Annotated in this window: 50 protein-coding genes (2 of these 50 running past the window's edge); 35 read left to right on the top strand and 15 right to left on the bottom strand. The window is 52.6% G+C overall.

The window, feature by feature from the left end; translation table 11 throughout:
• The 18 genes from H7F20_RS13400 to H7F20_RS13315 form a co-directional block, all read left to right on the top strand.
• A protein-coding gene (locus H7F20_RS13400) for a glycosyltransferase family 4 protein (RefSeq protein ID WP_185786677.1) crosses the window boundary here: on the top strand, positions 1 to 69 show its end. Its footprint begins 1038 nt before the window's first position; the window shows 69 of its 1107 coding nt (coding positions 1039-1107); its start codon lies off the left edge, out of view; it ends in the stop codon at positions 67 to 69.
• A gap of 21 nt (positions 70 to 90) precedes the next feature.
• Complete coding sequence (murJ, locus tag H7F20_RS13395) at positions 91 to 1428, top strand: murein biosynthesis integral membrane protein MurJ (protein ID WP_185786676.1); 1338 nt, start codon at positions 91 to 93, stop codon at positions 1426 to 1428.
• 11 nt (positions 1429 to 1439) lie between these two features.
• On the top strand, positions 1440 to 2594 hold the full coding sequence (locus H7F20_RS13390) for an O-antigen ligase (protein WP_185786675.1): 1155 nt from the start codon (positions 1440 to 1442) through the stop codon (positions 2592 to 2594).
• Positions 2569 to 3510 carry an ATP-grasp fold amidoligase family protein gene (locus H7F20_RS13385; protein ID WP_185786674.1) on the top strand — a complete coding sequence of 314 codons (942 nt, stop codon included), beginning with the start codon at positions 2569 to 2571 and terminating at the stop codon, positions 3508 to 3510. Before H7F20_RS13390 ends, H7F20_RS13385 begins: the two co-directional genes overlap by 26 nt.
• Positions 3511 to 3529: 19 nt before the next feature.
• Positions 3530 to 4612: a glycosyltransferase family 4 protein gene (locus H7F20_RS13380; protein WP_185786673.1), complete on the top strand. Its 1083-nt coding sequence runs from the start codon at positions 3530 to 3532 to the stop codon at positions 4610 to 4612.
• 90 nt (positions 4613 to 4702) lie between these two features.
• Entirely contained in the window at positions 4703 to 5791 is a 1089-nt protein-coding gene (locus H7F20_RS13375; RefSeq protein WP_185786672.1) for a glycosyltransferase, read from the top strand.
• Positions 5784 to 6908 (top strand): glycosyltransferase family 4 protein, encoded by a 1125-nt coding sequence (locus H7F20_RS13370; RefSeq protein ID WP_185786671.1) that lies wholly within the window; start codon positions 5784 to 5786, stop codon positions 6906 to 6908. The genes H7F20_RS13375 and H7F20_RS13370 overlap by 8 nt, the downstream gene beginning before the upstream one ends.
• 150 nt (positions 6909 to 7058) lie before the next feature.
• Positions 7059 to 7670 carry a sugar transferase gene (locus H7F20_RS13365; RefSeq protein WP_185786670.1) on the top strand — a complete coding sequence of 204 codons (612 nt, stop codon included), beginning with the start codon at positions 7059 to 7061 and terminating at the stop codon, positions 7668 to 7670.
• 165 nt (positions 7671 to 7835) lie between these two features.
• Positions 7836 to 8582, top strand: coding sequence for an SDR family NAD(P)-dependent oxidoreductase (locus H7F20_RS13360; RefSeq protein WP_185786669.1), 747 nt, complete (start codon positions 7836 to 7838; stop codon positions 8580 to 8582).
• A gap of 74 nt (positions 8583 to 8656) precedes the next feature.
• Entirely contained in the window at positions 8657 to 9889 is a 1233-nt protein-coding gene (locus H7F20_RS13355; protein WP_185786668.1) for a glycosyltransferase family 2 protein, read from the top strand.
• A 78-nt stretch (positions 9890 to 9967) separates the two neighbouring features.
• On the top strand, positions 9968 to 11242 hold the full coding sequence (locus H7F20_RS13350) for a carbamoyl-phosphate-synthetase (RefSeq protein WP_185786667.1): 1275 nt from the start codon (positions 9968 to 9970) through the stop codon (positions 11240 to 11242).
• A 9-nt stretch (positions 11243 to 11251) separates the two neighbouring features.
• A complete protein-coding gene (locus H7F20_RS13345) occupies positions 11252 to 12268 on the top strand; it encodes a glycosyltransferase (RefSeq protein WP_185786666.1) in 1017 nt (338 codons plus the stop codon).
• Between the two features lie 29 nt (positions 12269 to 12297).
• Positions 12298 to 13353: a peptidoglycan bridge formation glycyltransferase FemA/FemB family protein gene (locus H7F20_RS13340; RefSeq protein WP_185786665.1), complete on the top strand. Its 1056-nt coding sequence runs from the start codon at positions 12298 to 12300 to the stop codon at positions 13351 to 13353.
• 11 nt (positions 13354 to 13364) lie between these two features.
• Entirely contained in the window at positions 13365 to 14606 is a 1242-nt protein-coding gene (locus H7F20_RS13335) for a GNAT family N-acetyltransferase (protein WP_185786664.1), read from the top strand.
• Positions 14607 to 14725: 119 nt separating this feature from the next.
• Positions 14726 to 15802 carry a GNAT family N-acetyltransferase gene (locus tag H7F20_RS13330; protein WP_221898779.1) on the top strand — a complete coding sequence of 359 codons (1077 nt, stop codon included), beginning with the start codon at positions 14726 to 14728 and terminating at the stop codon, positions 15800 to 15802.
• A gap of 11 nt (positions 15803 to 15813) precedes the next feature.
• On the top strand, positions 15814 to 16992 hold the full coding sequence (locus tag H7F20_RS13325; protein WP_185786662.1) for a GNAT family N-acetyltransferase: 1179 nt from the start codon (positions 15814 to 15816) through the stop codon (positions 16990 to 16992).
• Positions 16993 to 17158: 166 nt separating this feature from the next.
• Positions 17159 to 18184, top strand: a complete 1026-nt coding sequence (locus H7F20_RS13320) for a GNAT family N-acetyltransferase (RefSeq protein ID WP_185786661.1) — start codon at positions 17159 to 17161, stop codon at positions 18182 to 18184.
• A 70-nt stretch (positions 18185 to 18254) separates the two neighbouring features.
• Positions 18255 to 18572, top strand: coding sequence for a hypothetical protein (locus H7F20_RS13315; RefSeq protein WP_185786660.1), 318 nt, complete (start codon positions 18255 to 18257; stop codon positions 18570 to 18572).
• Here H7F20_RS13315 and H7F20_RS13310 read toward each other — a convergent pair.
• Complete coding sequence (locus tag H7F20_RS13310; RefSeq protein WP_185786659.1) at positions 18559 to 19728, bottom strand: OmpA family protein; 1170 nt, start codon at positions 19726 to 19728, stop codon at positions 18559 to 18561. The two genes, H7F20_RS13315 and H7F20_RS13310, sit on opposite strands and share 14 nt — an antisense overlap.
• A 269-nt stretch (positions 19729 to 19997) precedes the next feature.
• On the opposite strand from H7F20_RS13310, the gene cysQ reads away from it, so the two are divergent.
• From cysQ to H7F20_RS13285, 5 genes are read left to right on the top strand one after another with little or no spacing between them, the layout of a single operon-like run.
• Complete coding sequence (gene cysQ, locus H7F20_RS13305) at positions 19998 to 20804, top strand: 3'(2'),5'-bisphosphate nucleotidase CysQ (protein WP_185786658.1); 807 nt, start codon at positions 19998 to 20000, stop codon at positions 20802 to 20804.
• On the top strand, positions 20804 to 21226 hold the full coding sequence (locus H7F20_RS13300) for a DUF2061 domain-containing protein (RefSeq protein WP_185786657.1): 423 nt from the start codon (positions 20804 to 20806) through the stop codon (positions 21224 to 21226). Before cysQ ends, H7F20_RS13300 begins: the two co-directional genes overlap by 1 nt.
• Positions 21223 to 21819, top strand: coding sequence for an adenylyl-sulfate kinase (gene cysC / locus H7F20_RS13295; RefSeq protein WP_185786656.1), 597 nt, complete (start codon positions 21223 to 21225; stop codon positions 21817 to 21819). The genes H7F20_RS13300 and cysC overlap by 4 nt, the downstream gene beginning before the upstream one ends.
• Positions 21816 to 22721, top strand: a complete 906-nt coding sequence (gene cysD / locus H7F20_RS13290) for a sulfate adenylyltransferase subunit CysD (protein ID WP_185786655.1) — start codon at positions 21816 to 21818, stop codon at positions 22719 to 22721. The genes cysC and cysD overlap by 4 nt, the downstream gene beginning before the upstream one ends.
• Positions 22722 to 22739: 18 nt before the next feature.
• Entirely contained in the window at positions 22740 to 23996 is a 1257-nt protein-coding gene (locus tag H7F20_RS13285; protein WP_185786654.1) for a sulfate adenylyltransferase subunit 1, read from the top strand.
• Between the two features lies 1 nt (position 23997).
• On the opposite strand, the gene bshA is transcribed toward H7F20_RS13285, so the two are convergent.
• The 7 genes from bshA to H7F20_RS13250 form a co-directional block, all read right to left on the bottom strand.
• Positions 23998 to 25137: an N-acetyl-alpha-D-glucosaminyl L-malate synthase BshA gene (gene bshA / locus H7F20_RS13280; protein ID WP_185786653.1), complete on the bottom strand. Its 1140-nt coding sequence runs from the start codon at positions 25135 to 25137 to the stop codon at positions 23998 to 24000.
• Between the two features lie 29 nt (positions 25138 to 25166).
• Positions 25167 to 28079, bottom strand: coding sequence for a glycoside hydrolase family 3 N-terminal domain-containing protein (locus H7F20_RS13275; RefSeq protein ID WP_185786652.1), 2913 nt, complete (start codon positions 28077 to 28079; stop codon positions 25167 to 25169).
• A gap of 90 nt (positions 28080 to 28169) precedes the next feature.
• Entirely contained in the window at positions 28170 to 28652 is a 483-nt protein-coding gene (locus H7F20_RS13270) for an ABC transporter ATPase (protein ID WP_185786651.1), read from the bottom strand.
• 166 nt (positions 28653 to 28818) lie between these two features.
• Positions 28819 to 29610, bottom strand: coding sequence for a (Fe-S)-binding protein (locus H7F20_RS13265; RefSeq protein ID WP_185786650.1), 792 nt, complete (start codon positions 29608 to 29610; stop codon positions 28819 to 28821).
• Between the two features lie 12 nt (positions 29611 to 29622).
• Complete coding sequence (locus H7F20_RS13260; RefSeq protein ID WP_185786649.1) at positions 29623 to 30948, bottom strand: (Fe-S)-binding protein; 1326 nt, start codon at positions 30946 to 30948, stop codon at positions 29623 to 29625.
• On the bottom strand, positions 30948 to 31916 hold the full coding sequence (locus H7F20_RS13255; protein ID WP_185786648.1) for an MlaD family protein: 969 nt from the start codon (positions 31914 to 31916) through the stop codon (positions 30948 to 30950). The genes H7F20_RS13260 and H7F20_RS13255 overlap by 1 nt, the downstream gene beginning before the upstream one ends.
• 54 nt (positions 31917 to 31970) lie before the next feature.
• Complete coding sequence (locus tag H7F20_RS13250; protein ID WP_255444154.1) at positions 31971 to 33245, bottom strand: N-acetylmuramoyl-L-alanine amidase; 1275 nt, start codon at positions 33243 to 33245, stop codon at positions 31971 to 31973.
• Between the two features lie 224 nt (positions 33246 to 33469).
• Between H7F20_RS13250 and H7F20_RS13245 the strand changes: the two genes are divergently transcribed.
• A complete protein-coding gene (locus H7F20_RS13245; protein WP_185786646.1) occupies positions 33470 to 36136 on the top strand; it encodes a putative LPS assembly protein LptD in 2667 nt (888 codons plus the stop codon).
• Positions 36137 to 36149: 13 nt separating this feature from the next.
• Positions 36150 to 36533 (top strand): RidA family protein, encoded by a 384-nt coding sequence (locus H7F20_RS13240; protein WP_185786645.1) that lies wholly within the window; start codon positions 36150 to 36152, stop codon positions 36531 to 36533.
• Positions 36534 to 36590: 57 nt separating this feature from the next.
• On the opposite strand, the gene H7F20_RS13235 is transcribed toward H7F20_RS13240, so the two are convergent.
• The 4 genes from H7F20_RS13235 to H7F20_RS13220 form a co-directional block, all read right to left on the bottom strand.
• Entirely contained in the window at positions 36591 to 37442 is an 852-nt protein-coding gene (locus tag H7F20_RS13235; RefSeq protein ID WP_185786644.1) for an N-acetylglucosamine kinase, read from the bottom strand.
• An 80-nt stretch (positions 37443 to 37522) separates the two neighbouring features.
• Positions 37523 to 38524 carry a type I glyceraldehyde-3-phosphate dehydrogenase gene (gap, locus tag H7F20_RS13230; RefSeq protein WP_185786643.1) on the bottom strand — a complete coding sequence of 334 codons (1002 nt, stop codon included), beginning with the start codon at positions 38522 to 38524 and terminating at the stop codon, positions 37523 to 37525.
• A gap of 19 nt (positions 38525 to 38543) precedes the next feature.
• Positions 38544 to 39530 carry a 6-phosphofructokinase gene (gene pfkA / locus H7F20_RS13225; protein WP_185786642.1) on the bottom strand — a complete coding sequence of 329 codons (987 nt, stop codon included), beginning with the start codon at positions 39528 to 39530 and terminating at the stop codon, positions 38544 to 38546.
• 144 nt (positions 39531 to 39674) lie between these two features.
• Positions 39675 to 44063, bottom strand: a complete 4389-nt coding sequence (locus H7F20_RS13220; protein WP_255444153.1) for a translocation/assembly module TamB domain-containing protein — start codon at positions 44061 to 44063, stop codon at positions 39675 to 39677.
• 161 nt (positions 44064 to 44224) lie between these two features.
• Between H7F20_RS13220 and tsaD the strand changes: the two genes are divergently transcribed.
• From tsaD to H7F20_RS13185, 7 genes are all read left to right on the top strand, one after another.
• Positions 44225 to 45253, top strand: coding sequence for a tRNA (adenosine(37)-N6)-threonylcarbamoyltransferase complex transferase subunit TsaD (gene tsaD / locus H7F20_RS13215; RefSeq protein WP_185786641.1), 1029 nt, complete (start codon positions 44225 to 44227; stop codon positions 45251 to 45253).
• Between the two features lie 39 nt (positions 45254 to 45292).
• Positions 45293 to 45640 (top strand): TfoX/Sxy family protein, encoded by a 348-nt coding sequence (locus H7F20_RS13210; protein WP_185786640.1) that lies wholly within the window; start codon positions 45293 to 45295, stop codon positions 45638 to 45640.
• On the top strand, positions 45637 to 46344 hold the full coding sequence (locus H7F20_RS13205) for a 16S rRNA (uracil(1498)-N(3))-methyltransferase (protein WP_185786639.1): 708 nt from the start codon (positions 45637 to 45639) through the stop codon (positions 46342 to 46344). The genes H7F20_RS13210 and H7F20_RS13205 overlap by 4 nt, the downstream gene beginning before the upstream one ends.
• Positions 46345 to 46357: 13 nt before the next feature.
• Positions 46358 to 46999 carry a DUF4159 domain-containing protein gene (locus H7F20_RS13200; protein WP_185786638.1) on the top strand — a complete coding sequence of 214 codons (642 nt, stop codon included), beginning with the start codon at positions 46358 to 46360 and terminating at the stop codon, positions 46997 to 46999.
• A 5-nt stretch (positions 47000 to 47004) separates the two neighbouring features.
• Positions 47005 to 48105 (top strand): AI-2E family transporter, encoded by a 1101-nt coding sequence (locus H7F20_RS13195; RefSeq protein ID WP_185786637.1) that lies wholly within the window; start codon positions 47005 to 47007, stop codon positions 48103 to 48105.
• Positions 48106 to 48178: 73 nt separating this feature from the next.
• The gene (locus H7F20_RS13190; protein ID WP_255444097.1) at positions 48179 to 49288 is read left to right on the top strand and encodes a class I SAM-dependent methyltransferase; all 1110 of its coding nucleotides are present in this window, start codon (positions 48179 to 48181) and stop codon (positions 49286 to 49288) included.
• An 82-nt stretch (positions 49289 to 49370) separates the two neighbouring features.
• Entirely contained in the window at positions 49371 to 50738 is a 1368-nt protein-coding gene (locus H7F20_RS13185) for a Gfo/Idh/MocA family protein (RefSeq protein ID WP_185786635.1), read from the top strand.
• 8 nt (positions 50739 to 50746) lie between these two features.
• Here H7F20_RS13185 and H7F20_RS13180 read toward each other — a convergent pair whose 3' ends face one another.
• Both H7F20_RS13180 and H7F20_RS13175 read right to left on the bottom strand, forming a co-directional pair.
• The gene (locus H7F20_RS13180) at positions 50747 to 51667 is read right to left on the bottom strand and encodes an alpha/beta hydrolase (RefSeq protein WP_185786634.1); all 921 of its coding nucleotides are present in this window, start codon (positions 51665 to 51667) and stop codon (positions 50747 to 50749) included.
• Between the two features lie 22 nt (positions 51668 to 51689).
• Positions 51690 to 52556: a M15 family metallopeptidase gene (locus tag H7F20_RS13175; protein ID WP_185786633.1), complete on the bottom strand. Its 867-nt coding sequence runs from the start codon at positions 52554 to 52556 to the stop codon at positions 51690 to 51692.
• Positions 52557 to 52658: 102 nt separating this feature from the next.
• On the opposite strand from H7F20_RS13175, the gene H7F20_RS13170 reads away from it, so the two are divergent.
• Together H7F20_RS13170 and H7F20_RS13165 are read left to right on the top strand one after the other, a co-directional pair.
• Positions 52659 to 53774, top strand: a complete 1116-nt coding sequence (locus H7F20_RS13170) for a glycoside hydrolase family 130 protein (RefSeq protein WP_185786632.1) — start codon at positions 52659 to 52661, stop codon at positions 53772 to 53774.
• A gap of 11 nt (positions 53775 to 53785) precedes the next feature.
• On the top strand, positions 53786 to 55561 hold the full coding sequence (locus H7F20_RS13165) for an arylsulfatase (protein ID WP_185786631.1): 1776 nt from the start codon (positions 53786 to 53788) through the stop codon (positions 55559 to 55561).
• On the opposite strand, the gene H7F20_RS13160 is transcribed toward H7F20_RS13165, so the two are convergent.
• The gene (locus H7F20_RS13160) at positions 55558 to 56397 is read right to left on the bottom strand and encodes a sugar phosphate isomerase/epimerase (protein WP_185786630.1); all 840 of its coding nucleotides are present in this window, start codon (positions 56395 to 56397) and stop codon (positions 55558 to 55560) included. The genes H7F20_RS13165 and H7F20_RS13160 overlap by 4 nt on opposite strands.
• Positions 56398 to 56778: 381 nt before the next feature.
• On the opposite strand from H7F20_RS13160, the gene H7F20_RS13155 reads away from it, so the two are divergent.
• Positions 56779 to 57671: the start of a SusC/RagA family TonB-linked outer membrane protein gene (locus tag H7F20_RS13155; protein WP_370588509.1), read on the top strand. 2353 nt of this gene lie beyond the right edge of the window; only the first 893 of its 3246 coding nucleotides appear in the window; its start codon is at positions 56779 to 56781; its stop codon lies off the right edge, out of view.

The following is a 57671-nucleotide window of genomic DNA, read 5'->3' as shown; positions in this document are numbered from 1 at the left end:
GAGCTGCGAAAAATTATTCAAAACTGGAATAGCCTCATTAATGATTGCCTTGTTAAAAATTACATTTAAAAAATCTTAAGTGTTTTATTCTTGAAAAAATTCATTACAGACCTTTATGCCTCATTTTCCAAAAACGCGGTTATTGGGAATGTTTTGGTGGTTGGAAGCATCACCATATTAGTGAAAGCTATTGGATTTTATAAAGAAACACTTGTTGCTTCAAATTTTGGACTATCAATAATACTAGATACATATTTCATTGCTTTTTTGATCCCCGGTTTAATTCAAAGCATTTTTATACAATCCTTCAATAGCGTCTTTATACCAAACTATATAGCAGAAATTAGAACCGGGAATAACATAGGTCCTTTTCAGACAACAGGCTTTTTGATTACGGGACTAATTTCAATTTTCTTCATGATAATTGCGGTAATCTTTTCGGACATTTATGTTGAATTCTTCTTTCCGGGTCATGATGCTTCCTATTATCAGTTGATTAAACGACAGTTTTATTGGCTAGCTCCTTGTGTGCTCTTTTGGGGGTTTTCAGCACTACTCGCAGGACTGTTGAATATCAAATCAGAATTCAAGCTTTCTACATTCCAAGGTATATTTATGCCTATTTCAATTATTATATGCATACTTTTTTTTAGAAATATCCTGGGTGAATTAACATTGGCGATAAGCAGCCTTATCGGATCCTTTCTCGCGTTTATTTATTTGGTTATCGTCTGTAAACGACTTGGTGTTTTCCAACTTACACCGCAAATATCTCGTAATGCAAATGCCGTGATTATGCTGAAGCAAGTTCCGATTAAAATGACTTCGAGCATCTTTGCAGGTCTTCACAGAATTGTAGATCAATATTTTGCCGCACAATTATTTATTGGATCAATAGCTGCGATTAATTATGCCGAAAAAATCCCCGCATTTGTTCTTGGTATTGTGGCAATTGCCTTGGGAAACGTTTTTCTGCCACGTTTTTCAAAAATGGTTCTACACAATAGAACAAAGGCATTCAGTGAACTGTTCAGACTTTTAAAAATAGGATTTGTTGGAGGTGCCATTATTGCCATTATTGGAATAATTTCGTCTAATTTCGTTATACGTCTTTTATTCGAGCGTGGAGAATTCACTGGACAAGACACATTGGTCGTATCTAAAATTCAACAAATTTTTCTCATATACATTCCATTTAGAATAATAGGAGTCTTTCTAGTGAATTTTCTTACTAGTATCAACAAAAACAGTTACATGGCGATTGTGAGCTTTCTAAGTATTGTCATAAACCTTATTTTGAATTTCATGTTAATTGACTCATATGGTGTGATTGGTATCGCCATATCTTCGACAGTAGCCGTGATCTTTCGAAATGTAATTCTATTCTTTTTTACTTTAAAACAGTATAGAGCCCCACTACCTTCTTAGACCTTCGAAGAATGTTTCAAATTTTAAAATATGCTATTCTATTTTTATTGCTCTGCAATATTCCATCTTATTCTTTGGCATATTTCGGAAGCGGTCTTGGCTCATTAACCAGCTATTTATCTACTCTCCTCTTATTAGCCTACTTCATATTAGCAAAAGAAAAGCACCGCCCACTATTGCCTTTTATTTTGCTGGGGTTAACCTATTTCATTTTGAGTGGCTTGAACTTTCAACTAGTGGATCCTAAAAACTATTTTTTGAAAGAGTTTCTCCGATTTATGGTCCTTGTGATTTGCGGAACTGAGGTTTTTTACCGTTCAGGCACACGGGATATTTATTTGATTTTACTTTTAGGTGCTCTTAGTATCGTTCTTAATGCGATTTTCTTCCCTTATGCGAATGCAAATTTCAATGCTTCATATGGAAGGTTTTCTGGATTTTACCTGAATCCAAATACTGCTGGAGTTATTTGTCTAATCGGTTACGCTCTCTCCTACAGATTTGCCGGGTACTGGAAATATTTAGGTATACTAATATTTACATTGGCTGGGATTCTCACATTTTCAAGGACATTCATCGTAATATGGCTTTTAATTACCGCTTTTTCCATTATTAAGAATAAAAGAAACGTTATTCTTCCTGGTATTGGCGTTCTTTTGATTCTATTGGTTATCAGCTTTTCAGATAAGCTAGTTTTGAATACAGAACGGTTTAATGCCTTAGAAGGAATATTCACCCAATCAAATGTCAGTGCTGATGTTATACGCGAAGATTCCAGAACGGATACTTGGTCGATCTATTATGATCAAATTTTTGAAAAGCCGTTTTTAGGTCACGGGTTCCTTAGTTTCCAGTTGAAAGGCCCTGGTTTACCGGGGGTACATAATTCCTATTTGATGATTATTGGAGAGTCAGGAATTATTCCCTTTCTTATAATGGTTGGAATATATGCTTTTCTAATAATCAGAAGTGTGAAGATCTTTAATTTGAGGCAAGAGTATTTCTTTTTATCAATGGTTCTTATCCTCGCATTGATGGCAAGTCACACATATTTTAGCAATTTTTATATCGTATCCATTTCAATGTTCGTTTACATTAAGGTGAATGAAATTTATGCTAAAGCAAACCAAATCGACATGCATGAAAAATCTAAAAATTTCCTTTAGGGGATATTATACAAACACATTATTGGGCAGGAAATTGGATGCCTTATATAAGTTTTATAGATGGAGGCTTTTACCAGAGGTTTATTATGTCCGCCAAAAGTATAAACGGATTTTTGGGGTATACCCAGACTTAAAATGTCCTAAGTCATTAAATGAAAAAATCTTATGGTTAAAACTAAACGATAGAACACCCTTACATACCCTTTGCGCAGATAAATTTGCTGTAAGAGAATATGTTAGAGATACTATTGGGGAAAAATATCTAATCCCTCTACTCTATACCACACATGATCCCAGGGATATAGTACCCGAAAATATTCCAAATGAACCTTCGGTTATAAAAACAAATCACGATAGTAGCGGTGTGATTTTTGTTCGGGACAAAAAGGAAGTAGACTGGAAAGAAATTCAAAAAAAATTAAATCGACGCATTAAGTCGAATTATTATTGGCGTTCAAAGGAATGGCAATACAAAAATATCATTCCCCGAATATTAGTAGAAAAATTACTGGAGGATGAAAATAAAAATAACCCGTTTGATTACAAATTCCATTGTTTCAATGGAACTTTGAGAATGATTCAAGTTGATATGAACCGAGGAACAAGTTCGCACAGAAGAAATTGGTATTCTCCAAAATGGAAGCGGGAACCTTATAAATGGACCTCTCCGCTTGGAAACAACAATTTTACAGATCCTTCCAAGGAGGATATCGAACCACCAAAGAATTTTGATCAAATGGTAGCGTTATCCCAAAATCTGGCTAAGCCATTTAAATATGTCCGGGTTGACTGGTATAATTTAAATGGTCGTCTTTATTTTGGAGAGTTAACTTTTCATCATGATGGCGGTTATCGACCAATCGAACCATATGAATGGGATTTAAAATTAGGCGCTGAATTAAATCTCGGCCTATAGTTTTAGTTAAACCTTAAATATGAGTAAACCCCTTAAAATCGATTTTTTAGTTGGACGAATGAACTCAGGAGGGGCCCAGCGGGTGATCGCCAACCTTTCAAATTACCTGGTCGAAACAGGCTATGAGGTCCGAATTATCACGTTTATGGGTGAAGATGCCTATAATTTAGATGAGCGTGTACAAAGACTGCGTTTTCATTCCAGAAAATATTATCGAACTGTTATTCTAACTTGTTTTGCGACGCTACTTAGATTTTATTCGAAGAAAAAAAACAGACCGGATATAATAAGCGCCCATATAGGTGATATGGGGTTACCTAGTATACCCATTGCAAAACTATATGGCATTAAGATTATTGTTTCAGAACATTCCAATCACTTATTCCAAAAGAGTTTTCTCATAAGAAAGGTGTTATGGAACCATTTGTATAAGAAAGCAGATGCTATAACCGTACTGACAAATTATGATCTTCCCTACTTCTCAAAAAGGAGCAATAGAGTTGTGGTAATGGAAAACCCTTTGTCTTTCTCGATTTCAGAACGACCTAATATTCAGCGTGATCCAGTTATTTTGGCAGTTGGCAGTTTGAACAGGTATATAGATAAAGGGTTTGATAGTCTTTTACGAATAGCTTCTGAAGTATTACCCAAATTTCCAACTTGGAAGTTAAAGTTTATAGGTGAAGGTAAATATGGGGAAGAAAAACTCCAGGCCCTTGCTAAAGAATTGGGTATCGATCAACAAGTTGAATTTTTGGGATTCCGTTCAGATGTACAAGTTTTAATGAGAAGTTCTGAAATATTTATACTTACATCAAAATATGAAGGCCTTCCCATGGTTCTTTTGGAAGCTCTATCCCAAAGAATGGCATGTATTTCATATGACTGTATAACAGGACCCTCAGAGATCATTGATAATAACACTAATGGATTTCTAATTGAGGACCAGAATATGGACGAAATGGCTAATAAGCTAAAAAAGCTAATTGAAAACGAATCCCTTAGATCAAAATTTCAAAAAAATGCCCCTGAAGTGCTGGAAAAATATAAGCTTGCTTCTGTTGGAAATAAGTGGATTCAATTGATAAACGACGTTGTGTGATAACCAACTGAATTTGTTATTTCTCAACTTTCTAAGTTCTCACGTTGAATAATTTTGGTTGACACCTCCTTTTTGAAATAAAAATATTTAATGCCCAAAGTCCTACAAGTCATAAATACGCTAACTGCCGGAGGCGCAGAAAAGTTGTTGGTAGATATGGTAATGGAAATGCACCAACAGGGGTTATCCGTAGACATAGTCATTTTGCACAGTGCTAAATCTCCTTTCCTAGATAAAATTGAGAAAATACCGGAAATCAATATCATTGAGCCAAAGAAAAAATGGAGTCTGTACAACCCCAGGCATATCCTCAGTCTATCCAAATTATTCAGGAACTACAATGTGATACACGTCCATCTCTTTCCAAGCCTTTACTTTGCATCGATCGCCAAACAATTTGGAGGTAAAACAAAAAAATTCATATTCACTGAGCACAACGTCAGCAATCGTCGACGGAATAACCTGATTTTCAAATTTCTTGACCGATTAATTTACAAATCCTACGATCGGATTATAACTATCTCAGAATCATCACATGCGGCACTAGTTGAACATCTTGGAAACGGGTTCGAGAACATAGAAACCATTCTAAACGGAATCCGCCTAAGGGATATTCATGAGGCTTTGCCCGCAGACCGATCTAAACTTGGTGTATCGGATAGTTCCTTTCTATTAATTCAAGTAGCTAGCTTTACAACTCAAAAAGACCAGGCGACTTTAATTCGAGCCATGGCTGAGCTGGATAAATCTTTTGAGGTGGTTTTTGTGGGTGATGGCCCAACTAGGAAAGAACAAGAAAATCTTGCAACTAAATTGGGGCTGGCAGATCGAATTCATTTTCTCGGTATTCGAAAAGATGTACCCGGACTTCTAAAGGCTGCAGATGCGGTGGTCCTTTCTTCACATTATGAAGGACTCTCATTATCTAGTGTCGAAGGTCTGGCATCAGGCAAGCCTTTTCTGGCTTCGGACGTTCCAGGACTCACCGAAGTTGTGAAAGGATATGGAATCCTTTTTCAAGATGGCAATTTTAACGAATTGGCTTCAGAACTCAGAAAACTTAGATCTGACACCATTTATTACAACGAAGTTGCTGCAGAATGCCTGAAACGGGCTGAAAATTACAATGTCTCGGATATGGCTAGAAATTATATAAAACTTTACAGGAACAATGCCTAAAATCCTCATCCTAGCCTCTGCAGCCCGCTCCCTGCTCAACTTCAGGGGCGATTTTATCCGGAGCCTGATCGATAACGGTTACCAGGTCTTTGCGGCTGCCCCGGAAATGGTCCCGGAGACTGCCGAACTCCTTCAGAAATTAGGGGCGACTCCTCTACCCCTGAAACTTGCACGAACCGGGATAAACCCCTTCAGGGACCTGGGCACCATCTGGCATATCCGGCGGATTATCCGCAAATACGAGATCGACATGCTGTTCCCTTATACCATCAAACCCGTGATCTACGGCTCCATGGCCGCCCGGACACTTAATATCCCGGTGGTTTCCATGATTACCGGCCTGGGCTTTACCTTTGGCGAGAGCAATTCCAGGGCCCGGATGCTGCAACAGGTCACCCAGGTGCTCTATAAATGGGGGTTGAGTCGGAACCGCGTAGTGATTTTCCAAAACCGGGACGACCGCGACCTTTTCCTTCAAAAGGGTCTTATAGGCCCGGGACGGAAAACCGCGCTGGTCAATGGTTCCGGTGTGAACCTCGATGGATATCCCTTCCGGAAGCGGGAATCGGACGGAAGCCGCGTTGTCTTTGTTTTAGTGGCAAGGCTGATCCGCGAGAAAGGCGTGGATATCTTTATGGAGGCTGCCGAATCCTTAAAACAGAATTACCCCGGGGCCGAATTCCACATCATCGGGCAACCTGATGGATCAATGTCTTCCATTAGCGCAACTGTTTTACAGGACTACCACGACCGGGGGATCATCGTCTATCATGGCTTCCAGCGCAACGTGCCGGAATTGCTCTATGATTCCGACGTATTTGTGCTTCCCACCTTTTACCGGGAAGGCGTCCCGCGCTCAATCCTGGAGGCCCTTTCCATCGGCATGCCCATCATAACAACGGATACCCCTGGGTGTCGGGAAACTATTGTCCCAAACAAGAATGGCATATTGATTCCACCCAAAGACCAGGAGGCGCTTTATGAGGCCATGAAATCCATTCTGGACCATCCGGAAAGGATCGGGCCAATGGGGCTGGCCAGCCGGAAACTTGCCGAGGAAAAGTTCGACGTCCGCCTGATCAATAAGGAACTCATCCGGCTTATTGGTGAGGCTTGAATTCCGGGGTTTAACCGGAATTTATGGGGATGCCGCCCCGTTATCCGGTATCGCAAACGAATTTTTACCTCGTTCATCTAATATTGTACCGAATCATCCAGGAACCGGTTACTTTTGAAAGGGTTTTCCAGGAAACTCTAAACCAAAGCCATGTATCGATTGTTTGTCAAACGTTTATTGGATTTTATCGCCGCCCTGCTGGGATTTGTGGTCCTGTTGCCCCTCATACTGGCCCTTGTCATCATCCTATATTTTGCGAATGACGGGAAGCCGTTTTTCTATCAGACCCGACCCGGGAAGGACGAAAAGCTCTTTAAGATCATTAAGTTCAAGACGATGAACGACCGGAGGGATGCGGAAGGCAACCTCCTGCCAGATATGCAGCGCATCACGAACGTCGGCCGGTTTGTTCGCAAAGCCTCCCTGGATGAGCTGCTGCAATTGATCAACGTTATCAAAGGGGATATGTCGGTAGTAGGCCCGCGCCCCCTGCTGGTAGAGTACCTGCCACTATACAACGCGGAACAGGCCAGGCGGCATCAGGTGAAGCCGGGCATTACGGGATGGGCACAGGTCAATGGTCGGAATGCCATCAGTTGGGAGGAGAAATTTGCCCTGGACGTTTGGTATGTGGACAATTTAAGTTTTGCAACCGACCTGAAGATTCTGGGACTAACTATTAAAAAGGTCTTCCGGCAGGAAGGCATCTCCGCCAGCGAGAAAGATACGATGCAGCGGTTTACGGGAAGCCCCAGGGCTTGATTACCTTTTCAACCCACCATCCAGCATACCAGCAAGGCCTATCAGGCATGCCCGGAGCTCCTTTGATCGATTTTAGTTTCATTATATAGCGAAAAATATTACCTCCTGAATTAAATATGTAGCTTTGAAGGGTCCGGTATTTCGGACCAGTCATCTTGGGTAACCATGAAAACAGTAATGATATTAGGCGGAGCCAGGGGTGTCGGAAAAGCGATACTCCATTCCTGTATTCAAAAAGGGTACAATGTCTCCTTTTGTGGCAGGAGTCCCGACGTGGGGAACGAAATTATCCGATCCTACGGATTGAAGGATACCCTCTATTATCATCCGATCGACCTGAACAATACCGGGGAGGTCCGGAATTTTTACGCGGAAACGATCAAGCGTTTTCAAAAGGTCGACGCCCTGGTGCTCTATGCAGGGATCACACCGGTTGCCTCCATCCTGGATACAGATGAGGAGACGTATGACCAGGTGTTCAATATCAACCTCAAGGCACCGTTTTTCCTGTTGAAACACGTTTTGAAATCCATGATGGAGGCCCGGTCCGGGTCCATCGTGTTTTTCGGATCGGCCCACATGGATTACGGCGAGGTAAACAGGGCACCTTATGCGCTGACCAAAAGCACCCTTTATACCCTTTCCAACCATATTGCACATCACTATGCCAAATACGGTATCAGATCCAATTATGTGGTAATGGGCTGGACAAATACGGAGGGAGAACTCGCGCTGAGGGCCGGCGAAGGAATGAGCGAGGAGGAATTGGCTGAGAAGGCCGGAGCCATCATCCCCATGGGTCGGATGCTGAATAGCCAGGACCCTGTCCCGGCGGTAATGTACTTAATTGCTGACGAGTCCCGGATGACGACCGGATCGCTGATCAGAATAACCGGCGGGGAATATATTTGAAGCTGTTTCCCTTCCCACCATCCTGATTTGCCGGCTATTAGTGGATAAACAAAATATTATTAAAACTGAATCTGTTGAGTACTGTCAAAATAAGTGTGATCGTCCCCATTTATCAGATTGAAAAGTATTTGCCAAAATGCATCGATAGCCTTTTGAGCCAGTCCTTTAAAGACTTTGAGTTACTACTTGTCAATGACGGCAGCCGGGATAGCTGCCCCCGGATTTGCGATGATTACGCAAAAAGGGACGCTCGGGTCCGCGTTGTCCACAAAGAGAATGGCGGACTGGTGAGTGCCCGGAAAGAAGGCCTGAGGCAGGCAAGCGGCAAGTATATTTCATTCGTCGACGGCGATGATTGGGTGGATAACTATTACCTCGATATTTTATATAAACTCGCGGAGTCCAATGCCGCCGACCTGGTGGTAACCGGGCATTTCCGGGAATTCAACGGCAAAATTGAAACAATCAAACCGAAAGCCGCGGGAGTTTATGAGAAGGGGGACATCGAGGCTTCAATCCTTCCCAAAGCTATATACGACGGGCGGTTTTGCGAGCATGGGATCTCTACCTACGTATGGAATAAGCTTTTTAAGCGGGAATTGCTCATTAGAACGCTATTTGATGTTCCCAATGACATTGTCATGGGAGAAGATGCGGCGATTACCTATTCGTACCTGGCCCTTACCAAAAAACTCGTGGTAAGCCGCATACCCCTCTATTATTACAGGCAAAGACACGATTCAATTGTTAAATCGATCGAGAACCCCCAAACCGAATACTACCGGTTGGGCCTGTTGATGCATTTTTTGAAATCAAAGCTCCAAGGGGCGCTCAATGAGGATAACCTGAACGAGCAAATCAGGTATTACCTCTACTCCCAGATTTTGGTGCGTTCGGGTGGGTTAATTTACGATAATGAGGATAACCTGGTTTTCAACCCCTTTTTAAATACAGGGGCCCATTCCAAGGTAATCGTATATAGTTCGGGGTCCTTCGGACAGCACATATTATCTACCAACAATAAGAATCACTTTTTTGAGATTATCAAATGGATAGATCTTGATTTCCACCATTTGAATGTAGGTGGGATTTACGTCCAACCCATCAGTTCTGTGAGGAATGACCAATTTGATCAATTGATAATTGCTACCATCAACCCTTCTAATTACGAGGCGATCCGGACGGAATTAAGCATGATGGGAATCGACCGGGAAAAGATTGTGAAAATTACCACAGACGAAAAGGAAATTACCGGACTGCTTCATAGGTTGGGCTTTGATGAAGAATTTAAATTCAGGGCTGATTAACCCGAAAGAATAACACAGCCAAAGGTTTTGGAAATTATACCTGCGACAGGTCCATTACCTTAAACTAAAAAAACCTACATGAAAAAAATTATGATCCTTGGCGGAAATCCGGAAACAGCGGTCCTTGTGAATACTTCGTTGTCCATGGGTTTACATACGATCGTTGTGGATATGGGCCATGGCTCGCCGGCAAAGAAACACGCATCGGAAAGCTATGACATCAATGTCTTCAATGTCGATGAAATTGTGGCTTTGGCGAAAAAGCTTCGCGTGGATGCGGTGCTGGTCGGGGTTGCCGACATACTGGTCAAGCCCTACCGCGAAATCTGCCAACGCCTGGACCTGCCCTGCTATGTTACCGAAAAGGCCGTTGAGGCCTTCTGCAGCAAGGATGGGTTTAAAAAATACTGCAGTGAATACGACATACAGGATATCCCGGGAATCTACCTCGGAAGGGATTCGGAAATTATCAAACCTTCCGATGTTGATTATCCCCTTATGATCAAACCGGTGGACAGCGGAGGCGGTGTGGGAATGAAAATTTGCTGGGACGACCAGGACTACCGGGAATCCGTGAAAACGGCCCTGAAGTTTTCCAAAAAAGGAGTGGTCCTCGTTGAAAAATACATGGATTGCGATGACATGGCCGCCTATTATACGTTCAGGAAGGGGGTTCCCTATATTTCCGCCCTTTCGGACAGGTTCACCACTAAAAAGCAGGGGGACTCCAGCCCGGTATGCATCGGGGCCGTTTATCCCTCCAAATACACGGATTTGTTTGTCCGGACCGTACATCCGAAATTATGCGAACTCTTTAAGGGTCTGAATATCCGTGACGGCGTCCTGAATATTCAGTTTTTTGTAGAAGACGACGTTATCTATGCCTACGACCCGGGATTCAGGTTGCAGGGGGAAGCGCCGGATTTCCATATGGCCCGCATCAATGGGTTTGACCATCGTAAAATGCTGCTGGACTATGCCTTTACTGGCGAATTGGGAGACGAGGATTTTGCTGAAAAAAACGATTACCTCTTCGAGGGTAAAAAGGCTTGTACGATCTGGGTCCTGCTCAAAAGCGGGGAGATTGGCTCTATCCGGGGCCTGGATGCCATTGAGGGGCACGAAAACGTCCATTTTGTACTGCAGCGGTTCGAAGTTGGCGATAGCGTCGAGGAGGATTGGCTGGGGACAGAAAAACAAGTATTCGCAAGGATCTACCTGGTAGCCGACTCCATTGGGGAAGTAAACCAACTTATCGGTTCTTTCGGAAACCTGCTTAAAATTGAGGATAATGAAGGGGAAGACATGATACTTGAATGGCTCCAACCCCTCGATGAAAGAGATTACAAATAATAACCTGACATGAAATTAAGTATTGTAATTCCCTTATATAACAAGGAAAAATATATTGGGCGTTGCCTGAAAAGCCTTATGGCCCAGGACCTGCCAGCCAACGAGTACGAAGTGGTTGTCGTGGATGACGGATCGAAGGATGCCGGTGCTTCCATCGCCAGGGAATTTGCAGAAACACACCAGAATATAAGGTTCTTCACCCAGAAAAATGCAGGCCCCAGTGCGGCCCGGAACAAAGGCCTGGATGCTGCGACAGGCGACTATGTCTATTTCCTGGACGCCGATGATTTTCTCGCCCCGGATGTTTTAAAGGGCCTGCTTCAGGTAGCAGAACAAAACAAACTGGAAATCCTCGAATTCAATACCTGCGAAATAAGGGAGGGCGAACAGGCCGATTCCTTGAAATCCACAAAGCAGGATCCCCACGTACAGGTTGTGGACGGGATCTCCTACATTGCAGAATACGGTTTCCGGAATGAAGCCTGGCGATACATTATACACCATGGATTCCTGAAAGAAAACGGGATCCGTTTCATCGAAGGCACCTTATATGAAGATGTTATATTCACCGCCAGCCTATTCCTGAAGGCCAGAAGGATTGCCAAAGCAGAAATGGATATCCACAGGTATGTCACCGTGGCCGATTCCATTGTGACCAGCAGGGATGCAGCCCATAACCTGAGATTCATCCACGGGATGGTCTATGCCATTGAAAGGATCCATGAACTGATCAAAAACATGGACCCCTCGCATGGCAAGTATCAAAAAGCAGTGGAAAAACTCAAAGCAAGGCAGCAGGCCTTTGTTTTTGCCCTATTAATTAGGACCCTTAAGTATCGCCTCCTCAACAGGGAAGAACTGAAATCCATATTGGGCAAAATGAATGAATTGAAATCCTATCCCATAGATCCCGAGATAGGAATCGGACACGGCAGTGCCATCCACAACAAACTATTTGTGCCCATGTTCAACAACAAGACTGTCCTGTATACGGGCTTAAGTCTGAGAAGGTTATTACCCTCATAGTACGATGAAGAAAAACTGGAATCGATTGAATGATTGAAATCATCGAGCATAGAGAAAAATGGAACAAGCTCATTGAAGCCTGTAGCTGTGCTGATTTTTATCACACCTATGACTACCATGAATTGGATATAAAAGAGGGCGAAAAGGCCGTTCTACTGCACTTCCGGGAGGGGGAGCTATCGGTACTTCTTCCCCTAATCCTCCGGAAAATTTCAGGGACCCCCTACTCTGACGCCACCTCGGTATACGGATATCCGGGTCCGCTGACAATCAATTGCAAAGAGGGTTCCAATCTGAATTCCTTTCAAGAGGCACTCAATACATATTTCAACGATCAGAAATTGGTCAGTGTCTTTTCAAGGTTGAACCCGTTTATTCCTTACCAGGAATTGTTGCTTCAGGGGTTTGGAGAAATAATATCACCGGGAGCAGTGGTAAATATCGATTTAACGAGGACAGAGGAAAAGCAGGTCAAGGCCTATCACCGGCGGCTCAGGACCTACATCAATTCACTCCGAAAGGCCTACACCATCAACAAGACACCCCGACCTAAGAGAATTGACCATTTCATTGATATTTACTACGAAAACATGCGTCGCGTAGGGGCCATGGACAGATATTTTTTCGAGCGGGATTACTTTTACAGGCTCATGGAAAGCCCATCCTTCGATTCCACCCTGCTTTCGGCCGAGGACCCGGAAACCGGAGAAATGGTGGCAGGTGCCCTTTTTATACAGAAAAATGAAATCGTCCAGTACCATTTATCAGGGGTCCAGGAAGGCCACCTGAAATTGAATCCCGTAAAATTGCTGATCGATGAGATGCGGATAAAAGCCCACGCCGAAGGATACCGCTATTTTAACCTGGGAGGGGGCGTAGCCAACAGGAAGGATTCGCTTTTGGAATTTAAAAAGGGATACTCGGATGACATCCGTCCTTTCAAAGTGTGGAGGCATATAGTCGATAAGGAGGTCTATGCCAAACTAGTGCAGGAAAAACACGGGGGTTCCTGCATTCACCTGCCCGGGAGCTGCCAGAATTTCTTTCCGTGTTACCGCTGCGAGACCTCAAAGCTTGGACGCTAGTTCAGATGCTCATGGAGGAAAATCCTTTTACATCCGGCTGTTTTACCGAAACCTGGCTAAGGCATTTTGCACCTGCCAGACCAGTACGCTCCCCCCAGTGGATCAGCCCGCTGCATTTCACCCGGCATCGTTTCCTGCCTGTATTCGAAAATCTGGGGAGGACCCTTACCAAGGGACTGGTTTACAGCACACACCCACGGGAAAAAGAAGACAGCGACGTCTATATTGTCTACGATGTTCTCCCAAACAGGGAGATCCCGAAGGATTTCCTGTCGGAAGGCCTGCATCGGTTTCGCGTTCCCCAGTACCCCGGCTACCTCATCAACCTGGAGGGATTCATCTCCCTGGAGGATTTCCTGCAAAAGCAATTCAGCAAAAGCAGCCGCTACAAGCTGAAGAAGTACCGCAAACGACTGGAATCGAGCTTCCAAATCAGATACAAGATGTTTCGGGGGCGTACCGAACGGGCCACCTACGATGAAATCTTCCGGCATTTTTACCGCCTGCTGGAAAGGCGGTTTGAAGACAAGCGAATCAGCAACAACAACCTGCAGGCCCGGGAATGGACCTTTTACCAGGATGTTGCCTTCCCGATGCTGCAGGATGGATCAGCCGGTTTATTCGTGGTCTATGCCCACGATGAACCCATCGCCATAACCCTTAATTATTTCGGGGATTCCGTGGTGTTCGACGCCATCACTGTTTTTGATATTGACTATGCCAAATTCCACCCCGGGTCCGTTTCCATCATGGGGTTGATTGATTGGTGCCTGGCAAACGGGATGGAGACCCTGGATTTTTCGAAGGGTGAATTTGAGTACAAAAAACACTGGGCTACTCAGGAATACCGGTTTTATTACGACATATTTTACAACCCGCGCTCCCTATGGAGCAGGATCCGGGCCCAGGTGGCCAGAGACTATTTTGATATGAAACAGCGCCTGAGGGATAAGCGCCTGAATGAAACGCTCCACCGGTGGACCTATAGGCTGAAGGCCCGCAAAACGAGTGACCAAAAACCCGCGGGTTTTGATTTGCTTCTGGTTGCCGAGCATGTCATTCCTGATAAAGAGAGACGGGTTGAACCCGGCTCCGCATTGTATTCGCAGTTGCGGACGGGCGTCTTCGAGTTCCTGTACCTGAACAATGAGGCGCTGGCGGATGTGGACATTCACATATTGGATGGAGCAGCAGGCGAATACCTACTATCCGGAAAGCAAAGCCAGGCCCGGCTGATCATAACACCTTCCTGATGATACCCAAGGTCCGGACATACCCATTTGTATTCAATTTTATCCAAACCCGGAAAATTTACCCATTCTACGATCGCGTTGTGAACCCTTCATCCGGGGAGTCTTTTGGTCGCGAATCCATGGAAGCTGAACCCAAAATGGAAAATGCCATCCACCTTGTGCGTTACATCCCCCCCTTTCTGAAGCCGGAATGTACGCCGGAATCAGGCAGGTGTTTGAACCATGTTTCCTTCAGGCAATTCCGTGGTTACCTCGCAAATCTCGGGGCATACGCATCCCTGGATGCATATCTGAAGGCGCAGCTGTCCTCCAAAAGGAGGAATAATATCCGGCGGTACATACGCAGGCTTGAGGGGTGTTTCCAGGTTACCTACGTCACCTACCGGGGTCAGATGGACCGGGAACTTTACGACCGGTTGATAAACAGGATGAAAGAATTCCTGTACAGAAGGTTTCGCCAGCGCGGGGACGACAACGAGATGCTCAGGAACTGGGAATTCATAGAGCGCACCTCTTACGACCTGATAAAAAGGGATCAGGCCAGCCTGTTTGTCGTGTACCGGGATCAGGAACCCATCGGAATATCGCTGAACTACCTCGTCGGAAGGATATTTCTCAATGCAATCGGATCCTTTGACATCGATTTTAATATCTTCCGGCTTGGACAAGTACAAATATACAAGCAGATTGAATGGTGTTTTGAAGAAGGTATGCAGATGTTCGATTTAGGCGTAGGCGACCTCGATTACAAACTGCAATGGTGCGATGTAACCTACCCTTTTGAACACCGGGTGCATTATCGGGGAAACAACTTCTTACAGGTCCTAATGGCACGCGTCCTCGTCGGATTTCTTCGATTCAAGGAATACCTAAAGCGTAAAAACCTGCACCGGCTTTACCACTTACTTCGTAAAGGCAGGCCAGGTGCAACACCGGATGCTGGAAGTACTGCGGAGACCCTGTACGAAACCCTGGCCCTACCTAAGTCCGGTAATGTTACAGGCAGCCCACTTAAATTAGGTGAAGAAACGAATCGATTCCTGCGAAAACCGGTTTACGACTTCCTGTATTTGAACCAGGTGCCGGCGGGATCCGTTTCTGTTTTCAGGATGCATGGTCCTGAGGAATACCTGATCCGCGGAAAAGCCAAGGCTCAGGCTATTCGGATCACCCAAAAATCAAATACCTCCCGATGAAACCCGTACTCATGCGAACCCGTAACCTGATAACGGACCTGTATAGACAGAGGCGGATACCATCCGGTGTAGGGAAAATCAGTTTACGGGGCCAGAACAGCCGGCAGTTGGAACCGCTTTGGTCGAGTGGAAGTATCGATGACGAAAAAACAAAAGGTGTATTTTCTATTTGCCTCATCCCTGCCTACCTGGACCTGCAGCCCCACCAGGACATGGGCCTGTCCATCCGGACTGGAAAACAAACCAACTTCGGTTATGCTATTGAACTGGGGGACAAATTTAATCCCGAAACCTACCTCAGGGAACAATTGAGGGGAAACTACCGGAATCTCCGGAAAAGGATTTCGCGACTGGAAAGTTGTTTTGATATCCGGTATGAATTGTTTTACGGGGACATCGGGCAGCAGGAATACGATCAACTCATGGAGCAATTATATAAAATGATTTCCATTCGCTTCGGAGAACGCAGACAAAGGCATGATATGATCGCCGATTGGGAGCAGATTCTTTCTGAATCCCTGGAGAAGATCCGGAAGGGCCATGCATCGCTCTTTGTGATCCGGGCCGGCGGCAAACCCATCGACATATCGCTCAATTACCACTTTGGTCGCATCCTCTACGGTGGGCTCTCTTCCTATGACACAAACTTTTCCAAATTTGGCCTGGGGGCCATTGAAAAAACAAAGCTGCTGGAGTGGTGTGCGGATAACGGGTACCGGTTCATGGATTTCGGGTACGGCGACCTCCCCTATAAAAAGGAATGGGGCAATTTGGTGTACCGTTTCAAGTATCTGGTGGGTTTTGATGCGGGGAACCCATTTGTATCCCTTGTTGGACATGCAGAATACAGCCGGCTTCGTTTTCGGGAATTTCTCAAATCACTCGGGGTCAACCGGGTCCTGCGCAACCTGAAAAACCGGGTGCGCCCGGGGCTTCCGGTTGACTCATCCTACAGCGAAATGGCCGCCTATTCGCGGGAGTCGGTTGAGGTACCGGTAGTGCTTTCCGGCCTTCGGGAGATCAATCCCGAGGATTATCCCGGGTTTCCCCTGGAACGTGCGGTTAATGACTTTGTTTATACCACTACGGAACACCGCTCGGGTATCCGGTTATTTGAATTTTCGGGGGAACCGAATACCTTTTTAACTTTAGGGCAACGGCATGCCGAAAAGGTGCGCTTTGACCCCTAATTTTCTACCTTGTGGTAACTAAAGCTCCGATGAGCCCATGCACCAGACCAATTTTTATTATAACTTGTTCGTGCGCAGGACCCTACCCCGCGTATGCAGCTCTTTGGAGCTTCCGCGGTGCAGCAGGGAAATCCCGGACTTCTGTACCCTTCCCCAAACCGATCCAATGCATTCCCTCGCCTTGCAATATGTACCTGACTATTTCCGGGTGGAAATAACGGATGACCCCGACTATCTCCGGGATCAGGTATTCCGCACCAAAGGATACTGCCTGGAACTCGGCGATCTGGGATCGGCAGAAAACTACCTTAAAGAGAATTTCAAACCCAATTTCAGGACCTCTCTCAGGCGCAGAATAAAGGGGCTGGAGGCCTGTTTCAATGTAACATACCAGATGTATTGCGGCCCAATGGACCCAGGGGTATACAATTCCCTGATGGATTCCCTGCACCAGATGATCGTGCGGAGGTTCAACCAGCGGAACGACCGCCACATGGCCCTTCAGAACTGGGAGGCATACCGGGATTCCGCCTATGACTTGATTTGTGAGCAGAATGCCTCCCTTTTTGTCATATACGACGACCAAACACCTATACAGATTGCCCTGAATTTTCATGTCGGACCGGTTTTGTTCCTGTCGATACCTTCCTACGATATCGATTATGCCCGCTTCGGCCTCGGGAACATTGCCATCTATAAAATCCTCGAGTGGTGTTACGAACACGAATTTTGCCTGCTGGATATGGGTTTCGGGGCTTTCGATTATAAGTTGAAATGGTGCAACGGCAGCTATAGCTTCCATCACAGCTACTTTTACCGAAAATCCTCCCCACGCGCCTGGCTCGGTGTTCAATTCGCAAAAACCAGGACCAGGTTAATCAATTACCTGCTGCGCCGGCGGTTGAATATCGCCTACCACCGGGTCCGGGATTGGCTATTCGGAAGTTCGGAATCCGACTTGCGGGAATTCCTTGAAATTCCGGGGTCCCTCTCACCCGAAAAAATGGTTGGCAGCCCTTTGGTAGATCCCTGGGGGGACCCGGCAGTCGCCTTCCTGAAGAAACCGGCAATCGATTTCCTTTACACACAACGGGAACACAAGTCCAATTTGATGATATATGAAGTGGCGGCAGGTAAGCGCTATGGGTTAAGAGGCTCGGGTTCCGAGGCCTTGATTGAACTTCAGGATTGAGGGATTCGGGATTATTCCGCCTGGGGTGCGCAGCAAAAACAATTCCCGGGGTTTCTCCCCTACATGTTCCATGGACCTGGTTTTCCGTTTATTCCTTGAAAGTAAATTTCCGATAGCAGTTACCATCCAGGATAAAGTTATCCGAAAGCTGGAGGGTTTTGTGGTCTCCGTCCAGACTATTGCGCCGCTGATCGAAATACTATCTTCGACGATATTAATGGCACCCCTCTTTAAAGCAATAATTAAGAGTACTTATTACTCTTTTCGAAAACAACCGCCTTTCCCATTTCTAGATGCAGCGCAAAAATTGGCAGTCCAACGCCACTATGCATCACAAATTCTGGATTTTTCCCTGCCTGTATGGGATACTGAGGCTAGTCCTGAATGACGCTGAAGTGTTCCCGTCGGTTCTCCCGGTGCTGTGCCTCCGAGCAACGCACCCCGTCCGTGCAGCCATTCACTATAAGGGTTTCCCCGTGGCCGATGGCCCGGATTCGGTCAGGGCTGAGCCCCTGCTCGATCAGGAACTGCCTGGCGCTTTCCGCACGGCGTTCTGAAAGCCCCTGGTTATAGGATTCCGGACCCCTTGCATCCGTATGGGCTTCGATCCGTACCCGTATATCCCCGTGCTCCTTCATTATGCCGGACAATTGCTGTAGGGTAGCCTTGGAAGCATCGTTCAGGAAATACGAATCAAAAGCGAAATAGATGTTCCCCAGGGATTCCACGCTTCGGGCAACCGCCTCCTGCTGCCGGGCCGCTTCTTCCTGCCGCGCCATTTCGGCTGCTGCCAAAAGCGCGGCTTCTTTTTCCCGTTCAAGGCGTTCCGCTATTTCACGGGCTTCCTCTTCCGCTCGCCTTGCAGCTTCCAGGGAATCTGCTACCCGTTGCTGTTCGGCGAGAAGCGCTAGCTTTTCCTCGCCCCTTTTATTGAGTTCTTTCTCCACGCCAAACCGGAAGGCAACACCCGCCCCGTGTTGGATATGGTTGGAGGCTTCATTGCCAAAGGACCATTTCCCGCTGGAACTCAGGTCAACCCCCCAGTGTTCTGAAAACCAGATGCGGAAACCGATCACGGCGTTATATGTACCCCGTGGCAGGTTATTCGAGTCTGTGTAGCCGATTCCTACCCCCACATATGGGTCAAAAAACCCGGTTTCGCCTACCAGTTTGTTCAGGTCATAACTCAATCGTGAATCCACCGCCCAATAAGGGATGTCATCCGCAATGGTTATCCCATCGATCATATTGCCTGCTTTGTAGCGGTTATAAGTACCGATAAGTTCCAGGCCCAGACCACTCCGGAAATAGCGCCCGAAATTGATCCGTGACGGGAAGGGCACCATATTCCACTGGTCCCTCATGGTCGTAAAATCATTGAAGGCATCGCCGGAGTCATCGACGATGTTGATGCCGATACCGGCCAGCCAGTAACTGGTCACCATGCTGTCGCGGGCGGTTAATTCGGGGATGCTGTCCTGTGAAAAGGCAGCGGTTGGAAGTGTGAGGGCCAACAGGCCCAGCAGGCAGGTACAATATTTCATAATTCTCGATTCAGGATACCTCAAAATTAGAGGGGATTTCTGACAAAGAACCAGGCAGTCTTTGAAATACACCGATTATCGTTCATTGTCTCTTGATACGTGAAGCAGGTCGAAAAGTGCCGATTTAAAAAATCCGCCGGCATCGATTTTCCGTAAATTTTATCGGTGAGTGAACTTACGGCATGGGTTTACTCTGTTTAAGGCACTAATTGCTTAATTTGCGGAGTCAGAGCTCGTACTCCGACCATTACCCATTAAATTACCTGACCATGCAAAATAAACCCTCCTACCAAACTGCCATTGAGGCTGCCATCGAGGCGGGCAAGGCCATCCTGGAGATCTATAATGCCTCAGAGACCATTGAGGTGACCACGAAGTCGGACGATTCCCCTCTAACGGCTGCCGACCAGGCCTCCAATGCGGTGATCAATTCCTATCTGAAGGATACCGGTATCCCCATAATCAGCGAGGAAAACAAGCAAACGGATTATGCTGTGCGCAAGGAGTGGGGAAAATGCTGGATCGTGGACCCGCTGGACGGAACCAAGGAGTTCATCAAAAAAAATGGGGAGTTCACCGTGAATATCGCCCTTTGCGAAGAAGGAAGTCCTATTTTCGGCGTCATTTACGTTCCGGTGTCCCGGGAATTGTTTTACGGGGATACCGCAATGGGAATGGCTTTTAAATCCGTGCTCGACAAGGCACACCATTTGCCAAAATCCCTGTTTGACGCTTCGGACCGGATTACCCCATCAGGAAAGGACCTTGAAACCCTCCGGGTGGTAGGAAGCCGCTCCCATATGAACGCGGAAACCGAAGCCTATATCAACTCGATGAAGAAACAATTCAACCATATCGAAATTGTCTCTAAAGGTAGTTCACTGAAATTTTGCCTGGTGGCGGAGGGCCTGGCAGACGTCTATCCGCGGTATGCGCCGACGATGGAATGGGATACAGCCGCGGGAAGCGCCATTGCCGAAGCTGCCGGGCTGCAGGTAATTGCCCAGGACACCAGTCAGCCGCTGAAATACAATAAGGAAAACCTGTTGAACCCGCATTTTCTCGTTTGCAAGTAATGGCAGATACCAGCCGGAAAAGACACATTGCCAAAACGATCACCTGGCGCCTGGTCGGGACCGTGGATACCATCCTGATTTCCTGGGTCATCACGGGAAACCCGATGACCGGCCTCAAGATTGGGGTGGTTGAAGTGGTGACAAAAATGGTGCTCTACTATTTTCACGAGCGCCTCTGGTTCCGGGTTTCCATGCCGGAAAGCCGGAAGCGGCACCTTTTAAAGACGGTATCCTGGCGGATGATCGGTACGCTGGATACCATGATCCTCGCCTGGATCATTTCGGGCAACCCGCTCACAGGCGTCAAGATCGGCCTGGTGGAGATCGTCACAAAAATGGCCTTGTACTACCTGCACGAGCGGGCCTGGTATCGCACCAATTACGGCCTTCGGGACCGAAGAAACCAAAAGGAACTCGGATGAGCGAAAATATCACACCCCATACGTTCAAAATCACCCGGAAGGAACGGCGGGAGGCCAACGGGCACAATTCCCTGCTGATTTTCTTTACGGGGCTTTCAGGTTCCGGGAAGTCCACACTGGCCAATGGCCTGGAACAGCGGCTTTTTGAAGATGGGTACAAAACCTATGTGCTGGACGGTGACAATGTCCGGACCGGTTTAAACAAGAACCTCGGTTTCAGCCCGGAAGACCGCTCGGAAAACATCCGCCGGATCGGGGAGCTGGCCAAGCTGTTTATCGACTCGGGAACCGTGGTCCTGGCCGCTTTTGTAGCCCCCTATGCATCCGACCGCCAGGCGATCCGTGAATTGGTAGGTAGCGAAAATTACATTGAGGTATTTGTAAACACCAGCCTGGCCGTTTGCGAAGAACGCGATGTCAAAGGACTCTACGCCATGGCGCGCAAAGGGGAAATCAAAAACATGACCGGGGTCTCCGCCCCTTATGAAGCCCCGGAAAACCCCGATGTGGAAGTCAGCCATAAAATGGGGATAGAAGATTCGGTGACTTATATTTACACCCGCATTAAAAACCAATTAAGACTCAAGCAATGAGTAAATATTACCTGAATTACCTGGATGAATTGGAATCCGAAGCCATTTTCGTGCTTCGGGAGGTCTGGGCCCAGTTCCAGAACCCGGTGATCCTGTTTTCCGGAGGCAAGGATTCGATCGTGATCACCCACCTCGCCAAAAAGGCCTTCTACCCGGCCAAAATCCCCTTTGCACTGATGCACGTGGATACGGGCCATAATTTTCCGGAGACGATCCAGTTCCGGGACGATTTGATAGAAGCGTTGGGGGTCCGCCTGATTGTCGGTTCCGTGCAGGAATCCATCGACGAGGGACGCGTGGCCGAGGAAAAAGGCAAGAACGCCACCCGGAATGCCCTGCAGATCACGACCCTGCTGGACGCCATCGAGTCCAACAAGGTGGATTGCGCCATCGGCGGCGGTCGTCGCGACGAGGAGAAGGCCCGGGCCAAGGAGCGCTTTTTCTCCCACCGGGACGATTTCGGGCAATGGGACCCGAAAAACCAGCGCCCGGAACTCTGGAACCTTTTCAATGGAAAGCATTTTGAAGGGGAGCACTTCCGCGTATTCCCCATCAGCAACTGGACTGAAATGGATGTCTGGAACTATATCCTCAGGGAAAACATCCAGATTCCCTCCCTCTACTTTGCCCATGAACGGGAGGTAATCCTGCGCAACAATTCCTGGATCCCCAACAGCGAATTCTTGAAGCTGGACGAGCGGGAAGAGATCGTCACCAAAAAAATCCGTTTCCGGACCCTGGGAGATATCACCATTACCGGGGGAATCGAATCGGACGCGGACACCCTGGAGAAAATTGTGCAGGAAGTATCCGCCATGCGGCAGACTGAACGGGGCAACCGGGCCGACGACAAGCGGTCGGAAACCGCCATGGAAGACCGGAAAAAGCAGGGGTATTTTTAAAAATTAGAATTAGAAGGCATGCAAATAGACAATAATCAACTCCTGCGATTTACCACGGCAGGCAGTGTGGACGACGGGAAAAGCACGCTCATAGGGCGGCTGTTATACGATTCAAAGTCCATCTTTGAGGACCAGCTCGAGGCGGTGGAATCCACCAGCAAGCAGAAAGGGCATGTGGGCGTGGACCTGGCTCTCTTTACCGATGGCCTCAGGGACGAACGGGAACAGGGTATTACCATCGATGTCGCCTACCGGTACTTTACCACGCCGAAGCGGAAATTCATCATCGCGGATACGCCCGGGCATATTCAGTATACGCGCAACATGGTCACCGGGGCCTCCACGGCGAACGCGGCCATCATCCTGGTGGATGCCCGCCATGGGGTAATCGAACAGACCAAGCGCCACGCGTTTATCGCCTCCCTGCTGCACATACCCCACGTAATCGTGTGTATCAACAAGATGGACCTTGTGGACTATTCGGAGGAGGTGTATCAAAACATCACCGGGCAGTTTGAGGATTTTTCCTCCAAAATGCTCATCCCGGATATCCGATTTATCCCGATCAGCGCCCTGCTGGGGGACAATGTGGTGAACCGGTCCGAAAACATGGACTGGTACCAGGGGGCGCCCCTGCTCCACACCCTGGAGACCATGCACATCAGCAGCGATATCAACAAGGTGGATTCCCGGTTCCCGGTGCAAACCGTGCTGCGTCCGCAGAGCAAGGAATTCGTGGATTACCGCGGGTATGCGGGAAGGATCTCCAGCGGTGTTTTCCGGGTCGGGGATGAGATTGCCGTTTTGCCCTCAGGTTTTACTTCCCGCATCAAGGGCATTGACGGGCCGGCCGGGGCCGTGGAGGAAGCATTTGCCCCCATGTCCGTGTCCATTACCCTGGAAGACGACATCGATATCAGCCGGGGGGATATGATCGTGCGGGCGAACAACCAACCGGAAGCCGCCCAGGATATCGAGGTGATGCTGTGCTGGCTGAACGACAAACCCGCCAGGCCTCGGGCAAAATACACCATCATGCATACCTCCAACGAGCAGAAGGCCATGATCCGGGAGGTAATCTACAAGATCGATATCGAAACCCTTAACCGGAAAACCGAGGATACGCAGATGTGCATGAATGATATCTGCAAGGTGAAGATCCGCACCACCAAACCGCTGATGCAGGACCCTTACCGGGAAAACCGGTATACCGGAAGCATCATCCTGATCGACGACAACACGAATGAAACCGTCGCCGCGGGGATGATTGTCTGATTCAGGCCTTCTTCAGCCGGCTTTTATAGGCCATCTCGTAGACCTCCTCGTACATGGGGAGGATGTTGTGGATGTCGAAATTACAGGCGAGGTCGTAGGCGCGGTTTTTGAAGGCTTGCAGGGTCTGGTCGTCCTTCAGGATTTTCAGCGTGTTCCGCACCATGTCATCCACGTCCCCCACATCGCTCAGGTAACCGGATACCCCGTCCTTGTTGAGTTCCGGGATCCCGCCGGCATTGGTGGATATCACCGCGGTCCGCGTGATCATCGCCTCCAGGGCGGCAAGCCCGAAGCTCTCCTTTTCCGAGGGGAGCAGGAAGATATCCGAGAAACAAAGGATGTGTTCCACCTCATTGCTGTTCCCAAGGAATAGCACCTTGTCTTCCAGGCCCAGTTTTTCGGCGAGGATTTCCGCCCCTTCCTTCTCGGGGCCCTCCCCTACCATGATAAGTTTGGCGGGTACCTGTTTCTGTACCTCGCTAAAGACTTTTACCACATCCTGCACCCGTTTGACCTTACGGAAGTTGCTGACGTGGGTCAGGATCCGTTCCTCCGGGCTTGCCATGAGGCTCCGGTGGCAGTTCTCCGGGGTCCGGTTATACTTGGTTTTATCGATGAAGTTCGGGATCACATGGATGTCCTTCTTGATGTCAAAAATCTCCAGGGTGTCCTGTTTCAGGCTTTCGGATACGGAGGTCACGACATCCGACTGGTTGATGCTGAACTGCACGGCGGGCTTGTAGAACGGGTGGTTCCCGAGGAGCGTGATATCCGTTCCGTGGAGCGTGGTCACCATCGGGACATAAATCCCCTCCTCCTCCAGCATTTTCTTGGTCATATAGCCTGCATAGGCGTGTGGGATCGCGTAGTGCACGTGAAGCAGTTCAATGCCGTAGGACTTGATGGTTTCCACCAGTTTGCTGGACAGGGCCAGCTCATAAGGCTGGTAATGGAATAAGGGGTATTCCGGCACATGTACCTCGTGAAAGTGGATGTTGGGGTTCAGTAACTCAAGGCGCACCGGCTGGCTGTAGGTGACAAAATGGATCTCGTGACCCCTCCGGGCAAGCGCAATCCCCAGTTCGGTGGCTACGACGCCGCTTCCCCCGAAGGTGGGATAACAAACAATGGCTATCTTCATAGTAACAAAACTACACCTAAAATCCCATCCTAATTTATAACGGAATCATAAATAGCCTGCTGTATACGGGTCCGCAGGCCGGAGCGTATCAGCAAGGTGTTTGAGGAGGCGGGATATGTGCGGTTCGAGAGGAAGACATAGAGGATGCCGCTTTCCGGATCTGCCCAGGTATAGGTGCCCGTAAAGCCGCTGTGGCCAAAACTGCGGCGGGATACACAGCCGCAGGTCGGCCCTTTTTCTTCGAGCTGGGGCTTGTCAAAACCGACTCCCCTGCGGACATCGTTGTTGCAGAAATAGCATTTGTTGAATTTTTCGACCGTGCGATCCTCCAGGAACCGTGTGCCCCCGTAATAGCCCCCCTGCAGGTACATCTGCATTACCTTGGCCACATCGTTGGCATTGCTGAACAGGCCCGCATGGCCCCCCACTCCGTTCTGCATGGCCGCCCCCATATCGTGCACGTAACCCTGTATGGTCTGGTACCGGTAGTAATTGTCCTCTTCGGTGGGCACGATATCGGAACGGTCAAATCGCTCGAGCGGGTTGAACAGCATATGGCCGGCACCCAGGGGCGCGTACAGGAACTCATTGGCAATGGCATCCAGCCGCCGCCCGTACTGGCGTTCAATGTATTTCTTAAAAACATAATAAGCCACATCGCTGTACCGGTACCGGTTGGATTTGAGCTCCTGCCGGCCGATCCGGTTGTAAATGGAATCCGAATACGCATTGGTCAGGTAGAGGCTTTCGGCCACCTTGATGCTAAATCCTTCCTGGGGGGAATTCCGGTAGAAATTCCTCGAGGGCCTCCTGTCCTTGTCCAGGGTATCCAGGTAAAATGCAATCCAGGAGGGCAGCCGCCCGTAATGGCTTAGCGCCTTGAGCACTGTCACATCCTTCAGTTCCGTGTCTGCGTACTCCGGCAACAGTTCCGCAAAGGTCGTATTGAGCCGGATTCCTCCGGATTCCTCCATTTCCATCAATACAGGCAGGGTGGACAGGATTTTGGTGAGGGAGGCCAGATCGTAGAGGTCGGTCAGCCGCACCTCCCGGTCCCCTTCGTAGGTGTGCTTGCCATAGGCCTTGTGAAAGACCACCTGGCCATTGCGGGCAATAAGGACCTGGGCACCCGGGAACATCAGGGAGTCGAGACCATCCCGCACCAGCGTATCCACCTGTGCAAGCCTTGCCCGGTCCAGCCCTACCCGCTCGGGCACGCTGTACCCGAGACGCCCCAGGGCCGTGAGGTCCAGGCCGCTACCCGCTGGAAATTCCGGGTGGGCAGTCACCGGCAGGCGGCCCCTGGCGGGAAAGGCGCCAAATAGCAGTTCCGCCGCCGTCTGCTGGGCAATCTCACTGTTCTGGTAGGCCATTACCAGGCCATCCAGGCCCTCGTAACTGGGGACATCCCCAAGGAGGTAGGGCCTTGCAAAAACAACAGCCACCGAATTCGACGTCCGCAGGTCCCCGATTTCCTGCAGCCATTTTACTTCCGCCGGACTCAGCTCGTGTTTCTTCCAGGGGGAGTCGTTCGATTTATGTATGCCCAGGATGACCAGGTTGTAATCGGCAAGCCGGGATTTAAGCTCCTCGAGGTCGGTACCCCCCACTTCGTCCACTTCCGCATACAGCCTGAGCCGGTCCAGAAAGACGTGGTGCGGGGCATCCCCGAGTTTTACATAGGCGATTTTCTTGTTTTCCAGGTTGCGGATCCCGAGGATGGAAACCTTGTTCTTAAGCACGGTGATCGCTGCCTCCATGGCTTTTTCATAGGCCAGGTCATCCTCCGGGGTATTCAGGTCTTCAGCCAGGTTGGTTTCATCCACCGGTTGCAGCTGGTGTAGTCCCGCCTTGTATTTGGCCATGAGGATCCTGCGGACGGACCGCTCGAGGCGGTCCGGGGTGATAACCCCCGTGTGGTATGCCTCCAGGAAGGCCACAATATCCGCCTCCAGGTTCTCGGGAAGGAGCAGCATATCATTGCCTGCAAGGAAAGCGGCCAGGGAGGTGTTTACAACCCCTGCATAACCGGAGACGCCTTTCATATTCAGGGCATCTGTAAAGACCAGCCCCTCAAAGCCCATTTCCCCCCTGAGGATATCTTCGATCACCCGCGGAGAAAGGGAGGTGGGCAACTCTGCCGATCCGGTCAGGGCCGGGACATTCAGGTGGGCAACCATCACCGAAGGCAACCCGGCGTCGATCAGGGAGGCATACGGGGCCATTTCCACGCTGTCCAGGCGGGGCCGGTCGTAGGGAAGCTGCGGCAGCGCCTTGTGGGAGTCGACCGCCGTATCCCCGTGGCCCGGAAAATGCTTCCCGCTGGTAAGGATCCCGGCCCGGTGCATGCCATGCATCAGGTACCGCGCCTGACGGGCGACCCGGCCCGGGTCCTCCCCGAAGGACCGGTTGCCGATGATGGGGTTTTGCGGGTTGGTGTTGATATCCGCGACCGGGGCAAAATTGATGTGAACGCCCAGGCGGGCGGCATGGGTTCCGATCCGGTATCCCACGGCCTCGATCAGGGCAGAATCCCGTATGGCCCCCAGGGTGGCGTTCCAGGGAAATGCGTAGGTGGAATCCAGGCGCATGGCCAATCCCCATTCCGCATCCATGGCAACCAGCAGGGGCGTCCTGGAAGCCGCCTGGAAATCATTGGTCATCCGCGCCTGCCTGACGGGGCCTCCCAGGCTGAAAATTACCCCTCCTATATGGTGGTCTTTGATCTGTTCAAGAACCTGGTCCCGGACAACCGGGCCCTGGGAAGAGGCTACCATCACCATAAACAGCTGGCCGATACGCTCTTCCAGGCTCATTCCGTTATATTGGGCTTCTACCCATTGCGCCTGGGCAGCGCTGTCTGCCGCCACAAGCGGGTGGGTCTGGGCGTGAATTTTGGTGAGAATAAGGCTAAACAGGAGTAAAACAGCTGTCAATCGCATATTCGAGGTCCTCAATTATTAGGGCCGGGTCCGGGTCGGGCCGGTACCCGTGTTTTCGCTTCGGTGGGTTCCGGTCATTCCTGTGTGCTTTCAGAAAAACCGGCTGTGCCAGCTTTCCGAGGCCGGGACTTCCCAGTCATTTTCAAATTCTTGCTTATTGGTTACCAAATTGTTGAAAACAATCGTCTTGGCCGAAACGGCCTTGTTTTTAGCCATTTTACGGAAATCCGCCAGGGGTTTGTACGCGATGAATTCCCCCTGCCGGTAGGTGACGTTCATCCGGTCCAGCAATTCCACCCCAAAGGTTTTTTCCAGGTGCTGGATAAAATGGACCGAGGCGTCAATGGAACAGCCTGAGGCAGCACCTGAGTCCTGGTCCAGGCCGATGGCGATAAAGCGGTTGTAGGGCATCCGGTATCCGGCCTTCAAATCCGCGCCGTGGGCGGTCCATGCGGTCAGGAACCGTTCGAGTTCCTGCTCCACATTTCTGGTTTCCTCTTCGGTAAAGGGACGGCTGGATTGATATACCCACATGCGGGCGTGGTCCGGCAATTCGTCAAAGGGTACTAACATGGCTCTCTATCATTTCGTTCACTTTAATAGCTTTCTCTTTCACCGGGATTGCCAGCGCCTTGATGGCATTTGTCCCGGGGCTGTGTGCTGGCAACTTCCTTCTTCCGACTTCCTGCATTCCGGCTTATGGATGCTGCTTGCATTCCGGCTTATGGAAGCTGCCTGCCTAAAGATCCGCAGCCTGTGCCAGCAGTTCGGCAAGGTCCAGCACCCGGGTCTGTTGTTCTTTTTCCTTCCCCTTAACGCCGTCGCTAAGCATGGTATTGCAGAACGGGCAGGCCGCAGCGATGACTTCAGGCTCTGTGTCAAGCGCCTGTTCGGTGCGCTCGATATTGATGTCCTTATCACCCTTTTCCGGCTCCTTGAACATCTGGGCTCCCCCGGCACCGCAGCACAATCCCTTTTGCCTGCAACTCTTCATTTCGACCAGTTCGGCATCCAACTTCCGGATGAGTTCCCTGGGGGCCTCATAGATGCCGTTGGCACGCCCCAGGTAGCAGGGGTCGTGGTAGGTAATGCGCTTCCCCCGGAAGGTCCCGCCCTCGAGTTTGATCCGGCCCGCCTTGAGCAGTTCTTGCAGGAATTTAGTGTGGTGTACCACCTTGTACGTTCCGCCAAGGCCCGGATATTCGTTCTTGAGGGTGTTAAAGCAATGCGGGCAGGTAGTGACGATGGTCTCCACCCCGTACCCGTTGAGTACCTGGATATTGGTCGCAGCCTGCATCTGGAACAGGAATTCGTTGCCTGCCCGTTTGGCGGGGTCCCCGGTACAACTCTCTTCCGTGCCCAGGACCGCAAAGGCCACCCCGGCCTGCTGCAGCAGCTTTACGAAGGCCTTGGTGATTTTCTTGGCCCGGTCGTCAAAACTGCCTGCACAGCCCACCCAGAAAAGCACCTCGGGTTTTTCCCCCCGGGCTGTCATCTCGGCCAGCGTGGGTATATCTGCCTTATTCTCCATCTCGCTTCCCATTTATGATTCGTCTTTCCAATTGAGCCGGTCCATTTGATTAAAGGGCCAGGGAGCCCCGTTATTCTCGATATTCCCCATCATCACGTTCAACTCCTGGGAAGCGGCCGACTGTTCCATTACCAGGTACCGCCGCATGTCCATGATGATCGACAGGGGGTCGATGCTGACCGGACAGGCTTCCACACAGGCATTGCAGGTGGTGCAGGCCCAGAGTTCCTCCCGGGTGATGTAATCGTCCAGCAGCTGCCTGCCATCGGGTTCCCATTGACCGTTATTGGCCTCGATCGCCCTGCCCACCGACTCCAGGCGGTCTCGGGTATCCATCATGATCTTGCGGGGCGATAATTTCTTCCCTGTCTGGTTTGCCGGGCATTCGCTGGTGCACCGGCCGCATTCCGTACAGGTGTAAGCATTGAGCAGCTGAATCCTGCTGAGGTCCATGACGTCCGAAGCTCCGAATTTGGCCGGTGGCTCCGCATCCTCCGGGGGGGCGGCATAGGGGTCCGCATCCGGGTCCATCATCAGGGCTACCTCCTTCCGGACAGATTCCAGGTTTTCAAAGGCCCCCTTTGGTCCAATCTTGCCCCAGTAGGTATTCGGGAAGGCCAGCAGGATATGGAGGTGTTTGGAATAGTACAGGTAATTCAGAAAGAACAGGATCCCAAGGATATGCAGCCACCAGGCGGACCGTTCCACCAGCACGAGTGTCCCTTCCCCCCAACCGGACATCAGTCCGGCCAGGACCGAGCTGACCGGGTAGGCCCCGGCCTGCACATAATGGTCTGCCCCTGTCTGCTGCAAACTGAAGTCCGCCGCATTCATCGTCAGGAACAGCAGCATCAGGATGGCCTCAATATACAGGATCCAGTCCGCGTCTTTTTTGGGCCAGCCCTTCATTTCCGGTTTCCAGAAGCGGCGGATCCGCAGCGCATTGCGTCGCAGCCAGAAAACCACCACAGCCACCAGGACCAGGAGGGCCAGGATTTCGAATGTCGCAATCAGCACGTCATAGGCCGGGCCCAGGAAAGCAAAGATCCGGTGGGTACCGAAAATACCGTCGATGATAATTTCCAGCACCTCGATATTGATGATGATAAAGCCGAGGTAAACGATGATGTGCAACAAACCGGCGATGGGCCGTACCACCATCTTTTGCTGCCCGATGGCAATCCGGGCCATCTGACGAAAGCGCTCGGATCGCGATCCTTCCGGTGCCACTTCCCGGCCCAGCCGGATATTCCGCAACAGCCGGCGGATATTCCGGGTAAAAAATCCGATGCCGGCCACCAGTGCCAGCAGAAAAAGGATGTTGGGAAGGTATTGCATTATTCGGGCTGCTTGTTCTCTGCCGGGTCATCGTCCGGGAGGGTGTATTCCTTTTGCTTTTTGCCGAAAACCGAGACATTCACATACCGTTTCGGATTTAGCCTGAAATCCTGCAGCAACAGGTCCAGTTCCCGGGAAGCCTCGGACAGGTTTTCGTACAGGGATTCGTCCTGCATCAGCCGCCCCATGGTTCCTTCACCGCTTTCGATACGGGCCACGACGCTGTTCAGGTTGGACAGGGTTGCCTCCAACTGGGCGATGGTCTCCCCGAGACCTGCGCTGGCCAGGGTATCCGATACAGTGGCCAGGTTCGCACTCATCCTTTCAAAGTTCCCGATGGTGGTATCCAGCTTGCTTTGGTTCTCATCGAGGAAGGTGTTGAGCCCGTCGGCCGTTTGACGGAAACTCTTCATGAGGGCATTGAGGCCTTCGATGCTTTCCCGGAGGTTCGCCTTGGTGGAATTATCCAGTATCTGGTTGAAATTGATCAGCAGGGAATCTGCGTTCGAGACCGCGCCCTCCACCTTCATCTGCAGGGGGGTCAGTTTTTGTTGTACCAGCTCCGTGAGGCCCGGGCGGATACTGGACGGCAGCGTATCCCCGCTTTTGGCTATCGGGCCGTCGTCAAATTCGGGTTGGATCTGGATACCTTTCCCGCCAATGATACCGGTGTCGAACAATTCGGCCTTGCTGTTCCTGGAAAAATCAAAACTCTTATTGACCGTAAAGGTCACCAGCAGTTTTCCGGAACTGTCCTTGAACCGGATATCGTTGACCGTCCCGACAGTGTAGCCGTTGATGCTCACCGAGGTACCGGTCTGCAGGCCGCCTACATGGTCGTATACCGCATAGAAGGTTTTGCTGTCGTCAAAAAGCGGGGTGGATTTAAGGTAGGAGAAGCCTAATATGAATAACAGGATACCACCGATTACAATGATCCCCGTTTTTATTTCCCTGGAAAGTTTCAATAGCGCTGTATTGGGTTCCTAACAAAATTAGAAATAATTTTTGGATGGGAGTGCTCAATTGTCCAGCATCTCAAGCGCCTTTGGAACGGGAATGCGATTTCCCTCGTGGTAGGCGACGATATAGGCCGCAGGATAGCCCCGCTGGGCAGCGAAAGTCTGTAGTTTCTGGGCATCCGCATAAGACCGTGTATCGCCGTAGAGGACGCGGTACATGTTCTGGTAGTGTTCCTTGGACAAATTGGGCAACCGGCCGAAGGCGGCGGAATTCAGGTCCGGATCCCGGCTGACGGCAATGAGCTGGACCTTGAAGCTGATCCCCAGGGTTTTGGCCCTTGCCGCATCCTGCGAAGTAGCTGGCCCCGTCGTTTGCGGCTTGTCCGCGGACAAAGCCCCTGCATCCGGTTTGCCTGCTGCCGGGGGCTGCTGCGACCCCCCGGTTGCCGGCGGTTGCGCCTCCTCCGGAGAACTGGTTACCGGGGGTATGGGCTCCTCGTTTGCGGGCAGGCCGGTATCGGCTGGTGCGGTCTGCACCCCCCCGGAATTGGAGGTAGTTGCCGTTTCGTTTATCGGCGGCTGTCCCTGGGCCACAAGCCCGAGGTCCGCTTCCGAACCCAGGCTCTCCCGGTAGGCCTTGATTGCACCGGCAATGGCCTTGCCCATCTTTTCCTGCCCGCTTTCGGAATTCAGAAAACGACCTTCTTCCTTGTTGGTCAGGAACCCGGTTTCCACCAGGACGCTCGGCATAAACGTCTGGTGCAGGACAATGAACCCTGCCTGCTTCACCTTGCGGTCGTTCCGGTTCAGCTCGCCTGTAAAACGATCCTGCATCAGTTTCCCGAGCAGGATGCTCTGGTCCAGGAACTCCTCCTGCATGATGGTCAGGCCAATGACGGACTCGGGGGAATTGATATCGTACTCCGCATACCGCGTCTCGTAATTGTCCTCCAGGTAGATCACCGAGTTCTCCTTTTTGGCTATCTCGAAATTCTGTTCGTTGGCATGCAGCCCCAGCACAAAGGTCCCGGCCCCGTGGGCGTTGGACGTATGGGAATCGCAGTGTACGGAAACAAAGAGGTCTGCCTTGGCCTTGTTGGCTATTTCCCCGCGGACATAGAGGTCCACAAAGCTGTCATCCTTCCGGGTGTAAATCACCTTCGTGTTAGGTAGCTTTTCCAGTTCCTTCCCAACTTCAAGCACGATGTTCAGTGCAATATTCTTTTCCAGATAGCCATTGCCCAGGTTGCCAGGGTCATGCCCCCCGTGACCTGCATCGAGCACCACCGTAAAGGGTTCCGGCACCCCGGCATTCCCGGGGGTGGCCTGGCCCATGATCCCTGTGGAAAACACAGAAAGGACCCCTAGTATCATTATCGTTCTCATCGCCCTGTTTCTCGAGTTTCTATCCAATTTCACGCGGGTTAAATTTGTTCTAATGTGCAGGTTTCAGTGGGAAAAATATGTAAGTTTGACCACTGATTCCGTCGCCGACCCGTACAAAAATAGGATTTATCAACTTGCAATCAAATATACATCTGCTTCTTTTAATGGGTCTTATGCTGCTGACCCCGGGGCTAATGAGCGCACAGGAAGACATCGCCCGGCCGCTCCCGGTTAAGCCGCTCGGGGACACCCTGGTAGCGCCCCAGTTGCCGGCAGACCTGCCCGGGGCGACGGTCGCAGCAGATACGACCAGGCAGTCGGTCCCGGGCTCCCAGGGAACCATCCTGGACCAGATTAAGTACAATGCCAAGGATTATGTGCGGATCAGCCAGCGCGAACAGAAGATCTACCTGTACAACGAGGCCGAAATTTACTACCAGGATACCGAGCTCAAAGCGGGCATCATTGTGCTGGATTACGTCCGGAATGAGGTCTACGCCGGGCGCATGAAGGATTCCCTGGGCAACTATTCCCAGCTTCCCTATTTCAAGCAGGGGGAAAACGAGGTCATCCCCGATTCCATCCGCTTTAATTTCGACACGGAAAAAGCCATTATCTGGAATTCGCGCTCCGAACAACAGGCAGGCCTTGGCCAGTTGGGCAGCGATGCCATGAAGGTCTATGCCCAGCGCACCAAAAAGGAAAACGATTCCGTTTATTTCCTGAGCGAGGGCAAGCTCACGACCTCCAAGGATACCATCGACCCGGATTATTACATCCGGGTGCGCAAGGCGAAATTCGTGCCCAAGAAAAAGGTGATCGCCGGCTACAGCAACCTGTACATCGTGGATGTCCCCACTCCCATCGCCCTGCCTTTTGCCTATTTCCCGCTCACAACGGGCCGGACGGCAGGCATCATGATGCCAACCTTCGGGAATGACCCCAACCGTGGCTATTTCCTGCAGAATGGCGGGTATTACCTGCCCATCAGCGACTATGTGGACCTGACCCTTACCGGTGACCTGTACACCAACGGGAGTTACGGCTTCCGGACCCAGTCGGTGTACTCCAAACGCTACCGCTTCCGGGGGAACGTCAATTTCCGGTACGAAAACCTGGTGCGCAGCCAGAAGGGCTTCGACGATTATTCCAGGACGACCATCTACAATATCCAGGTCAGCCACACCCAGGACCCCAAGGCCAACCCGAATTCCCGGTTTTCGGCTTCCGTGAACCTGGGGAGCAGCCAGTATTACAGGAATTCCCTGCTGCAGCAGAACCTGCCCAACACCCAGGTCAATGACCTGTCGTCGTCGGTTTCCTATTCCAAGACGTTTCCCGCCTACCCGTCGGTGAACGTCAGCCTGACAGCAACCCATAACCAGAATACGAATACGGATGCGGTGAGCGTAACCCTGCCCACCCTCCAGGCGAGCATGGAGCGGATATTTCCCCTTGCCCCGAGGGAAGGGGTAAAAAAAGGGGTATTCCAGAACATCAACTTCCAGTACGACCTGAACGCCCGCAACAGCATACAGACCACCACGGAGGACTTCCTGACCGGCCGGATGTTCGACGAGGCCCAGATGGGCGCGCGCCACCGCATCCCGCTGGCCACCAACTTCAAGGTGGCCAAATTCTTCAGCGTCAGCCTCGGGGGCACCTACGAAGATGTCTGGACCTGGCAGACGCAGGACCAGGTGTACGACCCGGAAACCGAGACCATTGTGCGGGATACCATCCAGGGATTCGACCGATTTAACCAGTACAGCCTCAACGCCAGCCTGGGCACCACCCTCTACGGCCAGTTCAACTTTGGGGAGGATCGCAAGATACAGGCGATCCGCCACGTGGTGCGGCCCACGGTCAGTTACGGCTGGGCGCCCTCCTTTGACCAGTACTACGAAGAGGAGGTCAATCAGGCTACGGGGGAATCGCTGTTTTTTACGCGTTTCCAGGGCTCCCTCTACGGTTCCCCCAGGCAGGGACAGTCCAACTCCATGTCATTCTCCCTGGCCAATACCCTGGAGGCCAAGGTACGCGACCGGGACTCCACTGCCACAGAGCCCAAAAAGATCTTCCTGCTCAACAGCCTGAATTTCAGCACCAGTTACAATTTTGAGGCCGATTCCCTGAAACTGAGCCCGATTAGCATGACCGGGGGGACCAACCTGTTCGACAACAAGGTATCGGTGAATTTCGGGGCCAACCTGGACCCCTATGCCATCGACAATACGGGAAGGCGCATCAATACGCTCAACGTCAACAACGGCGGGGGCCTCCTCCGGATCACCAATGCCCGCCTGAACGTGACCTACAGGCTGAGCAGCAAGGATTTTGAAGACAGGGATACGGAGATCGACGAGGACAACCCTTATGACGGGGACACCTATGTAGCGGCGAGTGGTGGGCGGACGGACGACCTTTTCGGCCGGGCCAACGACCTGAACGCGACTGCCTTTGACAACCGCGACCCGGACGATATCGAAAACCCGGCCTGGGGTTCAAAGATCCCGTGGAACCTCAACCTTTCCTATGCCATGAACTATTCGAACACCAACCGGAACGGCCAGCTGACCAACCATGTGCTGATGTTCAACGGGAATGTGACCCTTGCGCCCCGCTGGGATGTCTCGGTGAGTTCGTCCTACGATTTCGTCCGCAGCGGTTTCGGACTCACCCGTCTGGGGTTTGCCCGCGATTTAAAGAGTTTTAAGCTCACGTTCGACTGGACGCCTTTCGGCAACCTGGAGCGGTGGTATTTCTTTATCGGTATCAAGGCGAGTATCCTCAGCGACCTCAAATGGGAGAACCGCAGCCAGCGGTCCAATTTCAACTAAAAAACGGCAGACCATGAAAAAGATCATCAAAACGGACCAGGCCCCTGCGCCTATAGGGCCTTATAACCAGGCGGTGCAGGCCGGCAATACGCTTTACGTATCCGGGCAGATCGCCCTGGACCCGGCCACCGGGGAGCTTGTACAAGGCAGCATAGAAGCGGAAACGGAGCAGGTAATGCAAAACCTGTCGGTCGTGCTGAAGGCAGCAGGTTACAGTTTCGGGGATGTGGTAAAAGCATCGATTTTTGTCGCCGACATGCGGCAATTTGCCCAAATCAACGCGGTTTACGGCAAGTATTTCGAAACAGCTACGGCACCTGCCCGGGAAACCGTGGAGGTTGCCAACCTGCCGAAATTCGTGAATGTGGAAATATCCGTGATTGCGGTCACGGGGTAACTACCCGGTTTCAGACACTCTTTCCGGGCGCCCCCTTCCCCTGATCCGGGAAGAACCTCAAATCGTCTCCTTGTGGAATTCCACCAGCCCCTCGATGGGCCGCTGGCGGATCTGGCCCAGCACCAGGTCGTTGCGCTCCACGACGGCCTTGAGTTCCTCCTGCAAGTAAAAGGCAATGCTGCCCACAAAATGGACGGGAACTTTGGTGGCCAGTTCAAATTGCATAACGTGGTTGTTGATAAACTGCTGGAAGCCTTTGTCGATGACCCCTTTGCAATAGGGATGTTCCTTATGCTCCACGATAAAGCGCGCAAACGTGGCCAGGTACGTGTTCGGGTTGGGCTTTTTGTAGAGGTTTTCCTTGATCACGTCGGCGTCCAGGTTGTATTCCTTTTCGAAAAGGTGTGCCAGGTCCTGGGGCATCTTGTGATAGTAGAAATCCCGGACCAGCTTCCTCCCGAAAAAATTCCCGCTCCCGTCGTCCATGAGGATGTACCCAAGGGAGGTTACTTTCTGCAACAGCTGGTGCCCGTCGTAATAACTGCAATTGGAACCGGTACCCAGGATGCAGACAATGCCCTGGTGTCCGATCTTGGTGGTTGAATAGATCGCCGCATACGTATCTTCTTTGACCACCACCTTGGCGTTCGGGAAGAATTCCCCGAAAATTTCACCGAGGAACCGACGCATCCGGTCCGTGCCGCATCCCGCCCCGTAAAAATACAGGCGGGTTACTTTTTTAGCATTCCGTGCCAGTTCCCAGTTGTTGGCGAGCCTTTCCTCGATTACCTCTTTGGAAAGAACCTCCGGGCTCAATCCGAGCGTTTGGGTCATAAAAAGCTGGTCGCCCTTGCTGTCCATGGCAATCCAGTCGGCCTTGGTGGCCCCGCTGTCGGTGATCAGTACCATAAATTTCGCGTAAATTCAGCAGAAGCCTCCCGGGACCGCTGACGGGGTCCCGGGAAGCCCCGGCTGTTGTTGATTGAATATTACAGGTTGTGGACGTGGAGTGCCAGGTCTACCAATTTGTTGGAATACCCTGCTTCGTTGTCGTACCAGGATACCACCTTAAAGAATTTGCTGTTCAGTTCGATACCGGCATCCGCATCAAAAATGCTGGTCCGCGTATCCCCCACGAAGTCCTGGGAAACCACCAGCTCGTCCGTATAGCCGAGGATGCCCTTCAGGGGGCCTTCCGAGGCGCTTTTCATGGCTTTTTTGATTTCCTCGTAGGACGTCTCCTTCTCGAGGCGTACGGTCAGGTCCACGACCGAAACATCCGCGGTCGGAACCCGGAAGGCCATCCCGGTAAGCTTGCCTTCCAGGGCCGGGATTACCTTGGTGACGGCTTTGGCCGCACCTGTGGCAGCCGGAATGATGTTCAGCAGGGCGCTGCGGCCCCCGCGGAAATCCTTCTTCGAAGGACCGTCGACCGTTAACTGGGTCGCCGTGGTGGCGTGGACGGTAGTCATCAATCCTTCCGCAATGCCGAAGGTATCGTCCAGCACCTTGGCGATCGGCGCCAGGCAGTTGGTGGTGCAACTCGCGTTGGAAACGATTTTGTCCGAGGCTTTGGCCTCTTTGTGGTTGACGCCCATTACGAACATGGGTGCGTCTTTGGAAGGGGCGGAAATCACCACCTTCTTGGCGCCGCCGTCGATATGCTTCTGGGCCGTGTCCAGGGTGGTGAAGATCCCGGTGCACTCTGCAACGATGTCGGCACCAACTGCATCCCACTTAAGGTTTGCGGGGTCGCGTTCCGCAGTTACGCGGATGGTCTTTCCGTTTACCACCAGGTTACCGTCCTGTACGGCAATCGTGCCGTTGAACCTACCGTGGACCGAATCGTATTCCAGCAGGTAGGCCAGGTGCTCCACATCCAGGAGGTCGTTGATGGCTACCACGTCGACGTTGTCGCGTTCTGCCGTGGCCCTGAAGACCAGGCGGCCAATTCTTCCAAATCCGTTAATTCCTATTCGCAATGATGCCATGTTGAAGTGTTTTTGATGTTTATATGCTCATTATGTCGGAAACCCGTACGAGTTCCCGGTCTATCTTTGTATGCCCCTTGATCGCCTCGGCAATCGGGGTCAAAACGATTTCGTTGTCGATGATGCCCACCATCAGGTTGGTTTTCCCGCCAATCAGTGCCTCCACGGCCTTGACACCCATACGGCTTGCCAAAACCCGGTCGAAGGCCGTGGGCGCCCCGCCCCGCTGCATGTGCCCGAGTACGGAAACCCGCACGTCGTAGATGGGCAGGTGCTCCTCCACGTATTCCTTCAGTTCAAAGACGTTTTTACCGGTTTTATCCCCTTCGGCAACCACGACGATACTGGAGGATTTCCCGGTTTTCTTGCTGCGCCTCAGGGATTCCAGCAACCGGTCCAGGCCCAGGTTTTCCTCAGGGATGAGGATTTCCTCGGCACCCGCCGCAACCCCGGCATTCAGGGCAATATGCCCTACATCCCTGCCCATTACCTCCACAAAGAAGAGGCGGTTGTGGGAGCTGGCTGTATCGCGGATCTTGTCGATGGCTTCCACCACCGTATTGAGGGCCGTGTCGAAACCCAGCGTATACCGGGTTCCGAAAATGTCGTTGTCGATCGTCCCGGGGATCCCGATCACCGGAAAGTTGAATTCTTTGTTGAAAATGGTAGCGCCGGTAAAACTGCCGTCCCCGCCGATTACCACAAAGCCGCTGATTCCTGCATTTACCAGTTGATCATGGGCTTTTTTACGGCCTTCCGGTTTTTTGAAATCCTCACATCGGGCCGATTTAAGGATGGTACCCCCCTTGTTGATGATGTTGTTCACGCTCCGGGCGTTCATAGCCACAAAATCCCCTTCAATCATCCCCTGGTAGCCCCGGTAGATCGCCATACACTCCACATTCATGTAAGCGCAGGTCCGAACCACGGAGCGGATAGCGGCATTCATACCGGGGGAATCCCCTCCGGAAGTCAGCACCGCAATCTTGTGCATTGGTTTGTCCATGAAAAAAATTCGAATTGCAAAATTAACAAATTTCTGCCCAAAAAAGAACGGGAACGGCCCAGATTTAGGAATCCTTCATTGCGAAATCGTTTTCGTAACGAATTTGGCAAATTCATATGTTTTTAAAAAACCCACACCTGACCGTCATTGCCGCGGGCGGTTTTTGGAATAGAACCGGATCAGGCTGTCGTTGCCCATAGTGGCTTCCGGCGGGGGTTTCACCCCGGTTGTATCCATTTGCCGGCGGGGGGGTGCAGGTGCTGCCTGCTTGCGGAACACACGGCGCAGCAGGTCCCGGAAACTGTTGAAATCCACCTCGTAGGACAGGCCGACTCCCTGGGTATACCCCTGGCGGTCTGCAAGGAACTGCCGGATCTCGTTCTGGCGGTTGAAGATACGCATACTAAGGGTCCCCTGTTCGTTCAGGATCAGCTGTACCTCCGCATCGCCGGCAACCGCCGATTCGCTGTATCCGCCCACGGGCACGCCAAAACGTCCGTTGAACAGGATCCGGTCGCTGATCTGGGTGGAGACCGTCACCCCGATTCGGTCGCTGTTCGCCTCATTCACCCCGGCGGCATCAGGTCCCCGGTAGCCCGCCTCGTAGGATAACCCGAGGTTCAACTTGTCACTGCTGTTGCCGAGTACCTGGTTGAACAGGCTGGAGGTGGCCGTCTGGAGGAAGCTCCCGGCCACCGCCGATTGGTTGAGTCCGCTGGATTCATTCACAAAGGTTCCCTGGGCCAGCAGGAACAGCGCATTGCGCTCCTCCACCGTCGGGTCCTGAAGGCGGTATTCCAATTCGGATTTAACGATGGAACTCGTCCCGGGAAAACCTATTTCAAAATCCACGCTGGGCTGTTCCAGTTCCCCGGTCAGCCGCACGATGACCTCGGTGGGGATGCTTGGGGTGTAGCCGGCACTCTCCAGCAGGGGCGCCGGGTTTGCGTTCAGGGAATATACGGCTTCCATGTTGAGGATGGCATCGAGCGGGTCCCCATCCCAGTTGATGGTGCCCCCTGGCTCCACCCGGAAGGTTTTGTCGATCACCCCGCCGTACTTCAGGTTGTACGAGCCGGTCACCACCACGAAATCCCCCCACATATTGAATTTGCCGTTGGTATTGATCTCCATGAATAACAGCCCGGCCCCGGTGCCTTTGAGGGAACTCCCGGTCTGTTGGTCCACTACGATCTCCACCTCGGCCTCAGGAGTGACATCCAGGTCAAATTCCAGTTCCAGGCCTTCGTAATCCCGAAGGGTCCGCTCCGCTTCAATGGTCCGGCGCTGGTCTTTTTCCACAAAGTTGATAAAGCTGTAGTCCCCCAGGCTGGCAACATCGCTGATAGGGATTTTGAGGGAAGTGCCCCGTGCCGTGGAGCCCTCAAACTTGATATTCAGCGCATTGGTCGGGCCGTAGATTCTCCCGGTCCCGCTGGCAAAAGCCGTCCCATAATAGAGTTCCTCCTCATCGTATTCCGTGTTGAGCAGCAAAAACCGCTGCCCGCGTGTATCCACATCCAGATTCAGGCGCCAGTCCCCGAAGAACTGATGGCTGATCGTACCATCCAGGAAAGCTGTGGTGCCTTCGGCCGTATCCGTGAGCAGGACATTCTGGAAATCGAAGGTCTGGTTGAACAGGCGTACTGCCGAATTGGGCCCGAAGTCATAATTGACGTTGAGGTACGGGATTCCCAGGCCGGCATCGTTGAGGGTCAGCAGGCCTGAAAATTCCGGGTTTCGCAGGTCGCCGATGATCCGGGTACTGCCATTGACAGTCCCCCTTATCCGATCGATCACGCCATCCCCAAGGGGGCTGAAAGGCTCCAGTTCAAAGCCGTTGAAGCTCGCATTGAGGTTCGCCGTGGGCGCCTCCCCCTGGTTGAGCACCGTGCCGATCACGGAGAATTTTTCGCGCCCGTTTTCCGTGATCTGCGTATTGACAGAAAATTCGGTGAGGTCTTTGTTGCCGACCATGCCGATATCCAGTTCCCCCAGTTTTATCCCGTTCACCCCGAAGTCCGAAATATTGAGGTTGCCAATGGGCAGGTAGATGTCGTCCTCCTGCCGGACATTGAGAACGCCGTTGATTTCCCCGCTGAGCTTCAGGCTGTCGATGCTCGGGGTAATCTTGCCCAGGGAAACGATCTTGAAGCGCAGCTCCAGATCCTTGTAGGTGGAATCGGCCATTTCCCCCCTGAGGATGATTTCCTCCCGTTCCTGGTTGTTCATCACCACCTCCTCGATCCGGATACTGTCCAGGGTCCGGTTGATGATGACCTTGTTCCGGTCGTTGCCCTCCCGGTTGAGCACCCAGGTATTCCCCTTGAAGCTGACCTCCGAGCGTTTGAGGCCGATGACGGATTTGTTGTTTTTATCGAAGGTGTGGTAAAAGTTCAGGTTGTAGGTGTCGTTGTACTCGCTCCCGCCCTTGAACTCTGTCCGGAAAAAGAGCGTATCGGTCAGGGTGGTGTTGATGAGTTCAAAATCCTTCAGGTTGTAATAGACCGTAGAAACATCCGCCACGGATACATAGGTGTTGAACAGCGGGTTTTTGTTGTCGATGCGGATATCGAGCGAGTCCAGGCGGTTTTCAAAGGCAGAGATATAAGGGGATCGGAAATTCAGCTTGAAGTCCCCTTCGTCGGCCAGGATGTTGCCGCGGATAAACGTGTTGGGGCCAAAGGAAACCTCCGGGAAAAACACGTCGACAATCTTGTTGTAGATCCGGAAATTAAAGGCCAGTTCCTGTCCCTCGGATATTTCGTAGGGCTTGTAATTCGTGTAGATGCTGCCGATGGAGTTCTGCACCAGTTTCCCGAGCTCCCGCACCTTGAAGCGCCCCCGCATATAGCCGGTGATGATGTCCGGGGAATTGATCTCCACGGTGCGCACCGTATCCGCGTCAAAGCTCGAAACGATCTGGAAATCGTCAAAGAAATAGGTATTGTTGGGGTTCTGGTACTGGGTCTTGCTGAAGCGGATGTCCCCGCGGATGTTGTCCAGGTCGCTGCCGGTTATGTCCATGTCGATATCCCCCTGGAAAATCGACAGGGTATCCCGGATAAAATTGAGGCGGTACAGGTCCGCGTAATCGACCGAGGCCACAAAGTTGAAGCTGTTTGGCTCGCTCCCGAAATCGGCCAGCCCCTTGAAGGTAAAGACGAAATTGGGATCCTTACTGTTCAGGGAACCGTCAAACAGCTGGTCCTTCAGGATGCCGGAAACGGAGATGTCCGAATAGGCGTACTGGTTGAAGGAGAGGGAGTACACCTCCCCGATCACCTCGGTGTTGAGGCCCGTACTGGTAAATCCCTCCCCCTCCACGTTGACGTCCAGGGAAGCCTTCCCCAGGGAGGAGTTCCCGGTAAACGCCCCGAGGTCAAAATCGATGAGGGAAACAAACCCCTTGTAGGAAGCCCGGTCGATGTCGTTGACGTCGGTCAGCTGAAGGTCGGCGTAGCTGCTGCCGATCCGGCTGGTGATATTCACCTGTGCATCCACACTGGTCTCGGTTACCACCGCTTCGCCCCGGAGGGTAAACTGCCCGAGGCGCTGGATGGTGCTGGGGATCGAATTCCCGAGTAATTCGGGCATCAGCCCCCGCAGTTGGTAGTAGGTAGTGGTGATGTCACGTATGGACGCCTGCATCCGGAAGGGCTCTCCCCCGCTGTCAAAAAGGCTCCGGAATGCAAAATCCCCCCGGATGCCCGTGTTGTCGGTTACCAGGAGTAGGTTCTCCAGGTAGAGGTCATTCAGCGTCCCGCGGATATCCGTGCTGAATTCGGCTGTTTTCCCCGTACCGAAGGCGTCGTAGAGCCGGTTCACCTCGTCCAGGGCGACCACCGATTGTTCAAAATGGGCCGTCACCTGCACCTTGTTTACAAAATCCGCAAAGTCTTCCCGGTTGTAGTCAAAGACCAGTTCCCCCTGCAGGGCCGATTCCGGGGTGCGGATCCTCAGGGAATCAAACCGCATCTGCTCCCGGGTATACGTGAAGAAAGTGGAAAGGTTTTCAAGGGAAAGATCCCGGGCGCTTTTGAGGGAAAGGGCCCGGATATCGGTCCGGACCTCGGGCCCCTCGATGGTGAAATCGCCGGCCTCGATCTCCAGCCGCTTAAAATCCAGGATTTCCTGGCTTTCCAGGTTTTCATCCCTCAGCAGGAAACGGCTGCGATCAATTTCCACGCCCGAGGCGTAGAAGTAAAACGGGGGGGTGCCTGGGGCGCGGGGTTGCCCGTCATCCAACTGGTCGATAAATATCCCCAGGTTGGTATCCGGGGCGTCCCTGTATGTTTTCATGTTGAGGTACAGGCTGTCGATCTCGATATCCCCGAATTCCAGCGTACCCCCGATGACATCCCGGATACTCAGTATGGAAGTGCTGAGCCGGTCGATATAGATGAGGGTATCCTGCCTGTAATCTTCCACATAGATCCCGTCCAGGGCCGTGTCCCAGCTAATCAGCGATATCCGTACGCGTGCTATCTGGATATTGGTCCCGAATTCCTCGTTGAGCCGGTCCGTAGCCATGCGGGCCAGGCGCGTCTGAACGGCGGGGATCGAAAGAAGTACCGTCCCCAGTACGCAGAACACCAGGAGCGCCAGCAGGATGCGGACGACTATTTTACGGAGTTTTCTGATAGGGCGTATTCATTTACCTTTGTACAACCAATTTCTGTTCCAAAACCGCGATGCCTGAAAAAGACATATACCTGCTGGCCATTGAATCGTCCTGCGACGACACGTCCGCGGCCGTTTTGCACGGGCGAAAAATGCTGAGTAATGTAGTGGCTACCCAACAAATTCACCGGGAATATGGTGGTGTGGTGCCCGAATTGGCCTCAAGGGCCCATCAGCAACATATCGTCCCCCTGGTACACCAGGCGCTGGCCAAGGCAAATATCGACAAAAAACTCCTATCAGCCATAGCTTTTACGAGGGGTCCGGGGCTCATGGGTTCCCTGCTGGTAGGCACTTCGTTTGCCAAATCCCTTTCCCTGGGCCTGGGGATCCCATTAATCGAGGTGAACCATATGGAAGCACATATCCTGGCCCACTTTATAGAGACCCCCGGAAAGGAACCTCCCCCCTTCCCCTTCCTGGCCATGACCATCAGCGGCGGGCATACTCAAATCGTCCTGGTCAGGGGCTATTCCGATATGGAGGTCCTGGGGGAAACCCTGGACGATGCCGTGGGGGAAGCCTTCGACAAAACAGCCAAACTGCTCGGGCTGCCCTATCCCGGTGGCCCGCTGATCGATAAATACGCTGCAAGCGGGGACCCGGAGGCCTTCGATTTCCCGATCCCCAAGGTCCCCGGTTTGGATTTCAGTTTCAGCGGGCTGAAGACCAGCGTGCTGTATTTTATGCAAAAACATACGGAGGCAGACCCGGGCTTTATCGAACGGGAACGCGATAACATCTGTGCGTCCCTGCAGCGCACCATCGTGACCATCCTGATGCAGAAACTCCGCCGCGCAGCCAAACAAACCGGGATCCGGCACGTGGCCATTGGCGGGGGTGTTGCCGCCAATTCCGGCATACGCAAAGCCCTGGCCGAAGCCGAGTCAAAACTGGGCTGGACTACCTATATTCCTCCTTTCCAGTACTGCACGGACAACGCCGGCATGATAGGAATTGTAGGATATTTAAAGTATCTTGATGGCAGGTTTTCGGACCTGAGCGTCTCGGCACAGGCCAGATATAAAATCGGAGGATAATCGGATGAGCAGGACACCCTGATGGCTTACAGCAAAGACTTGGAAAATCGCCTGAACCGGTTGCTCATGCAACGGGGCGAGGCCGTACAGGAAGAACTGACCGTCAAATACATGTTCGGGGGCCTTGCCTATATGTACCGCGGCAAGATGAGTGTGGGTATCGTGGGGGAATCCCTGATGGCCCGCGTGCCGGCCACCCACATGACCGAGGCCCTGCTTCGGGAGGGCGCCCGGCCGATGGATTTTACCGGACGCACCATGAAGGAATTCGTGTTTGTGGACCCCGAGGGTTTCCGGGAGGATACCGACATGAATCAATGGATCGACTGGGGCCTGGAACACGCACGGAGCAAAAGCGCTTCGGCCAAACCCCTTTCCGAGAGATGAATTATTTCTACCACCCGCTCCTGGACACCAGCGTCCACCAATTTTCATTTTCCCCCGAAGAGAGCCGGCACATCGTGAAGGTGCTACGCAAAAGGGCAGGCGACCAGCTGCATATTACCAATGGGAAGGGCTACCTGTTCACTGCTGAAATCATGGAGGCCGATCCCGACCGCTGCATGGGTCGGATCCTTGATACGCGGAAGATGCACCAGAAAATGTACCACCTGCACCTGGCCGTTGCGCCTACCAAAAAGATGGACCGCTTCGAATGGTTCCTTGAAAAGGCTACGGAAATCGGGGTCAACCGGATCACCCCCATCATCTGTGAGCGCTCCGAGCGCACCAAACTCCCGATGGAACGGTTGCAGCGGGTCATACAGGAAGCGATGAAACAGAGCCTGCGCACCTATCTGCCGGAACTCGACGAACCGGTCTCCCTCCCGGATTTCCTCAAAAACGGCCAACCCGTGCTGAAGTTTATTGCACATTGCGAGGATGACGAAAAAATGGACCTTAAGCGCCGGGTGGCCGCAGACAAGGACGTGGTTATCCTCATAGGACCTGAGGGCGATTTCAGCCGGGACGAAATCGAAATGGCGGTCGACAGGGGGTTTATACCGGTATCCCTTGGGGAAAGCAGGCTGCGGACCGAAACGGCTGCCCTTGTGGCCTGCACCACGGTCAACCTGATCAACAACGGCTGACAAAATACAAGACATGAAAAAACTGGCCATCTTGCTGATAATGGGAGTCGCCTGCAACGGTTTTGCACAGGAAATCGCCGTCCTCAAATACCGGGGCGGGGGCGACTGGTATGCGAATCCTACCGCCCTGCCCAACCTCATCCGTTTCTGCAATTCGCAGATCGGAACGGACCTGGAAACCTCACCGGGCACGGTAGCCGCAGACAGCCCGGCCCTGTTTCAGTATCCCTTCCTGCACATGACGGGGCACGGCAATGTCCTTTTTTCCGGGGAAGAGGCCGAAAATATCCGCACCTACCTCCTCAGCGGGGGCTTCCTGCATATCGACGACAATTACGGCATGGCGGAATACCTCCAGAAGGAACTCCCCAAGATTTTCCCGGACAAGGAATTGCAGGAACTGGGGGCCGACCACCCGATTTTCCGGCAACCTTTCAGTTTTCCGGAGGGCCTGCCGAAAATCCATGAACACGACGGGAAACGGCCGCAGGCATTCGGTTATTTCCACGAGGGGCGACTGGTGCTCCTGTTTACTGTAGAGTCGGACCTCGGGGATGGATGGGAGGAGCCCGAAGTCCACAACGATCCGGAGGAAGTCCGGCGCAAAGCCTTGCAAATGGGCGCAAACATCGTGAATTACGCATTTAAAAACTGATCGGCATGGATGCTAAAACCCTGGCCAATGGAATTTTAAGGGCCGTCTTTATTCTGGCGGGCATCGTGCTTACCCTTTACTTCCTATACCTGATCCGCTCGGTAATCGCCTATGTACTGATCGCCGCGGTCATTGCGCTTATGGGCAGGCCGGTGGTGCTCTTCCTCAGGCAAAGGCTGAAGTTTCCCAATACCCTGGCCGTTGTGACCGTGGTCCTGCTGATGCTGGGCCTGCTGGCGGGGATCGGTTCCCTGTTTATCCCCCTGATCACTGAGCAGGGCCGGAACCTGTCCCTGTTGGACATGGATGCGCTGCAACAGGACCTGAACAACCTGTATGACGAAATCACGACCTATCTTGGGGCCTCCCCTGGGTCCATAGACGCTATGATTCAGAGGTCGGATATTGAGAAAAATGTGCTGGAAGGCCTGGATGTCGGCTTTATCCCCGACATGCTCAATTCCATCGTCGGGGTGCTGAGCAATCTGAGCATCGGGCTTTTTTCGGTCCTGTTTATCGCCTTCTTCTTCCTCAAGGACAGCCGCCTGTTCCAGAACAGCCTGATGATAGTGGTCCCTGACAACAAGGAGGGAAAAATGCTTCATTCCCTGGAAAAAATCAAGGGCTTGCTATCGCGATACTTTGTCGGGCTCCTCGGCCAGATCTTCGTCCTGTTCGTCATCTACACCATCCTGCTGCTGCTGGTGGGCATCGAAGACGCGGTGGTCATCGCCTTCCTTTGTGCCCTGTTCAATATCATCCCTTACATCGGCCCGATCATCGGGGGGGTGGTCATGATCGTGCTGACCATGACCAGCAGCCTGGGTGCCGACTTCAGTTCGGTTATCCTCCCGAATGTGGGCTGGGTACTGCTCGGGCTGGGCATCGGTCAGCTGGTGGATAACTTCTTTTCCCAACCGGTTATTTTCTCCAACAGCGTGCGCTCCCACCCGCTGGAAATTTTCCTGATCATCATCATTGTCGGCTTGCTTTTCGGGGTCCTGGGGATGATCGTTGCCGTACCCGGATACACTGCTTTAAAGGTGATTTTAAAGGAATTCCTGGCCGAAAACAAGATCGTCCAGCGACTGACCAAAAATTTATAGGTATACTTTGAATAAGTATATTTTAAATACTGGTGTACAGGATTTTATTCTAAAAAATAAGGCTACTGACATTTTGTCAATTGCCCTCAAACCCAGCCCGTTTGACTGGGTTTCTCCCCAGGAACTCGCCCAGCAGCTTTCAGGCCGGAAAAAGGCCCGCGAAAAACTTCCCTCCTGGCATGAAACACCGGGCATCTATTACCCCCCAGGGCTCAATCTGGAGCAGGCCTCTTCAGAGCAAACCGCCGCCTATAAAGCCGGCCTGGTTTCCGGGGAGTGGCTGGTGGACCTCACCGGGGGATTCGGGGTGGACAGCACTTTTTTTGCCCGCCGGGTAAACCGGGTAGAATACTGTGAGATCGACCCGGAACTGGCCCTGATAGCCGCACATAATTTCCAGGTACTCGGGGCCACAAACGTCAGGGTGCATGCCGTCGACGGCCTGGAATACATCCGCATGATGGAAGGGCATGCCAACCGGCCGTCCTGGATCTATGCGGACCCCTCCCGACGGCATCAGACAAAGGGGAAGGTAATCCGCCTGGAGGACTATACGCCGGAAATTCCCCAAAACCTGGACCTGCTGTTGCAGGCCACCGACAACCTGCTGCTGAAAACCGCCCCCATGCTCGATATCCGGGCCGGCCTTGCCTCCCTGGAATTTGTGCGGGAAGTGCATGTGGTGGCCTGGAACAACGAAGTGCGGGAATTGCTGTGGATCCTGCAAAAAGGGTTTTCCGGGGAGCCCCGGATCAAAGCCCTTGACCTGGCTGACGGCATGCCTCCCTTCACCTTTACCCTGGCCGAGGAGGCTGCGTCGGTTTCGCGAACCACCCCCCTGGCGAAGTACCTCTACGAACCGGGGGCAGCCCTGCTCAAAGCCGGTGCCTTCAAACTGGTGGGCGACCATTATGAGTTGGGTAAATTGCACCGGCACACCCACTTATACACCTCCGATGCGCTCATCCCCTTTCCGGGAAGGCGCTTCAGGGTCCTGCGCTCCCTTCCCTATAAACCGGGTCGCCTCCCCTTTCGCAAAGGCCATGTAAACAGCCGGAATTTCCCGGAAGACGTGGCGAAGATCCGCAAGCGCAACCGGATCCGAAGCGGGGGGGATACCTACCTGTTTTTTATCCGCCTGCACGACGAATCCCTGCAGGTGGTTGAGGCGAAGGCCGTATAAGGAGTATTTCATATATTTAGAAACCAGCCAGGATAAGCTTTTAACCATCTGACCAATTAACCAATTGACCAACCCGCAACCTATGGAACCACATTTCAACATCAACAGGAGGAATTTCGTCAAAAGCGCATCGGCCGTTGCCCTGCTATCCAGCATGGGCGCCTACGGCATGGACCTTATTTACCGTGACAAGCCCTGGAAAGTAGGCCTGATCGGCACCGGGTGGTACGGCAAGATGGACCTCTGGCGGCTCATGCAGGTGGCCCCCGTGGAAGTGGTAGCCCTTTGCGATGTGGACCGGCATATGCTGGAGGAAGCTGCCCGCCTCACCTCCCAGCGACCCGAATTCAAGGGCAAACCCCGCCTATTCAGCGATTACCGCAAGATGCTGGCGGAAACGGAAATGGATATCGTCCTGATCGGCACCCCCGACCACTGGCATGCGCTTACGGCCATAGAGGCGATGAAGCAGGGCGCCCATGTCTACCTGCAGAAACCCATCAGCGTGGATGTGCTCGAAGGGGAGGCAATCCTGGCTGCCGCCCGGCAATACGGCCGCACCGTGCAGGTGGGCACCCAGCGCCGCAGCACGCCCCACCTGCAGGAGGCGAAGAAAAAGTTTATCGACACCGGGATGCTGGGAAAAATCGGGCATGTGGAAATCTGCTGCTACTACCATATGCGGGCAGACGGGAACCCACCCCTTCAGGAAGTTCCGGATTTCTTTGATTACGAACTCTGGACGGGGCCCGCACCCAAACGGCCCTATGACGGGTTGCCGCACCGGCGCTGGTGGCGGACCTTCATGGAATACGGCAATGGGATCATGGGCGATATGTGCGTACACATGCTCGACACCGTCCGGTGGATGCTGGACCTGCGCTGGCCCAACCGGATAACTTCCCACGGCGGGATCTATGTGCAGACCGGCGGGAAATCCAACATTACCGACACCCAGTCCGCAGTATTCGAATACGACGATTTTGAGGTCCACTGGCAGCATCGCAGCTGGGGCACCCCGCCCGACCCGGAATACCCGTGGGCCTTTAAGATCTACGGGGAAAAAGGGACCCTTGCCGGCAGTGTGATGCAGTACGATTTTATCCCAGCAGGCGACGCCCCGACCATCCACGGGGATGTGCTGTACGAACGGGAAAAATACCCCGGCGATGCCCAGGAGCCCGACATCGAGCTACACGCGGTTCCGGCGACACGCCGGCATATGCTGGATTTCCTTGCTTCCATCGAAAACAACACCCGCCCCTTTTCGGATATTGAGGAAGGCCACATCTCCTCGGCCAGTTGTATCCTGGCCAACCTGTCCCAAAAACTGGGTCGCTCCCTGCAATACGACCCGGTACAAAAAGTGATCCCCGGGGATGCTGCTGCCACCGCCTTGCTGAAACGCGCCTACCGGGAAGGTTGGGAGCACCCGTTTAAACAGGCCTAGGCAAGCAGTTAATCAAGCTGTTCCAGCCAGGATAGAAGTTGCCCGGTCCATCCGGCGAGGTACGGCCTGTCGGCCGCAAGCGAAAACCCGTGCCCACCTTCGGGATAAAGGTGCATGCTTGCAGGGATTTTATGGTCGAGCAGCGCCTGGTAGTACCTCAGGCTGTTGGCGACGGGAACCGCCTGGTCATCTGCCGCATGCAACAGGAAGGCCGGGGGCGTCCCGGGCCCTACCTGTTCGTCTGCCGAGTATTTGGAAATCAGGGCCTCCGATGGGTTTTCGCCCAGCAGGGCACGCCGGGAGCCGCTATGTCCAACTTCTTCCCGGAAGGAGATCACCGGGTAGACCAGGATGGAAAAATCGGGCCGGGCACTCAGGCTGTCCAGCTGATCCACCGGGTTATAGACCCGTTCGCCGTAACGGGTACTGAGACTGGCTGCCAGGTGCCCCCCTGCCGAAAAGCCCATCACCCCGATCCGGTCGGGATCCACGCCCCAGTCCAATGCATTTGACCGTATGAGCCGCAAAGCCCGCTGGGCGTCGCTCAGGGGAACCTGTCCGGGCTGGCTCTGCGATGAGGCCGAAGGGAGCCGGTATTTCAGGACAACGGCCACAAGGCCCTGCCCGCTCAGCAACCTGCCATAGGCGGATCCCTCCCAGTCGTAGGCCAGTATCTGGTAGCCCCCGCCGGGCAGGATCAGTACGGCCTGACGCCCCTTCGCATCGCCCTCCGGCAAATACACTTCCATATCCGGGACCTGCACCTTGCTGATCCGCAGGATGTCCCCCTGTTCCCTCACTTCGGTTTCCCCTGAGGGGATGCGGTGTGCCACCTCCCCCACCGGCCAGATATCCAGCCGCAGGTCCTGGGCAGCGCAACCTGCGGCCGCCATCAGGGAAATCCCCAATATCACTGTTCTTTTTACCATACTACCGTTCTTTTAACCATGGCTAACTCTTTTCGTTTCTGTCACAGGGCCACCTGAAATCCGCAACCGGGTCGTTGGTGGCCGTGCGGAGGTTGTAATGCCACCACTCCGTCCGTATGGACCAGAATCCATGGGATTCCATAGTCTCTTTCAGCACCCTCCGGTGCTCCAGTACCGCTTCGGGGAGATCGGTGTGGTCGTGATGGGCCCTCGGGCCAAAATAATCAAAGTCCGTCCCCATGTCCAGAGGTGCGCCATCCAGGGTTTCCAGGGTGATGTCCACGGCCCCGCCTTTGTTGTGGATGGAACCCTTTACCGGGTTGGCCACATACTGGGGGTTTGGCACCAGCTCCCACATTTTGTACTGCACCGAATTGGGCCGGTAACAATCAAAGAACCGGATGCGATACCCGAGGCTGCGGAATTCCCGGTTGGCATCCAGCAGGGCACGAGCTGTCTTAACCCGCGTATAACACTCCCCGCAAGGGTAGACCGCTTCTTCCAGGAAGTTGTTATTGGTGGCGTAGCGCAAATCGTAGGAGAAACCGTCGCTGTAATCCGCCAGTCGGATGAAGGCCGTGTCCGGAAGGCTTTCCAATGAAGGGGGTTTCGGGATGCCCGCCCGCCCGGTCCGATCCCCGGCGGACCCCCCGGGGTCCTCTCCGGTGCCCGAGGATCCTGCTGCATACCCGTCTTTCCCTGCCTCCGGAGAACCGGTGCGGTTTGTGGAATCTGCCAGGTCCGATGCCACGGCCTCCGTGCGTCCCGGGGGCAATGCCCCGGATTCTGATTGCCGCCCATCCTTTCCGCCCCCGCGGCAGGCACACAAAACTATCAGGAAAATCGATATCGAGCAGATCGCAGGCAAGCCCGCATTTGGTTTGTCCATGGACATTGGGTTTGGGATAAATATACTGAAATCCATTCCGGTGGATTTCCCGCCACCTTCCGATTTTATTGGTCGTATATTTAGCCGTAAATCGATTTCGGCATGAAGCAACTCATTAGAAGACGCCTCTTTGCGCTCCCCCTGGCCTTACTGCTGGGGCTCCCCTGTTTGCTCACCGCACAGGACCCCTGGCTGCTAGGGTTTGTGAAGCCCCCGGAGAACCCGATCCTCCAACCCGATTCCACGGCGGTCTTTTTCTGCCCGATGGCCGGGCGGGAAGTCCGCTGGCAGCAGGCCGATGTATTCAACCCCGGGGCCGTGGTACGGAATGATACGGTTTTCCTGCTTTTCAGGGCCGAAGACAACCCGGATGCCCGTCTGGGGGAGCGCACTTCGCGGATCGGCCTGGCATGGAGTACGGATGGCATCCGGTTTACCCGCTACAAGGACCCCGTGCTTTACCCGGAACCCGGGGTCCAAAGCCGTTGGGATTTCCCGGGCGGCGTGGAAGACCCCAGGGTGGTGGAACTCGAAGACGGCAACTACCTGATGCTCTACACCAGCTGGAACCGGGAGACGGCGCGCCTTTCAAGTGCCACCTCCCCGGACCTGATAAACTGGGTAAAGCACGGGCCGGTTTTTGAGGATGCCCACAATGGCGCTTTCCTGGACCACTGGAGCAAATCCGGCTCCGTGGTTACCGAATTGCGGGACGGGCGGCTGATTGCCAAAAAAATTGACGGCAAATACTATATGTACTGGGGGGAACTCTTTGTAAATGTGGCCACCTCCACCGACGGCAGGGACTGGATGCCCCTGACCGATGACAACGGGGACCTGCTGAAACCGTTCCTGCCGACCACGGGCAGCTTTGACAGCCACCTGACAGAACCCGGGCCGCCGGCGCTTTACACCGATGCGGGGATCCTCCTCCTCTACAATGGGAAAAACCTCAGTGGGGAAGGTGCCGGGGCCGAAACCCCGGAAGGCAGCTACTGTGGCGGACAGGTCCTGTTCAGCCGGGAGGACCCCGCCGTATTCCTGGAACGGCTGGATACGCCTTTTATCTGTCCGAGCCTGCCGCATGAAATCAGCGGACAGTACCAGGCAGGCACCACCTTTATCGAAGGGCTGGTCTATTTCAGGGATCGCTGGTACCTGTATTACGGCACGGCAGACTCCATGGTTGGGGTGGCCATCCGGGAAACCGGGAACTAAACTTCCGTAAGATGTTACGCAAACCCTTATTCCTGTTCTGCATCCCCTTCCTGGCCCTGCTTTTGCCGGGATGTGAAAACCATCCTTCACCTGCCACCCAAACTCCCCCGAACATCCTGATTGTACTTACCGATGACCAGGGATGGGGCGATCTCGGCATCCACGGGAATACCAATATCCGTACCCCGTTCCTGGATTCCCTTGCGCGATCGGGTACACGCTTTGCGAATTTTTATGTCCAGCCCGTGTGCTCCCCTACCCGCGCGGAATTGCTGACAGGGCGCTATGCCTCAAGCCTTGGAGTCTACAGCACTTCGGCTGGTGGCGAAAGGATGGATCCGGATGTCCCTACCCTGGGAAGCATTTTCCAGAATGCCGGCTACCGTACCGGGCTTTTCGGCAAATGGCATAACGGCTCCCAGCCCCCCTACCATCCCAATTTTCGCGGTTTCGGTGAATTCTACGGTTTTGCTTCCGGTCACTGGGCGCACTATTTCAGCCCGGAACTTGAACGCAACGGGGAATTCGTCCGGGGCCATGGCTACCTGGCAGACGACCTGACCGACCAGGTCATCGCATTCACTACGCAGCCGGACCCGCGGCCCTTCCTGGCTGTCCTGAGCCTGAATACCCCGCACAGTCCCATGCAGGTCCCTGAACCCTATTGGGCAAGACTAAAACAGCGGCCAATCAGCCTGAGGCACCGGGATCCCGAGGCGGAGGATACGCTGTTTACAAGGGCTGCCCTGGCTATGGTGGAAAACATCGATACGAACGTGGGGAGGGTGCTGTCAGCGCTTCGGGAACAAAACCTTCAAAACAATACGCTCGTCGTCTTCCTGTCGGACAACGGCCCGAACAGCTATCGCTGGAATGGCGGGATGAAAGGCCGCAAGGGCAGCACGGACGAAGGTGGGGTCAGATCTCCCCTGATTGTAAGCTGGCCCGGGCATATCCCGGAGGGGCAACTGCTGCGGAGCGTCGGGGCCGGGGTGGATCTGTTGCCCACACTTGCAGCCCTGGCCGGCGTATCCTTGCCAACCGGGGTCCGGTTGGACGGGTTTGACCTGAGTGCAGGAATCACCGGCACCGGGGCTGAAAACCGCCCCGGGTTGATCTTCAACCATTGGAACGGCAAAACAAGCGTTCGCTCCCAGCGGTTCCGCCTGGATGCGGAAAACCAATTGTACGATATCGAAAATGACCCGGGCCAACAGGAGGATGTCAGCACACGGTTTCCAAAAATGCACGACTCGCTTTTGCGCGCCAGGAATCGTTGGTTGCTTGAAAACGTATCGGAAACAAACACGCAACGCCCCTTTACGCTGGGCTACCCGGGATCTGGACAAACCGTTTTACCCGCAAGGGATGCAACCGCAGGCAGTCCGGTCAGGCGCAGCAACCGGTTTCCCAACGCATCCTACATGACCGGGTGGGACCGGGAAGCGGGCGGGATCAGCTGGCCTGTGGAGCTGCTTTCCGAAGGCACTTTTGAAGTAACCGCCTATTATGCCTGTACCGAAGCGACCGCAGGCACCCGGCTGTGGATGACCACCCGAACGGATTCCGTGGGACGCACCATCGAAACGGCATTTGAAAGTGAAGCATACGGCATGGAACAGGACCGGGTGCCGCGTATCGAATCCTACGCAAAGGATTTCAGGCCACTCCCCCTGGGGCAAATCGGGCTGTCGCCGGGAAGGGATACCATCCGGCTGCATGCGGGGCCTTTTGCCCCCGGGGCGAATCTGGAGATCCAGCGTTTGGTTTTCCGCCGGATGGACTAATCCTTCAGCCCCCTCAGGAATTCCAGGCTCAGGGGGACCTGCTCCAGGACCCGGGAGGATTCATCTTCTATGAACATATACCGGATACCGAGTTCGGCACCGCGCCTTACCACGGCAGCCACATCGATCTGCCCGGTCCCGAGCACCACGTTGGTCTCCACATCCTCATGCCCGGTCAGGTTGCCGGAAACTCCTTGTTCCATGTCCTTGAGGTGCATCAGGACAAACTTGTCCGGGTAGCGGTTCAGCAGCTCCAGGGGGTCTGCCCCCCCGTGGTACACCCAGTAGATGTCCATTTCAAAATCATAGTAGTCGGCCCGGGCCGCCATCAGGTCAAAGAGCGTGCCCTCCCCGTGGGGCCGGAACTCGTATCCGTGCGCATGATACGCCAGTTGCAGGCCAGCTTCCTCCAGGATCCGGCCGGCACGGTTGAAAACCCCTATCGCCCTTTCGGCATCCTCCAAATGGAATTCGTCCCCCTTGTGGGGCACCCAGGCGCACATCACATAGGAGGCGCCAAAGGCCCTGGCCTTTTCAATGAGGGCTGCGGGGTCCTTTTCGAGTTCCTCAAAGGAGGCGCCCACACTACTGGTCTTCAGTCCGTATTTTTCAAGGAGCTCGAGGAATTCTTCCCGGGGCATGCCGTATGTGCCGCCACCCTCTATATAGGTAATCCCCCAATCCCGGATCTGGGCAAGGGACCCTTCGACGTCCTCGCTGAATTGATTCCTCAGACTGTACAATTGCAGACCAAATTCCTGGGACCAGGCCCGGGTACTCCCCGCAAGGAGAAAGCAGCCGGCCACAATCAGGAGTAAACAGATTCTTTTTAACATTTTCTTGGCAGTTTTGTTTAACGATTGGTTTTAGTCGGATTGGTCACGGCCTGCAAATTATGAGCGGCTTCCAACCCGGAAAGGTGAAAATACGGAATTTCGATATCCCCAATATAGCCTTCCTGATTTTAACATATTAGAAGTTTTTTGATAAAAAAACCGGGTACCCCTCGGATTGTTCGCCCGTTTTTTAGTAATATTAACACTGTTTTTGGGTTTTTTTAACGTTCAAGCGAAAACGTTTTCGGCTCAAGCTCGAATTAATCAAGTGTAAATCAAACATTTAACTAACTTAACAACTTAAACATTATGATTCGAAGCGCTGATTGGAATTCGAAGAAAATCAACACATCTGTGGGTGTTTTCTTAGGATTCATTTTGATGTTCTCATGTTTAGGAATTCAGTCGTTGCGCGCAAATTCCAAAACATCGACTAAAGCAGAGGTACCTATTCAGAATGTAGTTACGGGTACTATTGTCGATTCCTTTGGAGTTCCGCTGCCAGGTGCCAACGTTGTGGTGCAGGGTACAACCCGGGGAACCCAGACGGATTTCGACGGGAACTTTTCCATCGAGGCAGACGGCAATGCCGTCCTCGTGGTAAGTTACCTCGGGTATGTGACGCAGAATGTCCCGGTGAACGGACGTTCTTCGATCAACATTACCATGGCCGAGGATTCACAAGCCCTTGACGAGGTGATCGTCACCGGGTATACCACGGAAACCAAACGGGAAACCACTGCGGCCGTTTCTATCGTAAAAGCCGAGGAACTGGCAGCCATCCCTTCTGGTAACGTGGAGCAGCAGCTCGCCGGACGGGTTGCGGGTGTAACCGTTGTAACCAACGGACAGCCCGGTACCGCCAGCCAGATCCGTGTACGCGGATTCGGGGCCTTCGGGGGTAACGAACCGCTTTACGTGGTAGACGGGGTGCCGATCAACGACATCTCCTTCCTGAACCCGGACGACATCGAGACCACCACGGTTCTTAAGGATGCCGCTGCAGCCTCCATCTATGGGGCGCGTGCCGCCAACGGGGTGATCGTATACACCACCAAGCCCGGCAGAAGGGACAGGAAAACCGAAATCAACATTAATATACAGACTGGGGTCACCGACCCGAACGTAGCCGGCTCCCCTGCCATGCTGAACCCTCAGCAAATGGCAGAGTATACCCACATCGGGTATCGGAACAACGCCGCTGCAACAGGGACCACCCCCCAGTACACCCACCCGCAATACGGGAACCAGGCCACGCCTACCTTCCCGGATTA

It is taken from the genome of Robiginitalea sp. SC105 (genome assembly GCF_014243345.1).
GTDB lineage: Bacteria > Bacteroidota > Bacteroidia > Flavobacteriales > Flavobacteriaceae > Robiginitalea.
Note: the sequence above shows the minus strand (reverse complement) of the source record. Positions and strands in the feature narration are given on the sequence as shown.

Coding starts and splice junctions, on each gene's coding strand:
- H7F20_RS13390 (WP_185786675.1), top strand. CDS start 1,440: ATGTTTCAAATTTTAAAATATGCTATTCTATTTTTATTGCTCTGCAAT.
- H7F20_RS13385 (WP_185786674.1), top strand. CDS start 2,569: ATGAAAAATCTAAAAATTTCCTTTAGGGGATATTATACAAACACATTA.
- H7F20_RS13380 (WP_185786673.1), top strand. CDS start 3,530: ATGAGTAAACCCCTTAAAATCGATTTTTTAGTTGGACGAATGAACTCA.
- H7F20_RS13375 (WP_185786672.1), top strand. CDS start 4,703: ATGCCCAAAGTCCTACAAGTCATAAATACGCTAACTGCCGGAGGCGCA.
- H7F20_RS13370 (WP_185786671.1), top strand. CDS start 5,784: ATGCCTAAAATCCTCATCCTAGCCTCTGCAGCCCGCTCCCTGCTCAAC.
- H7F20_RS13365 (WP_185786670.1), top strand. CDS start 7,059: ATGTATCGATTGTTTGTCAAACGTTTATTGGATTTTATCGCCGCCCTG.
- H7F20_RS13360 (WP_185786669.1), top strand. CDS start 7,836: ATGAAAACAGTAATGATATTAGGCGGAGCCAGGGGTGTCGGAAAAGCG.
- H7F20_RS13350 (WP_185786667.1), top strand. CDS start 9,968: ATGAAAAAAATTATGATCCTTGGCGGAAATCCGGAAACAGCGGTCCTT.
- H7F20_RS13345 (WP_185786666.1), top strand. CDS start 11,252: ATGAAATTAAGTATTGTAATTCCCTTATATAACAAGGAAAAATATATT.
- H7F20_RS13340 (WP_185786665.1), top strand. CDS start 12,298: ATGATTGAAATCATCGAGCATAGAGAAAAATGGAACAAGCTCATTGAA.
- H7F20_RS13335 (WP_185786664.1), top strand. CDS start 13,365: ATGGAGGAAAATCCTTTTACATCCGGCTGTTTTACCGAAACCTGGCTA.
- H7F20_RS13330 (WP_221898779.1), top strand. CDS start 14,726: ATGGAAGCTGAACCCAAAATGGAAAATGCCATCCACCTTGTGCGTTAC.
- H7F20_RS13325 (WP_185786662.1), top strand. CDS start 15,814: ATGCGAACCCGTAACCTGATAACGGACCTGTATAGACAGAGGCGGATA.
- H7F20_RS13320 (WP_185786661.1), top strand. CDS start 17,159: ATGCATTCCCTCGCCTTGCAATATGTACCTGACTATTTCCGGGTGGAA.
- H7F20_RS13315 (WP_185786660.1), top strand. CDS start 18,255: ATGGACCTGGTTTTCCGTTTATTCCTTGAAAGTAAATTTCCGATAGCA.
- H7F20_RS13310 (WP_185786659.1), bottom strand. CDS start 19,728: ATGAAATATTGTACCTGCCTGCTGGGCCTGTTGGCCCTCACACTTCCA.
- cysQ (WP_185786658.1), top strand. CDS start 19,998: ATGCAAAATAAACCCTCCTACCAAACTGCCATTGAGGCTGCCATCGAG.
- H7F20_RS13300 (WP_185786657.1), top strand. CDS start 20,804: ATGGCAGATACCAGCCGGAAAAGACACATTGCCAAAACGATCACCTGG.
- cysC (WP_185786656.1), top strand. CDS start 21,223: ATGAGCGAAAATATCACACCCCATACGTTCAAAATCACCCGGAAGGAA.
- cysD (WP_185786655.1), top strand. CDS start 21,816: ATGAGTAAATATTACCTGAATTACCTGGATGAATTGGAATCCGAAGCC.
- H7F20_RS13285 (WP_185786654.1), top strand. CDS start 22,740: ATGCAAATAGACAATAATCAACTCCTGCGATTTACCACGGCAGGCAGT.
- bshA (WP_185786653.1), bottom strand. CDS start 25,137: ATGAAGATAGCCATTGTTTGTTATCCCACCTTCGGGGGAAGCGGCGTC.
- H7F20_RS13275 (WP_185786652.1), bottom strand. CDS start 28,079: ATGCGATTGACAGCTGTTTTACTCCTGTTTAGCCTTATTCTCACCAAA.
- H7F20_RS13270 (WP_185786651.1), bottom strand. CDS start 28,652: ATGTTAGTACCCTTTGACGAATTGCCGGACCACGCCCGCATGTGGGTA.
- H7F20_RS13265 (WP_185786650.1), bottom strand. CDS start 29,610: ATGGAGAATAAGGCAGATATACCCACGCTGGCCGAGATGACAGCCCGG.
- H7F20_RS13260 (WP_185786649.1), bottom strand. CDS start 30,948: ATGCAATACCTTCCCAACATCCTTTTTCTGCTGGCACTGGTGGCCGGC.
- H7F20_RS13250 (WP_255444154.1), bottom strand. CDS start 33,245: ATGGGCCAGGCCACCCCCGGGAATGCCGGGGTGCCGGAACCCTTTACG.
- H7F20_RS13245 (WP_185786646.1), top strand. CDS start 33,470: ATGCTGCTGACCCCGGGGCTAATGAGCGCACAGGAAGACATCGCCCGG.
- H7F20_RS13240 (WP_185786645.1), top strand. CDS start 36,150: ATGAAAAAGATCATCAAAACGGACCAGGCCCCTGCGCCTATAGGGCCT.
- H7F20_RS13235 (WP_185786644.1), bottom strand. CDS start 37,442: ATGGTACTGATCACCGACAGCGGGGCCACCAAGGCCGACTGGATTGCC.
- gap (WP_185786643.1), bottom strand. CDS start 38,524: ATGGCATCATTGCGAATAGGAATTAACGGATTTGGAAGAATTGGCCGC.
- pfkA (WP_185786642.1), bottom strand. CDS start 39,530: ATGGACAAACCAATGCACAAGATTGCGGTGCTGACTTCCGGAGGGGAT.
- H7F20_RS13220 (WP_255444153.1), bottom strand. CDS start 44,063: ATGGCTACGGACCGGCTCAACGAGGAATTCGGGACCAATATCCAGATA.
- tsaD (WP_185786641.1), top strand. CDS start 44,225: ATGCCTGAAAAAGACATATACCTGCTGGCCATTGAATCGTCCTGCGAC.
- H7F20_RS13205 (WP_185786639.1), top strand. CDS start 45,637: ATGAATTATTTCTACCACCCGCTCCTGGACACCAGCGTCCACCAATTT.
- H7F20_RS13200 (WP_185786638.1), top strand. CDS start 46,358: ATGAAAAAACTGGCCATCTTGCTGATAATGGGAGTCGCCTGCAACGGT.
- H7F20_RS13195 (WP_185786637.1), top strand. CDS start 47,005: ATGGATGCTAAAACCCTGGCCAATGGAATTTTAAGGGCCGTCTTTATT.
- H7F20_RS13185 (WP_185786635.1), top strand. CDS start 49,371: ATGGAACCACATTTCAACATCAACAGGAGGAATTTCGTCAAAAGCGCA.
- H7F20_RS13180 (WP_185786634.1), bottom strand. CDS start 51,667: ATGGTAAAAAGAACAGTGATATTGGGGATTTCCCTGATGGCGGCCGCA.
- H7F20_RS13175 (WP_185786633.1), bottom strand. CDS start 52,556: ATGGACAAACCAAATGCGGGCTTGCCTGCGATCTGCTCGATATCGATT.
- H7F20_RS13170 (WP_185786632.1), top strand. CDS start 52,659: ATGAAGCAACTCATTAGAAGACGCCTCTTTGCGCTCCCCCTGGCCTTA.
- H7F20_RS13165 (WP_185786631.1), top strand. CDS start 53,786: ATGTTACGCAAACCCTTATTCCTGTTCTGCATCCCCTTCCTGGCCCTG.
- H7F20_RS13160 (WP_185786630.1), bottom strand. CDS start 56,397: ATGTTAAAAAGAATCTGTTTACTCCTGATTGTGGCCGGCTGCTTTCTC.